Source organism: Rhizobium sp. RAF36 (assembly GCF_052114105.1).
Taxonomy (GTDB): Bacteria; Pseudomonadota; Alphaproteobacteria; order Rhizobiales; family Rhizobiaceae; genus Rhizobium.
Window position 1 is genome coordinate 113985 of sequence record NZ_JBFREC010000004.1, and the last position, 56660, is coordinate 170644.

At 62.9% G+C, this 56660-nt stretch carries 52 protein-coding genes and 1 pseudogene (2 of these 53 cut by a window edge); 27 read left to right on the top strand and 26 right to left on the bottom strand.

The window, feature by feature from the left end; translation table 11 throughout:
• Positions 1-55 carry the start of an ROK family transcriptional regulator gene (locus AB4Z25_RS15865; RefSeq protein ID WP_112597339.1) on the bottom strand. Its footprint begins 1148 nt before the window's first position, so 55 of the gene's 1203 nt are visible here — the first part of the coding sequence; it begins with the start codon at positions 53-55; its stop codon lies off the left edge, out of view.
• Between the two features lie 680 nt (positions 56-735).
• Between AB4Z25_RS15865 and AB4Z25_RS15870 the strand changes: the two genes are divergently transcribed.
• The 3 genes from AB4Z25_RS15870 to AB4Z25_RS15880 all read left to right on the top strand — a co-directional run bounded on the left by AB4Z25_RS15870 (position 736) and on the right by AB4Z25_RS15880 (position 4575).
• Positions 736-2466 (top strand): methyl-accepting chemotaxis protein, encoded by a 1731-nt coding sequence (locus AB4Z25_RS15870; protein ID WP_112597334.1) that lies wholly within the window; start codon positions 736-738, stop codon positions 2464-2466.
• 88 nt (positions 2467-2554) lie between these two features.
• Entirely contained in the window at positions 2555-3397 is an 843-nt protein-coding gene (locus AB4Z25_RS15875) for an alpha/beta fold hydrolase (protein ID WP_442208772.1), read from the top strand.
• Positions 3398-3621: 224 nt separating this feature from the next.
• The gene (locus AB4Z25_RS15880) at positions 3622-4575 is read left to right on the top strand and encodes a glycoside hydrolase family 25 protein (protein ID WP_442208454.1); all 954 of its coding nucleotides are present in this window, start codon (positions 3622-3624) and stop codon (positions 4573-4575) included.
• A gap of 6 nt (positions 4576-4581) precedes the next feature.
• Here the strand turns inward: AB4Z25_RS15880 and AB4Z25_RS15885 are convergent, their stop codons facing one another.
• The gene (locus AB4Z25_RS15885) at positions 4582-5175 is read right to left on the bottom strand and encodes an amino acid synthesis family protein (RefSeq protein ID WP_442208455.1); all 594 of its coding nucleotides are present in this window, start codon (positions 5173-5175) and stop codon (positions 4582-4584) included.
• A 169-nt stretch (positions 5176-5344) separates the two neighbouring features.
• On the opposite strand from AB4Z25_RS15885, the gene AB4Z25_RS15890 reads away from it, so the two are divergent.
• From AB4Z25_RS15890 to AB4Z25_RS15930, 9 genes are all read left to right on the top strand, one after another.
• Complete coding sequence (locus AB4Z25_RS15890; RefSeq protein WP_442208456.1) at positions 5345-7147, top strand: helix-turn-helix domain-containing protein; 1803 nt, start codon at positions 5345-5347, stop codon at positions 7145-7147.
• 165 nt (positions 7148-7312) lie between these two features.
• Entirely contained in the window at positions 7313-8305 is a 993-nt protein-coding gene (locus tag AB4Z25_RS15895; RefSeq protein ID WP_442208457.1) for a flavin reductase, read from the top strand.
• A 1-nt stretch (position 8306) separates the two neighbouring features.
• The gene (locus tag AB4Z25_RS15900; protein WP_442208458.1) at positions 8307-9821 is read left to right on the top strand and encodes an aldehyde dehydrogenase; all 1515 of its coding nucleotides are present in this window, start codon (positions 8307-8309) and stop codon (positions 9819-9821) included.
• Between the two features lie 40 nt (positions 9822-9861).
• Complete coding sequence (locus tag AB4Z25_RS15905) at positions 9862-10938, top strand: LLM class flavin-dependent oxidoreductase (RefSeq protein ID WP_442208459.1); 1077 nt, start codon at positions 9862-9864, stop codon at positions 10936-10938.
• Between the two features lie 2 nt (positions 10939-10940).
• Positions 10941-11750 (top strand): alpha/beta fold hydrolase, encoded by an 810-nt coding sequence (locus AB4Z25_RS15910; protein ID WP_442208460.1) that lies wholly within the window; start codon positions 10941-10943, stop codon positions 11748-11750.
• On the top strand, positions 11743-12132 hold the full coding sequence (locus AB4Z25_RS15915; RefSeq protein WP_442208461.1) for a carboxymuconolactone decarboxylase family protein: 390 nt from the start codon (positions 11743-11745) through the stop codon (positions 12130-12132). Before AB4Z25_RS15910 ends, AB4Z25_RS15915 begins: the two co-directional genes overlap by 8 nt.
• Positions 12133-12277: 145 nt before the next feature.
• Complete coding sequence (locus tag AB4Z25_RS15920; RefSeq protein ID WP_442208462.1) at positions 12278-13111, top strand: transporter substrate-binding domain-containing protein; 834 nt, start codon at positions 12278-12280, stop codon at positions 13109-13111.
• A 61-nt stretch (positions 13112-13172) separates the two neighbouring features.
• Positions 13173-14147, top strand: a complete 975-nt coding sequence (locus AB4Z25_RS15925) for an amino acid ABC transporter permease (protein WP_442208463.1) — start codon at positions 13173-13175, stop codon at positions 14145-14147.
• A complete protein-coding gene (locus tag AB4Z25_RS15930) occupies positions 14144-14887 on the top strand; it encodes an amino acid ABC transporter ATP-binding protein (protein WP_112514459.1) in 744 nt (247 codons plus the stop codon). Before AB4Z25_RS15925 ends, AB4Z25_RS15930 begins: the two co-directional genes overlap by 4 nt.
• A 9-nt stretch (positions 14888-14896) precedes the next feature.
• Here the strand turns inward: AB4Z25_RS15930 and AB4Z25_RS15935 are convergent, their stop codons facing one another.
• From AB4Z25_RS15935 to AB4Z25_RS15945, 3 genes are read right to left on the bottom strand one after another with little or no spacing between them, the layout of a single operon-like run.
• On the bottom strand, positions 14897-15985 hold the full coding sequence (locus tag AB4Z25_RS15935) for a lactonase family protein (RefSeq protein WP_442208464.1): 1089 nt from the start codon (positions 15983-15985) through the stop codon (positions 14897-14899).
• A 12-nt stretch (positions 15986-15997) separates the two neighbouring features.
• Entirely contained in the window at positions 15998-17266 is a 1269-nt protein-coding gene (locus tag AB4Z25_RS15940; RefSeq protein WP_442208465.1) for a glycerate kinase type-2 family protein, read from the bottom strand.
• A 26-nt stretch (positions 17267-17292) separates the two neighbouring features.
• Complete coding sequence (locus AB4Z25_RS15945) at positions 17293-18903, bottom strand: GMC family oxidoreductase (protein WP_442208466.1); 1611 nt, start codon at positions 18901-18903, stop codon at positions 17293-17295.
• Between the two features lie 221 nt (positions 18904-19124).
• Here AB4Z25_RS15945 and AB4Z25_RS15950 point away from each other — a divergent pair, with 221 nt between their 5' ends.
• From AB4Z25_RS15950 to AB4Z25_RS15965, 4 genes are all read left to right on the top strand, one after another.
• A complete protein-coding gene (locus AB4Z25_RS15950) occupies positions 19125-20204 on the top strand; it encodes a sugar ABC transporter substrate-binding protein (RefSeq protein WP_003592567.1) in 1080 nt (359 codons plus the stop codon).
• 107 nt (positions 20205-20311) lie between these two features.
• The gene (locus tag AB4Z25_RS15955; protein WP_442208467.1) at positions 20312-21352 is read left to right on the top strand and encodes an ABC transporter permease; all 1041 of its coding nucleotides are present in this window, start codon (positions 20312-20314) and stop codon (positions 21350-21352) included.
• 5 nt (positions 21353-21357) lie between these two features.
• Positions 21358-22860, top strand: coding sequence for a sugar ABC transporter ATP-binding protein (locus tag AB4Z25_RS15960; RefSeq protein WP_442208468.1), 1503 nt, complete (start codon positions 21358-21360; stop codon positions 22858-22860).
• A gap of 10 nt (positions 22861-22870) precedes the next feature.
• Positions 22871-23839: an ABC transporter permease gene (locus AB4Z25_RS15965; protein WP_442208469.1), complete on the top strand. Its 969-nt coding sequence runs from the start codon at positions 22871-22873 to the stop codon at positions 23837-23839.
• A 77-nt stretch (positions 23840-23916) separates the two neighbouring features.
• On the opposite strand, the gene gloA is transcribed toward AB4Z25_RS15965, so the two are convergent.
• Positions 23917-24330 (bottom strand): lactoylglutathione lyase, encoded by a 414-nt coding sequence (gene gloA / locus AB4Z25_RS15970; protein WP_003592575.1) that lies wholly within the window; start codon positions 24328-24330, stop codon positions 23917-23919.
• Between the two features lie 161 nt (positions 24331-24491).
• On the opposite strand from gloA, the gene AB4Z25_RS15975 reads away from it, so the two are divergent.
• From AB4Z25_RS15975 to AB4Z25_RS15990, 4 genes are read left to right on the top strand one after another with little or no spacing between them, the layout of a single operon-like run.
• On the top strand, positions 24492-25943 hold the full coding sequence (locus tag AB4Z25_RS15975; RefSeq protein WP_442208470.1) for an FAD-binding oxidoreductase: 1452 nt from the start codon (positions 24492-24494) through the stop codon (positions 25941-25943).
• A complete protein-coding gene (locus AB4Z25_RS15980; protein ID WP_112388741.1) occupies positions 25940-26659 on the top strand; it encodes a FadR/GntR family transcriptional regulator in 720 nt (239 codons plus the stop codon). Before AB4Z25_RS15975 ends, AB4Z25_RS15980 begins: the two co-directional genes overlap by 4 nt.
• A 17-nt stretch (positions 26660-26676) precedes the next feature.
• On the top strand, positions 26677-27420 hold the full coding sequence (locus AB4Z25_RS15985) for an SDR family oxidoreductase (RefSeq protein WP_442208471.1): 744 nt from the start codon (positions 26677-26679) through the stop codon (positions 27418-27420).
• A 28-nt stretch (positions 27421-27448) separates the two neighbouring features.
• Positions 27449-28294 (top strand): fumarylacetoacetate hydrolase family protein, encoded by an 846-nt coding sequence (locus AB4Z25_RS15990; RefSeq protein ID WP_442208472.1) that lies wholly within the window; start codon positions 27449-27451, stop codon positions 28292-28294.
• A 34-nt stretch (positions 28295-28328) separates the two neighbouring features.
• Here the strand turns inward: AB4Z25_RS15990 and larB are convergent, their stop codons facing one another.
• From larB to AB4Z25_RS16010, 4 genes are read right to left on the bottom strand one after another with little or no spacing between them, the layout of a single operon-like run.
• The gene (gene larB / locus AB4Z25_RS15995) at positions 28329-28991 is read right to left on the bottom strand and encodes a nickel pincer cofactor biosynthesis protein LarB (protein ID WP_442208473.1); all 663 of its coding nucleotides are present in this window, start codon (positions 28989-28991) and stop codon (positions 28329-28331) included.
• Entirely contained in the window at positions 28988-29779 is a 792-nt protein-coding gene (locus AB4Z25_RS16000; protein ID WP_442208474.1) for an adenine nucleotide alpha hydrolase, read from the bottom strand. Before AB4Z25_RS16000 ends, larB begins: the two co-directional genes overlap by 4 nt.
• On the bottom strand, positions 29776-31065 hold the full coding sequence (locus tag AB4Z25_RS16005; RefSeq protein ID WP_442208773.1) for a LarC family nickel insertion protein: 1290 nt from the start codon (positions 31063-31065) through the stop codon (positions 29776-29778). The genes AB4Z25_RS16000 and AB4Z25_RS16005 overlap by 4 nt, the downstream gene beginning before the upstream one ends.
• Positions 31066-31076: 11 nt before the next feature.
• Entirely contained in the window at positions 31077-32012 is a 936-nt protein-coding gene (locus tag AB4Z25_RS16010) for an NAD(P)-dependent oxidoreductase (RefSeq protein WP_442208774.1), read from the bottom strand.
• 98 nt (positions 32013-32110) lie between these two features.
• Between AB4Z25_RS16010 and AB4Z25_RS16015 the strand changes: the two genes are divergently transcribed.
• Positions 32111-32857: a FadR/GntR family transcriptional regulator gene (locus tag AB4Z25_RS16015; protein WP_112388735.1), complete on the top strand. Its 747-nt coding sequence runs from the start codon at positions 32111-32113 to the stop codon at positions 32855-32857.
• A gap of 4 nt (positions 32858-32861) precedes the next feature.
• On the opposite strand, the gene larA is transcribed toward AB4Z25_RS16015, so the two are convergent.
• From larA to AB4Z25_RS16045, 6 genes are all read right to left on the bottom strand, one after another.
• Positions 32862-34148 (bottom strand): nickel-dependent lactate racemase, encoded by a 1287-nt coding sequence (gene larA, locus AB4Z25_RS16020; protein ID WP_442208475.1) that lies wholly within the window; start codon positions 34146-34148, stop codon positions 32862-32864.
• Positions 34149-34150: 2 nt separating this feature from the next.
• Complete coding sequence (locus AB4Z25_RS16025) at positions 34151-34879, bottom strand: ABC transporter ATP-binding protein (protein ID WP_442208476.1); 729 nt, start codon at positions 34877-34879, stop codon at positions 34151-34153.
• Positions 34876-35598, bottom strand: a complete 723-nt coding sequence (locus tag AB4Z25_RS16030; protein WP_442208477.1) for an ABC transporter ATP-binding protein — start codon at positions 35596-35598, stop codon at positions 34876-34878. Before AB4Z25_RS16030 ends, AB4Z25_RS16025 begins: the two co-directional genes overlap by 4 nt.
• On the bottom strand, positions 35595-36614 hold the full coding sequence (locus AB4Z25_RS16035; RefSeq protein ID WP_442208478.1) for a branched-chain amino acid ABC transporter permease: 1020 nt from the start codon (positions 36612-36614) through the stop codon (positions 35595-35597). The genes AB4Z25_RS16030 and AB4Z25_RS16035 overlap by 4 nt, the downstream gene beginning before the upstream one ends.
• A 19-nt stretch (positions 36615-36633) precedes the next feature.
• Entirely contained in the window at positions 36634-37503 is an 870-nt protein-coding gene (locus AB4Z25_RS16040) for a branched-chain amino acid ABC transporter permease (RefSeq protein WP_222004961.1), read from the bottom strand.
• Positions 37504-37603: 100 nt separating this feature from the next.
• Positions 37604-38815, bottom strand: a complete 1212-nt coding sequence (locus AB4Z25_RS16045; protein WP_442208479.1) for an ABC transporter substrate-binding protein — start codon at positions 38813-38815, stop codon at positions 37604-37606.
• Positions 38816-38960: 145 nt separating this feature from the next.
• Between AB4Z25_RS16045 and AB4Z25_RS16050 the strand changes: the two genes are divergently transcribed.
• Genes AB4Z25_RS16050 through AB4Z25_RS16060 form a run of 3 tightly spaced genes read left to right on the top strand, consistent with a single transcriptional unit; the run spans position 38961 to position 41824 of the window.
• Positions 38961-39947, top strand: coding sequence for an aldo/keto reductase (locus AB4Z25_RS16050; RefSeq protein WP_442208480.1), 987 nt, complete (start codon positions 38961-38963; stop codon positions 39945-39947).
• Positions 39948-39959: 12 nt separating this feature from the next.
• Positions 39960-40835 carry an amidohydrolase family protein gene (locus tag AB4Z25_RS16055; RefSeq protein ID WP_442208481.1) on the top strand — a complete coding sequence of 292 codons (876 nt, stop codon included), beginning with the start codon at positions 39960-39962 and terminating at the stop codon, positions 40833-40835.
• Positions 40832-41824, top strand: a complete 993-nt coding sequence (locus AB4Z25_RS16060; RefSeq protein ID WP_442208482.1) for an aldo/keto reductase — start codon at positions 40832-40834, stop codon at positions 41822-41824. The genes AB4Z25_RS16055 and AB4Z25_RS16060 overlap by 4 nt, the downstream gene beginning before the upstream one ends.
• A gap of 34 nt (positions 41825-41858) precedes the next feature.
• Here the strand turns inward: AB4Z25_RS16060 and AB4Z25_RS16065 are convergent.
• From AB4Z25_RS16065 to AB4Z25_RS16075, 3 genes and pseudogenes are all read right to left on the bottom strand, one after another.
• A pseudogene (locus tag AB4Z25_RS16065) lies at positions 41859-43519 on the bottom strand (ABC transporter permease).
• A 51-nt stretch (positions 43520-43570) separates the two neighbouring features.
• Entirely contained in the window at positions 43571-44575 is a 1005-nt protein-coding gene (locus tag AB4Z25_RS16070; RefSeq protein ID WP_162708455.1) for an extracellular solute-binding protein, read from the bottom strand.
• 116 nt (positions 44576-44691) lie between these two features.
• Positions 44692-45741, bottom strand: a complete 1050-nt coding sequence (locus AB4Z25_RS16075) for an ABC transporter ATP-binding protein (protein WP_442208483.1) — start codon at positions 45739-45741, stop codon at positions 44692-44694.
• 306 nt (positions 45742-46047) lie between these two features.
• Here AB4Z25_RS16075 and AB4Z25_RS16080 point away from each other — a divergent pair, with 306 nt between their 5' ends.
• Both AB4Z25_RS16080 and scpA read left to right on the top strand, forming a co-directional pair.
• On the top strand, positions 46048-47250 hold the full coding sequence (locus tag AB4Z25_RS16080) for an MFS transporter (RefSeq protein ID WP_442208484.1): 1203 nt from the start codon (positions 46048-46050) through the stop codon (positions 47248-47250).
• A 104-nt stretch (positions 47251-47354) separates the two neighbouring features.
• Positions 47355-49493 (top strand): methylmalonyl-CoA mutase, encoded by a 2139-nt coding sequence (scpA, locus tag AB4Z25_RS16085; RefSeq protein ID WP_442208485.1) that lies wholly within the window; start codon positions 47355-47357, stop codon positions 49491-49493.
• Positions 49494-49511: 18 nt separating this feature from the next.
• Here the strand turns inward: scpA and AB4Z25_RS16090 are convergent, their stop codons facing one another.
• The 6 genes from AB4Z25_RS16090 to AB4Z25_RS16115 form a co-directional block, all read right to left on the bottom strand.
• Positions 49512-50195 (bottom strand): ABC transporter permease, encoded by a 684-nt coding sequence (locus AB4Z25_RS16090; RefSeq protein ID WP_442208486.1) that lies wholly within the window; start codon positions 50193-50195, stop codon positions 49512-49514.
• Positions 50196-50197: 2 nt separating this feature from the next.
• Entirely contained in the window at positions 50198-50869 is a 672-nt protein-coding gene (locus tag AB4Z25_RS16095; RefSeq protein ID WP_112388720.1) for an ABC transporter permease subunit, read from the bottom strand.
• The gene (locus tag AB4Z25_RS16100) at positions 50862-52229 is read right to left on the bottom strand and encodes a M20/M25/M40 family metallo-hydrolase (RefSeq protein ID WP_442208487.1); all 1368 of its coding nucleotides are present in this window, start codon (positions 52227-52229) and stop codon (positions 50862-50864) included. Before AB4Z25_RS16100 ends, AB4Z25_RS16095 begins: the two co-directional genes overlap by 8 nt.
• Positions 52230-52275: 46 nt before the next feature.
• Positions 52276-53055 carry a transporter substrate-binding domain-containing protein gene (locus tag AB4Z25_RS16105; RefSeq protein WP_112388718.1) on the bottom strand — a complete coding sequence of 260 codons (780 nt, stop codon included), beginning with the start codon at positions 53053-53055 and terminating at the stop codon, positions 52276-52278.
• Positions 53056-53136: 81 nt separating this feature from the next.
• Positions 53137-54270: an aminotransferase gene (locus tag AB4Z25_RS16110; RefSeq protein WP_442208488.1), complete on the bottom strand. Its 1134-nt coding sequence runs from the start codon at positions 54268-54270 to the stop codon at positions 53137-53139.
• Between the two features lie 27 nt (positions 54271-54297).
• On the bottom strand, positions 54298-55242 hold the full coding sequence (locus tag AB4Z25_RS16115; protein WP_442208489.1) for an ornithine cyclodeaminase family protein: 945 nt from the start codon (positions 55240-55242) through the stop codon (positions 54298-54300).
• 123 nt (positions 55243-55365) lie between these two features.
• Between AB4Z25_RS16115 and AB4Z25_RS16120 the strand changes: the two genes are divergently transcribed.
• Complete coding sequence (locus tag AB4Z25_RS16120; RefSeq protein ID WP_442208490.1) at positions 55366-55935, top strand: helix-turn-helix domain-containing protein; 570 nt, start codon at positions 55366-55368, stop codon at positions 55933-55935.
• Positions 55936-55945: 10 nt separating this feature from the next.
• Here AB4Z25_RS16120 and AB4Z25_RS16125 read toward each other — a convergent pair whose 3' ends face one another.
• On the bottom strand, positions 55946-56660 hold the 3' portion of the coding sequence (locus tag AB4Z25_RS16125; protein WP_442208491.1) for a LysR substrate-binding domain-containing protein. 236 nt of this gene lie beyond the right edge of the window; only the last 715 of its 951 coding nucleotides appear in the window; the start codon falls outside the window, past its right edge; the stop codon is at positions 55946-55948.

Sequence of the window (56660 nt, forward strand, 5' to 3'; positions counted from 1 at the left end):
CCCGGCGGTTATGGAATTTCGCTTGCTCAAGGTTGGTGCCCGATATTGTTTTCATGGATCTTTCGTCGCAAATGCAGCGTTACCTTTCCCATGAGACAAGCCCCGGGGAAAGCGCTTTTTTGAGCATGTAGCGGCAGGAGGCGTGCCGCTCGATCCGCAGCCCGAAAGAAGCATCTCCCATGGGATGTTGGTTGCGCAACTCTTCCGCCAAAACTGCCCAAGCGCATGCATGCATGCAGGCCATCCGCCTGCTAAATCCCGCGCAGGAAATACTCGAGATTGCGGCGATCCGGCGTGCCAAACGTGCTTCAGATCGTTGAGCAGATTTCGCTCAACTTGGAGGCCCGTTTATCCAGGGTTGAAACAATAGGTAAAGTACCACCGGCCATTTTTGGGGTAAACAAAGACAATTCTAATAAAACTTTTAATACTAATCATTTGCTAAGTAAGTCCTCTCAGAGTTGCTCGATGATTTCTTGTAGCTGAGGCGGAAGACATGTTTGTCGGCACGGACCTTAGCAGTCCGGCGGCGATGGCAGATGGTCGAATCATCGGGCACACCGGCTCCGCAACCCTGACGCGGGTCGGCGCGCGGCGCGGGATAGTCGGCAGTAAAAACCACCACTTCAGATATGCTTAATATCTAATTAACGGTGTCGGGATAGTGTTTCGCGAGGGCGCAAGGCGGGCGGTTCAGGATCGTTCCGATGCCGGTAATCGTGGGGTCACTGAAACATGTCCAGCTTTCCGAAACTCGGTTTTGATGCCTCGTCCGTGCTGGAGGCGTTGAGCCGCTCGCAAGCCATCATCGAGTTCGATCTTTCTGGCAACATCCTGACTGCCAACGAGAATTTCTGCAAAGCCGTCGGCTACCAGCGCTCTGAGATCGTCGGCCGTCATCACAGCATGTTCGTGCTGCGCGATGAGGCAGCATCGACGGAATACAAGGCGTTCTGGGCAAAGCTGGCGCGCGGAGAGTATGATCAGGGCCAGTACCGGCGTCTGGCGAAGAATGGCCATGAAATCTGGATCGAAGCCTCCTACAATCCGGTCTTCCGCCGCGGCAAGCCCTACAAGGTGGTGAAGATCGCCACCGATATCACCGCGATCAAGCGCAAGAGCGCCGAAGACGAGGGGAAGCTGGCAGCGCTGTCGCGTGCGCAGGCCGTCATCGAGTTCACACCCGATGGCACGATCCTCAAGGCCAACGAGAATTTCCTCGGAGCGCTTGGCTACGAAGCGTCCGAGATCATCGGCAAGCATCACGCGATGTTTTGCGAAGCGGGCTACGCCCAATCGCAGGAGTACCGGGATTTCTGGGCCGAACTGCGCTCGGGAAAATTCTCCACCGGGCAGTTCATGCGGCTTGGAAAGGATGGCAAGCGCGTCTTCATTCAGGCGTCCTACAATCCGATCATCGACCACAAGGGCGAGGTCTTCAAGGTCGTCAAATTTGCGATCGACGTGACTGACCGGATGGATGCGGTGGAAGAGCTTGGCGCGGCGCTCGAACGGCTGTCGCAGTGCAATATCCGCGTTACACTCGACAAGCCCTTCGTTGGTGAATTCGAACGGCTGCGCCGCGACTTCAACAAGTCGATCGGCGAGTTCCAGAAGACGCTGGTCAATGTTCTCGGCCAGACCGGTGACCTCAGCAAGAGCAGCCAGGAGGTGCGCGAGGCTTCCGAGCATCTTGCCGAACGCTCCCGTGAGCAGGCAGCAGCCCTTGAGGAGACGACGGCGGCACTCGGCGAGATCACTGCCACCGTCCGCTCGTCATCGGAAAACACCAAGGAAACCCGGCAGCTTGTTCAAAGCGCCCGGGCTTCGACCGCAGCCTCGACCAACGTTGTGGAGCAGACCGTCAACGCGATGCAGCGCATCGAGGCGGCCTCCCGTGAGATCAGCCAGATCATCGGAGTGATTGACGAGATCGCCTTCCAGACGAACCTTCTGGCGTTGAACGCCGGTGTCGAAGCGGCGCGCGCCGGCGAGGCCGGCAAGGGCTTTGCCGTCGTCGCTCAGGAAGTGCGGGAACTTGCTCAGCGCTCCGCGAATGCGGCAAAGGAAATCAAGGCACTGATCAACAATTCCGGCACCGAGGTGCTCGAAGGCGTCCGGCTGGTCGGTGAGACCGGCGAGGCACTGAAGCAGATCGACGTTCTCGTCAAACGGATCGACGGCAATGTCGACCGAATCGCCCATGCGGCTGACGAGCAGACGGCGGGACTTGGCGATATCAGCAAGGCAGTCGAGCGGCTCGACCAGATGACGCGCGAAAATGCGGCGATGAGTGCGCGCACGACGGCGATCAGCAGCACCCTGGCGCTCGGCGCCGATGCGCTGTCGCAGCTGGTCAGCCTCTTCAAGCTGAACCGCCGCGCGGTGATGCGCGACGACGGCTCGTCGGTCAAATCGAACTATCAGGGATCCCGGACCCCTGAGGCGGGCCGTTCGGCCGCCTGACCCGCCTTCGATTGGATGACTTGCCAGCTGGCTGGATAGGCCTAATCTCCGCGGCGTTGTTTCCTTCGGAGATCATGCTGTGTCTGCAATCAAAGCTGCTGCCATCGCCCTATTGACCGCACTCGCCCTGACCACGGCGGCAAAAGCCGCCGAGCGCTGGGAAACGCTACCCAGCTTTCCACCGACGCCGCCCGCCAAGGCCAGCGGCATGGCACCGGTCAATGATATCAAGATGTACTACGCTGAGTATGGTGAGGGCGACCCTATCCTCTTCATTCACGGCGGCCTCGGCAGCGCCGATGTCTGGGGCAATCAGGTCGCGGATTTTGCCCGGGATCATCGGGTGATCGTTGCCGACAGCCGCGGCCATGGCCGCTCGACGCGCAGCGCCCAGCCCTTCGGCTACGACCTGATGACGTCCGACTACGTGGCACTGCTCGACTATCTGAAGCTGGACAGGGTCACGCTGGTTGGCTGGTCCGACGGCGGCATTATTGGCATCGACATGGCGATGAAGCATCCGGAAAAGCTGACGCGGGTCATTGCCCAGGCGGCGAATGTCACGACCGATGGCGTCAAGGCCGACGTGATGACCAACAAGACCTTCAGCGACTACATCAATGCAGCGGGCGAATCCTACAAGAAGCTGTCGCCGACGCCGAACGAATATGACGCGTTCGTCAACCAGATCTCGGCGATGTGGGCGAGCCAGCCGGCCTGGACGGCTGCGGATCTCGGCAAGATCGCCGTGCCGGTGACGCTGGCGATCGGCGACCACGACGAGGCCGTCAAACTCGATCATACTGAGATGATGGCGAAGGAAATTCCGGGCGCCAAACTGGTGATCCTCAAGGATGCCAGCCATTTTGCGATGCTGCAGGATCCGGAAGGCTACGACGCGATGATCCGCAATGCGATTGCCGGGAAGTAGGCATTCTGCCCGAAGAAAAGGAGGCCCGCCGAATTCCGGTTCAGCGGGCCCCGCATTGGTGTCGGTCATCTGTCCTTTTCACCATAGCCAAATGGATATGGGAGACGGCTGCCGCTTCGGCAATTCGTCCGAAAGGCGTAGCACCGTCTACCCCCTGCCGCTCCAGCGCAGTTTCGCGCAAGCATGATCTAATATAATTGCCCGGCGCGAACAGAGGGCGGTCGATGCGGCGATCCCTTAAATGGGTGTTTGCATACCTCATGGCGGCCGGTCTCTCACTGGCCGGTCCTTCCGCCGACGCGCGCGATGCGGCCCCCTGGAACCGGCAGGATGCGGCGCTTATCGTCGATGCCTATGAGATGAACGCGATCGACTGGGATGCTCTGCTCACTGACAAGCGGATCGCCGGGATGATTTCCAAGGCCTCGGACGGGCTTCCGGAAGTGTTTGATTGCAGCGGCGAGCATCGCGGCGATACCGTCGCGCATTGCAAGACGATGTGGCGCAAATATGCGGTCAGCCGCGAGCTCTATCAGACCCGGAAATTCATTGCCAAGCAGAGCGGGCTGCTATGGGGCGCCTATCATGTCGCCAGACCCGGTAACCCGGTCGATCAGGCCAACCACTTTCTGGACTACGCAGAGCCCGGTCCAGACGACCTGATGGTCCTTGATCTCGAGGGCCTCGACACCGATCAGTTCATGTCGCTGTCTGATGCGCAGATCTTTGCCGGGCATATCCGCACCCGCACCGGCCGCTATCCGATCCTCTACGTCAACCACGCGACCGCCCGCTATATCGCCGCCTACCGGCAGGTCTATCCGGTGCTGGCACGGCTGCCGATCTGGTATGCGCGCTACAAGCCCGATGTCGGCGGTACGTTTCCGATGGGCAACTGGCAGCAATATTTCCTCTGGCAGTTCTCCTCGGCGTCGAATTGCTCGAAGAGACGCTGCCCCTACCGGGTGCCGGGAACGCTGACGGATATCGATGTCAACCTCGCCTCCGTGAATAGAGAGCAGCTGAAAGCCATCTGGCCGCAGGGCCGCCTGCTGCCGCCCGAAGATCCCGATCCGCCGCTGATCCTGGCAAAGATCGAACTCCCAGGCGTGTTCGACCGCTCGATTGCGGCCGACACGATCATCACCGCGGCAATTCCCGGCGACGGGGGCCGGTAACCCGCGTCAGCCCTTGGCTGCCTTTTCGGCTTCCATCTCGGCAATATCTTGGAACCGGTCGGCGATGCGCGCATGCGGCCGTCCGCCGTCGGCTGCGCCGATCGCGACGATGATTTCATCAGCGCCCGGGGCATCGGCAATCATGAAGTTGGCGGTCAGGAAGTGCGAGCGCTTGCCGCTCTCGCTCTTGTGCATCATCGGCAGCGACAGCAGGGCGCCCGGCGCGTTGCGGGTATTGGCGAATTCCAGATAGTTGGTGCCGCCGATCGCCCCGCGGAACGGGTTGCCGAAGCGCAGCGTATGGATCATCGCGGAGGCATGTTCGATCTCGCCGTTGATGCCGACCGCTGCCGCCTTGCCGCAGGCCTCGATCTTCTCGGCATCCATCTGCCGCAGCAGGCGGCTGGTCATCTCGTGGCTGAGCTCGCCGGCAATGCGGATGATCTCCGGCCGCAGGTTCTCGACGAAGCCGCGCCCGGCCCAGGGGTTCTGGATCACCGCTGCCACGACGACCATGGTCACCGGCCGAGGTGCTGCCTTGCCGCCTTCGACATGCGTTTCTTCGAGGAAGGTGGAAATCTTTCTGATGCCGAGTGTCATGCCTTGCGCCGATACGAAATGTTGAAACTGGCTAGAAGCCTAGCGGCTAAACGGCGAACGTCTTCCTTCGATCGGCGGAAGGGTGCAGCTTCGGCTTCCGTCGAAACGGAGTAGATTTCTATCGAGGCCGCGCGCATGATACGCGCCAGCCGGTGGGGAGCGAGGCAGGTTGGATCAGAAGTCTCAGATATTGGCGCTCCGCGACGTCGCGAGCCAGATCAACAGCGGCGGCGACCTTCAGACCGTGCTGCAGCACCTGATCGCGGCCGCCTGCCGCCACGCCCATTGGTCGCTCGGTTCGATCATGGGCATCGATGCGGCGCATGGTTATGCCTATGTCATCGTCCGCTACGATCCGACGCTGATCGAACGCCAGCTGCCGGACCGATGGGAGCTGGCGACCAGCCCGTCGCTGATTGCCCTGCAGCGCAACGAGCCAGTCTATATCCGCGACGCGCGCGAGACGGCCGAGTTTCCGGGTTATCGCAAAGAGGCCTTCGAGCGCGACTACCGCACCGTCGTCGTCATGCCGATGAATTGCCGGGATGCCGAGGGCCGGCCGATGGTGCTCAGCGTCATCTCCCGGCAGATCACCGATGTCACGGAAGACGACCTCGCCTTTCTCGGCGCCATCATTCACATGGGCGCCATCGCCGTCGAGCGCGAGCACCGGCTGGAGGCCGAGAAGCGCGCAGCGCAGCGGCTGGAGCGGGCGTTGCAGGCGCATACCTCGCTGCTCGAACATGTGCTTAGTGACGGTGCGGTTGCGCCGCTCTCGGCGATGGTCGGCATGATGCTGCCGAACCCGACTGTGGTGGTGGATTTCACCGCCAATCAGGTCATCGCAGGGCGGCCTCCAAATGCGCTTTATGACGAGGCCTCCTGGCAGGAGGCCGCGTCCACCGTCTTTGCCCGGCCGCTGATGAAGGCGGCGCGCGAAGCGATCGATCGCGGCACGACCGATGCCGCGAGCCTGTTTCTCGATGATGGCACGCAGCGCTTCAAGATCTCGGCCCGCATCGAGGCGCTGATGGTCGATAACCAGCTGGTGGGGGCACTGATCATCTTCCCCACCTCGCGCGAGTTCAGCGATCTCGATCTCCTGATGCTCGACAGCGCCAAGTTCGCGCTCAGCGTCCAGATGATGCGCAGCTTCATCCGCTTCCGGTTCGAGACGCGCACGCAGACCGAACTGTTCTTCGAGATCGTCGAGGCCAGATGGCGCAATGCCGGGGATGTCGCCCAGCGCGCCCAAAGGCTGGGGCTCAATTTCGCGACGCCGCAGCAGATGATCGTCATCGATTTCCCGGACAAGACGAAGGCGTTTGGCGGGGCTTCCGTCGATGTAGAACACACGCTTGCCCGCATCATGCAGCAGGCATCGCTGCAGGCGAGCCTGATTGCGATCGACGGCGGTGTCGTATGCCTGGTTCCGCATGATCCGAGCAAGCGGCAGGAGCGCACGGCCAAGCTGACACGGCGCATCGCCGAAGAGCTCGGCCGCTATTTCGACGAGCCACCGGTGGTCGTGGCGGGCAACCGCTGTGCAGCACTTTCCGATTATCCCGCCGCCTGGGAACGCTGCAGCCGGATGATCCGCATCGGCCGCTCCTTCGGGCTGACAGGCGCCGTTTCCGCTCAGGATTTCGGGCCGCTGCCGATGCTGGTTGCGGCGTCCGAAGCGGGCGATGTCCGCAGCTTCGTTCAGGAAAGCGTCGGCGCCATTGCCGAGCATGACCGCGAGAACGGCACGCCTTATCTCGAAACGCTCTCCACCTATCTGCAGGAAGGCTGCCGCAGCCAGGCCTGCGCCGATACGATGGGTCTGCACGTGACGACGTTGCGCTATCGTCTGTCGCGCATCCAGGAGCTCTTCGGCGTCGATGTCGAGACACCTGAGAAGCGCTTTGCGGTCGAGCTGGCGATCCGCCTGCATGGCGTCATCGACAACCGCGCAACGGCCGGAAAGTAATCTCCCACAGCCTCTTTATCCTCGCTTGCAGTGCTTTCGCGCGGTCACTTTCCCTCTCCTATGGATCGCAGCAGAAGTTTTCCGGCCTTTCCTTTGAAGGCGCGGAAGAACCACCGGACAGGCAGCGATAGCCTCCTCTTCAACAAACGGAGGAGGCAGGAAAGCATGGCGGAGATAGCGGCAAAGGCGGATGCGCCGATCGATCCGATCGCACTGCGCCGGGCCTTCGGAACCTTCGTGACGGGCGTCACCGTCATCACCACCCGCGATGAAGACGGCACGCCACGCGGCATGACCGCGAATTCCTTCACCTCGGTGTCGCTCGATCCGCCGCTGCTTCTGGTCTGCATCGCCAAGTCCGCGTCCAGCTATCAGGCCTTTACCGGTGCCGGTTGCTTTGCAGTCAATATCCTCCATGAAGGCCAGGTCGATGTATCCGGTACCTTCGCCTCGAAGTCGCCGGACAAGTTCCAGTCCGTCACCCACGACCATATCCATACCGGTGCGCCTGTTCTGACGGATAGCCTCACCTGGTTCGACTGCACGACTTTCAACTCGGTCGATGCCGGCGATCATACGGTTCTGATCGGTCAGGTCAGGGCTTTCGGCACCAGCCCGACCGCGCCGCTCGGCTTCTGCCGCGGCCGCTATGCCAGCGTCAAGGATCCGTTGCCCGCGGGCTGGCTCGCCTCGCATGGCATGATCATCGGCTACCTGATCGAAGCCGGTGATGGGTTGCTACTGCGCTCGGACGGAAAGGGCAGTTGGGTGCTTCCCTCGGCGCGCCGCCGCAAGGCCGACAGCCAGCTTGTCGTCGAAGGCGGCGATGCGTTGCGGCTGATGCCGGACGAGACCTTCCTCTACTCGGTCTTCGACGTTGCCGACAGCGATCCCGGCTATCTCGTCTATCGTGCCCGGCTGGCGGGCGAGGGGGAGGGCGTCAATCTGCCTGCCGATCTCCGTTTCTTTGCGATCGACGATCTTCCCTACGAGACGATCGCCACCCACGAACTGCGATCGATGCTGCGCCGCTATGTGCGCGAGCGGCAGGCCGGCCGGTTCGGCATCTACATGGATTCCGACGATGGCGGCCGCGTCGCGATGATCGACGGCGAAGCCCGTGCCTGGATCCAAGCCTCCCAAGACCAAGGACAGTGACATGAAGACGACAGTCAGCTCCATCGAAGGTTCGCGCCAGGGCCTGTTCATCAACGGCGAATTCGTGGCGCCGAAGAACGGCAACTATATCGCAAGCTATGATCCGACGACCGGCGAGCGCTGGTACGATCTGGCGGAGGCCGATGCCGATGACGTTGCGGCTGCCGTCGCTGCAGCAAATGCCGCCTTCCGCAATCCTGCCTGGCGGCGCATGACACAGACCGATCGCGGCGCGCTGGTGCGCCGTCTTGCCGAGCTTGTCCGGGCCAATGCCGATACGCTGGCCGAGATCGAGACACGCGACAATGGCAAGCTGCTGAAGGAAACGCGGGCGCAGATGCGCTCGATGCCGGATAGCTATCACTATTTCGCCGGCATGGCAGACAAGCTGCAGGGCGACACCATCCCGATCAACCGGGTCGATACGCTGAACCTCAACCTGCGCGAACCGCTCGGCGTCGTCGGCATGATCACGCCCTGGAACTCGCCGCTGATGCTGCTCACCGGCACGCTGGCACCATGCCTGGCGATCGGCAACACCGTCGTCATCAAGCCTTCCGAACATGCAAGTGCGTCGACGCTGGCGCTGGCCGAACTGATCCATGAGGCGGGCTTTCCGGCTGGCGTCGTCAATGTCGTGACCGGTACCGGGAAGAGTGCGGGCGAGGCGCTGACACGCCATCCGGGCGTCTCGAAGTATGTCTTCACCGGCAGCACCGCCACCGGCCGCCGCATTGCCGGCAATGCGGCGCAGAACCTCGTGCCCTGCTCGATGGAGCTCGGCGGCAAGTCTCCGCATGTGGTCTTCGGCGATGTCGAGATCGAGCACGCGGTCAACGGCGTCGTCTCCGGCGTCTTTGCCGCTGCGGGACAGACCTGCGTTGCCGGTTCGCGCTGCTTCGTCGAGGCCAGCATCTACGACAAATTCATCGATGCGCTGGTTGCCCGTACCGCCCGAATCCGCGTTGGCCTTCCGACGGCCGAGGAGACGGATATCGGTCCGTTGGCGCTCGCCGACCAGCTCACCAAGGTCGAGGGTTACGTAGCTTCGGGCGTCAAGGAAGGCGCGAAGATCGCGGCCGGTGGCCGCCGTCCCCAGAAGGATGGCCTGTCGAGCGGCGGCTGGTATTTCGAGCCGACCGTCATGGTTGATGCGCAGAACGACATGGGCTTCATGCGCGACGAGATCTTTGGCCCGGTCGTCGGCGTCATGCCGTTCCGCGACGAGGCGGAGATGATCGCGCTTGCCAATGACAGCCACTACGGCCTCGCCTCCGGGATCTGGACCAAGGATATCGACCGGGCGCTTCGCTTCGCCAATCAGATCGAAGCCGGCACGGTCTGGGTCAATACCTACCGCTCGGCCTCCTTCATGTCCGCCAATGGCGGCTTCAAGGAGAGCGGCTACGGCCGCCGCGGCGGTTTCGAGGTGATGCACGAATTCTCGCGGTTGAAGAACGTCATCATCGATTATTCCGGGGCGATGCAGGACCCCTTCGTCATCCGTCTGAAGTGACGGCACAGAAGAAAATTCAGCCCGAGAGGGAGGCTAGCAGATGAAATTCGCAGTATCGCTGACCATGGAGCGCTTCTCGCCCGATGTCTCGATGTCGACGGCCAGGAACAACCTCCTGCATCTGGCCCGGATGGCCGACGAGGGTGGCTTCGAGGCCCTGTGGACGGCCGAACATCACACGATCGAATGCACGATCTCTCCCAATCCGTTCCAGACACTCGTCTGGCTGGCACAGCATACGCAGCAGATCCGCCTGGGCACCTCGACGCTCGTCGCGCCCTACTGGACCCCGATCCGTCTTGCCGGCGAATCCGCTCTCTGCGATCACTTGACGAATGGGCGCCTGGAATTCGGCATCGCCCGCGGCTCCTACCAGTACGAGTTCGACCGGATGGCGGGCGGTATGCCGCAGCAGGAAGGCGTCGCCTATATGAAGGAGATCGTTCCCGCGGTGAAGAAGCTGTGGGCCGGCGATTATGCTCATGACGGCCACTACTGGAAGTTCCCGACGGCGACGTCGGTACCGAAGCCGCTGCAACAGCCGCATCCGCCGATCTGGGTCGCGGCGCGCGATCCTGGCTCGTTCGACTGGGCGATCGCCAATGGCGCCAGCATCCTCTCGACACCGCTCTCTCAGCCTGCCGCCGAAATCCAGGTTCTGGCCGACAAGTTCAACAAGGCCGTTGCCGACCATCCGGAAGTCCCGCGCCCGCGCTTCATGATGCAGCGCCGCACCTGCGTCTACGACAAGCCGGACGGCTGGGAGACCGCCGTCAAGCACAGCATGGACTACGGCCGGGCCTTCGAAAACCTGATGCAGAATATCGGCAATGTGCGCGAAGGGTTTCCGGAAGCGGTTCCCTATGAGACGGTCAAGGGCAAGGACAACTACAACCCGGACAATATCCGCAAGAACCTGATGTTCGGCACGCCGGACGAGGCGATCGAAAAGCTGCTGGTCTATGAAGCAGCCGGTGTGGATCAGTATTGTCTCGGGCTCACCTTCAATCTGCCCTTCGAGCTACAGAAACGGACGATCGAGCTGTTCGTCAAGGAAATCATGCCCTTCTTCGCGGCCCGCGAAAAAGACAAGCAGCGCAAGGCTGCGGCGGGCTGATCATGGCAGAGGCACAGCGCCATACCGTCGGAGACGTGATGCTCAACTACCGGATCGACGGCAGCGGCGATCCGCTGGTCTGCATCCACGGCGTCGGCTCCTATCTCGAGGCATGGTCGGGCGTGGTCGAGCGTCTGAAGGACAGGTTTACGATCCTGACCTTCGATTTGCGCGGCCACGGCCATTCGAGCCGGGCCAAGGGCCGCTATGAGATCGACGATTTCGTCAACGAAGCGCTGGCGCTGGCCGACAAGGCAGGCTTCTCGACCTTCCATCTCGCCGGCTTCTCGCTCGGCGGGCTGATCGCCCAGCGTCTGGCGCTGACCCATCTCGAGCGCTTGCGCAAGCTGGTGCTGCTATCGACGGTCGCTGGCCGGACGCCGGAGGAGCGGACGCGAGTTCTCGAACGGCTGTCGGCGCTGCGCGCCGGCACGCCTGCCGACCATCACAATGCATCGCTGTCCCGGTGGCTGACCGAAGAATTCCAGGACAACAATCCGGAGGTAATCGCGACGCTTAGGCAGCGCGATGCCGAGAATGATCCGGAATGCTATGCGGCGGCCTACCGCGTGCTGGCGGAAACCGACTTCGGCGGATTCCTCGATCAGATCCGCTGCCCGACGCTGATTGCGACGGGCGAGGACGATGCCGGGTCGAACCCGCGCATGGCCCGATACATGCACGAGCGCATTCCAGGCTCGAAGCTCGCGATCCTGCCGGGCCTCCGCCACTCGATCCTGATCGAGGCACCGCAGACGGTTGCCGAGCTGATGCGCGGGTTCCTGACAACCGGGGAGTCTAACCATGGATGAAGCGCTCAGAAAGAGCGGCGAGGCCATCCGGCGCAAGGTTCTTGGCGACGACTACGTCGATCGCGCCATCAGCGGCGCCGACAGTTTCTCGGCCCCGTTCCAGGATGTGCTCAACGAATATTGCTGGGGTGCGGCCTGGACCGATGACGGTCTCGATCTCAAGCAGCGCAGCCTTTTGAACCTCGGCATGCTGGCGGCGCTCAATCGCATGCATGAATTCGGCATCCATTTCCGCGGCGCCATCCGCAATGGGCTGACCGATGACGAGCTCAGGGCGGCACTCACGCAGATCGCGATCTATTGCGGCATTCCGGCCGGCGTCGAAGCCTTCCGCGTCGCCCGCTCGATCCGCGACGAGATGCGCCAGAAAGGAGAGCTCTGACTTCCATCGATTCAAGGAAGCGACCGGCCTGCGGCTGCTTCAGATCGCCGGAAGACGAAAAGGTCTCTTCGACTTCAAGATCGCATGACGGTACGGGAATGAGCCCGGGCCAAAAACCAAGAATGACAATAAAGGGAACCATCGCATGAACAGACTGATAAAGATGACCGCCGCTGCCGCGTCGCTCGCCGTCGCGCTGGCTGCCGTGCCGGCCAATGCCGGTGCCGTGCTCGACCGGGTGCTGGCGGCCAAGGACCTGAAGGTTGCGACCGACGCCAACTGGGCGCCGCAATCCTTCATGAACGAGAAGAACGAACTCGATGGTTTCGACATCGACGTTGCCAAGGATATCGGCAAGCGCCTGGGCGTGAAGGTCGAATTCGTCACGCCGGGCTGGGACATCATCACGGCGGGCAACTGGGCTGGCCGCTGGGACATGCATGTGGGCTCCATGACGCCGACCAAGAAGCGCGCCGAAATCTTCGATTTCCCTGCCGTCTATTATTACACCCCTGCCGCCGTTGCCGTTCACAAGGACAGCAAGGCCACCAAGCTTGCCGATCTCGACGGCAAGGTGGTCGGCACCACGGCGACCTCGACCTTCGAAGCCTATGCCAAGGGCGATCTGACGCTCGACGCTGCCGGCGCGCCTCCCTTCAAATACGAATTCAAGCCGAAGGACGTGAAGTCCTACGCCAACTCGACCACCGCTTTCGACGATCTGCGTCTCGGTGACGGCACGCGTCTCGATGCCGTCGTCTCCTCGCTGCCGAGCATTCTCGACGCGGTCAAGGCCGGCTATCCGATCAAGCAGATCGGCGACCCGGTATTCTACGAGCCGCTCGCCATTGCCATCGAGCATGGCGACAAGGAATTCAACGACAAGATCGCCGAGGCCGTGAAGGGCATGCAGGCCGACGGCACGCTGAGCAAGCTTTCGGTAAAGTGGTACGGCGTGGATTATACGGTCGTAAAGTAACCGCTGCCAGAACCAGACGGTCCGGACCTCCGGACCGTCGATTTGCCGCAAGGGACAAGAGATGCTTTATCCCGATACAGTCGAGTCTGAAGTACTCGTCCATAAGCCGTGGTTCGTGGCGACACTGTTTGCCGCCGTGCTGGCGTTCTTTCTGATGTTCAACATGAGCGGCACCGCGATGGGCGAATTGATGCGCCCAGTCATCGGCGATCCCGCATCCAGCGGCATCTACGGACGTTTTGCGATCGCCTTCGTTATCGCCGTCATGTTCGTGCTCAATGTCGTGCTGATCGGTTTTGCGCCGCTGAGGGTGCAGATCGCCATCGTCTGGCTGGAACTGCTCGGTCTGTTCCTGGCCTTCTTCGCCACTTTTCATCTGAGCTTGCCGTTCATTGCCGAGAAACTGCCCTTCATGATCACGCAGGGTCTGGTGACGACGATCTATGTCTCGGCCATCTCGATCATTATCGCTTCGGCCATCGCCATTCTGGGTGCCGTCGCCAAACTGTCGACCAACGGCTTTGCCTATGCGATCGCCAGCTTCTACACCTCGTTCTTCCGCGGGCTGCCGCTGCTGATGCAGGTCTATCTCATCTATCTCGGCCTGCCGCAGCTCGGCTTCGTCATCGACGCGGTGCCGGCCGGTATCCTGGCGCTGTCGCTCTGCTATGGCGCCTATATGACCGAAATCTTCCGGTCGGGCATCCAGAGCATCGATCGCGGCCAATGGGAAGCCTCGCGCTCGATCGGCTTCGGTTTCGGCGTCACGATGCGCAAGATCATCCTGCCGCAGGCCCTGCCGGTGATCATTCCGCCGACCGGCAACCAGTTCATCTCGATGCTGAAGGATAGCTCGCTGGTCTCGGTCATCGGTGTCTGGGAACTGATGTTCCTTGCCCGCACGCTGGGACAGAAGACCTTCCAGCATATGGAAATGCTGATCTCCGCCGCCATGCTCTACTGGATCATGTCGATCTGCCTGGAGCTCATCCAATCCCGCATCGAGCGTCACTACGCCAGGAGCAAAGTCCGATGAACGGCGACAAGATCATCGAAGCGAAGAACGTTTCCAAATGGTACGGCGCCTTCCAGGTGCTGAAGGATATCAATCTGACGGTCACCAAGGGCGAGCGCATCGTCGTCTGCGGTCCCTCGGGATCCGGCAAGTCGACGCTGATCCGCTGCTTCAACCGGCTGGAGGCGCATCAGGAAGGCGATATCACCGTCAACGGCATCACCCTGCACAACAAGATGCGCAACGTCGGCGACGTCCGCAAGAATGTCGGCATGGTGTTCCAGCACTTCAATCTCTTCCCGCATATGACGGTGTTGATGAACTGCATGGTTGGGCCGATGTGGATCAAGGGCGTGCCGGCGGCGGAAGCGAAGAAGACGGCGCTGCGTTTTCTCGAGCGCGTGCGCATTCCGGAACAGGCCAACAAATATCCGATCCAGCTTTCCGGCGGCCAGCAGCAGCGCGTCGCCATTGCCCGCTCGCTCTGCATGGAGCCAGCCGTGATGCTCTTCGACGAGCCAACCTCGGCGCTCGATCCGGAGATGGTCTCGGAAGTACTGGAAACGATGACCGGTCTTGCCAAGGACGGCATGACGATGGTTTGCGTCACCCATGAAATGGGCTTTGCCCGGGCCGTTGCAGACCGTGTGATTTTCATGAATTCGGGCCAGATCGTCGAGGAGGGCAAGCCTCACGACTTCTTCACCAACCCGCAGCATGAGCGGACAAAATTGTTCCTTAGCCAGATCCTCAAGCACTGAGGGCTGGCGTCAAGCCCGGGCGAAGCGCAGGCACATCGGCGTGCCGATGCGGATCGTCTCGCCGCTGTCGCCGAGCGCTCCGGTCTCCCGGTCGCGGGTGAAGATGGTCACGACGTCGCTATCCTGATTGGCGCAAAGAAGGTGCCCGCCCTGCGGGGCGATTGCCAGGTTGCGCGGCGTGCGGCCACCGCAGGGCACCTGACCCTTCGGCGAAAGCCTGCCGGTTTCCGCATCGACCTCGAAGACCGCGATACTGTCATGCCCGCGATTGGCGCCGTAGAGAAACCGGCCGTCGGGAGAGATCTGCAGGTCGGAGGCATAGTTCGTGCCCGTGGTCTGCGGCGGCAGCGTCGAGTGGATCTCGATCTCATGCAGCATCCGGCGGGCAGTATCGAAGCGATAGCTCGCCACCGTGGAATCAAGCTCATTGATGACGAAGACGAAGCGGCCGGACGGATGGAGCGCAACGTGGCGCGGTCCTGCACCAGGCCTTGCCGCGGTCTCGCTCACCTTCTCGAACCGGTCCCCTTCGAGAGCGTAGATCGTCAGCCGATCCGTGCCGAGATCGGCAACCAAGATCAGGTTCGGGGCGATCTCGGTGACGCTGTGCGGATGGCTGCGTTCCTGGCGGGCGGGGTTCGGGCCGGTTCCGGATTGCGCCACGCTGATCTTGCCCGGCGCCAGCGAGCCGTCGGTCCGGCGCTCGAAGGCGACAAGCGCCTGATCCGGGCCACCGTCTCCCATCGCATAGTTGACGGCAAAGAGGTGCCTGCCGTCATGCGAGATGGTGTTATGCGCTGTCGTAGCGCCCAGCGACGGCTGCATGTTCAGATGGCGGAGGCGCCCGGCCTGCCTGTCGAACGACAGGGCGGTGACGAGGCCCTCGTACCAGCCTTCGATCTCCGAATTCGCATAGACGAGAGTGCCGTCCGCTGATGGCGAGAGGAAGGTTGGATTGACGATCTGCGGCGCTGTCGCAAGCCGCTCGGCAGTCAGCGTCTCGTCGTCGAAGAGATGAACCGAAAGCCCGTCGCCATTGGCACCTTCGAAATAGGAGGTCGGCTGGTTGAGCGTGCCGATGAAGAGCAGGTGTTGCATGATCGGTTCCGGCTAGAGGATCAGGATCGCCCTGAAATCGTTGACATTGGTGCCGGTCGGGCCTGTCTCGAAGAGGTCGCCGATGGCCTTGAAGCCGGTGTAGCTGTCATTGGCATCGAGAACGCGGCGCGGGTCGAGACCGGCTGCGCGCAGCCGCTTCACCGTCGAACCGTCTGCGAAGGCTCCGGCATTGTTTTCCGAGCCGTCGATGCCATCCGTGTCGGCTGCGATGAGATGGATGTCGTGCCCGTCAAGGGCAAGGGCTGCCGCCAGCGCGAACTCGCCGTTACGCCCGCCCTTGCCACCTTTCGCGCGCAGCGTCACCGTCGTTTCACCGCCGGAAAGGATGACGACGGGTTTGGCGAACGGCCGGTTGCGGCCGAGCACTTCCCTGGCGATGGCCGCGTGGACCTGCGCCACGTCACGGGATTCGCCCTCGATCGCATCCGAGAGGATTGCCGCCTCGATGCCGTTTGCACGAGCCAATGCGGCAGCGGCCTCCAGCGAAACGCCGGCCGAGGCGATGATATGGTGGCTATTGCGGGCAAAGGCCTGATCATCCGGGAGCGGCGCGTCGGCTGCCGCGGAATTGAGGTGATCGATCGCCGCCTGCGGCAGCTTGAGGCCGTATTGGGCAATGATCTCCAGCGCCTCGTGCCGGGTCGAGTGATCGGGCACCGTCGGGCCGGATGCGACATGGGCAGGATTGTCACCGGGAATGTCGGAGACAATGAGGCTGACGACGCGGGCCTTGGTCGCGGCTGCCAGCCGTCCGCCCTTGATGGTCGACAGATGCTTGCGCACGACGTTCATCGCCGAGATCGGCGCGCCCGAGGCAAGCAGCATCTCGTTGAGCGCAATCTCGCCTTCGAGCGTCAGCCCCCGCGGCGGAGAGGGCAGCAGCGCCGAGCCGCCGCCGCAGACGAGAGCGATGACGAGATCGTCGGCGGAGAGATCCTTCACCGCCTCGATCAGCCGCTTCGATGCGGCGAGCCCGGCAGCATCCGGCACCGGATGCGAGGCCTCGATGATCTCGACCTGTTGTGTCTCGCAGCCATATCCGTAGCGGGTGACGACCACGCCTTCGAGCGGGCCGTCCCAGAGGCTTTCCAGCGCCCGTGCCATCTGCGCTGCCCCCTTGCCGGCGCCGATGACGACGGTCTTGCCCTTCGGCTTTTCCGGCAGGTGCGCGGCAATCCCCGTCAGGGGATCGGCGGCCTTCACGGCGGCGTGGAACAGCGAGGTCAGGAATTCGCGGGGAGACGGGATGGTTTGGGTCATGGAGTGATCTGCGCTGGAAAGGATCGTCATGCGTAATCGTGCTGTGGCTGCCGTTGCAAGACGCCCTTGAGAATATCTGCCGCCTTTTCGGCGATCATCACTGTGGCCGCGTTGGTGTTCGAAGAAATCAGCCGCGGCATCACCGAGCTGTCGCAGACCCTGAGGCGATCGATGCCGCGCACCTTGAGGTCCGGATCGACAACGGCGTCTTCGCCGCCGCCCATGCGGCAGGTGCCGACGGGGTGATAGGCGGAACGGCCATATTGACGGGCGAACTGGCGGTATTCCTCCTGCGTGCGGATGTTACCGTCGGGCAGATGCAGCCGTTTGACGAAGGGCCGGAAGGCCGGTTGCGAAAGGATTTCCTGGCAGATCTTGATGCCATCGACGGCACGTTCGAGATCGTAAGGCTCTGCAAAGGCGTTGGGGTCGATTTCAGGTGGAACGGCCGGGTCCTTGGAACGCAGCGTTACCGTCCCACGCGAGCGCGGCCGGACGTGATAGGAATTCAGAGTGCAGCCATTGCCGCCGGGCACGCCGCCGATGCCTTCCTCGACACCGGCGCCGGGCAGGAAGTGGAATTGCAGATCCGGCGTCGCCTCGGCGCGGTCGCCCCACCAGAAGCCGCCGCCTTCGACGATGTTGGATGCGACCGGGCCCTTGCCGAACAGCGCATATTCGATGCCGGCCGCCATCTGCCAATGCCGCTTCTTGTAGCGGTCGATGCCGTGCGATCCGGTGAGTTCGGCGAGAACGTCGACATCCATATGGTCCTGCAGGTTCTTGCCCACCTGCGGCAGGTCCCTGACGACGTCGATATCGAGCGCCCGCAATTCGTCTGCAGGGCCGAGGCCGGAGAGCATCAGCATCTTCGGGGAGCCGATGGCGCCCGATGTCAGGATGACCTCGCGCTCGGCACTCAGCAGCACCGGGCGGCCGTTTTCGATGATCTCGATGCCGACGGCGCAGCCATTTTCGATGACGATGCGGTTGACGGCCGTATCGGTGCGGACCGTCAGGTTCTTGCGGTGCGCTGCGGGTTTCAGGTAGCCGACGGCCGTGCTGCTGCGGCGCCCATTGCGGGTCGTCGTCTGGTAGAAGCCGGCTCCGGCCTGCGATCCACCATTGAAGTCGGGATTGAAGGGGAGACCCGCTTCCTGCGCGGCGCGGACGAAAACCCGCGTGAGGGCATGCGGCGTCTGCGAGCTGACGCCGAGCGGTCCTTCGGTGCCGTGATGGGCGCCGCCGAACGTGTCGTTGCCTTCGGACTTGCGGAAATAGGGCCGGACATCCTCATAGCCCCAGCCGGTGCATCCCTCGAGGTCGCGCCATCCGTCGTAATCCTCGGGGCAGCCGCGGGTGAAGACCTGGGCATTGATCGAGCTGCCGCCGCCGAGCACGCGTGCCTGCGGATAGACCATCTTGCGTCCGGCAATCTCGCGCCCGGCGACCGTCTCATAGCCCCAGATCAACGGCCCCGCGGTCATCTTGAAGAAGCCGACGGGCAGATGGATATACATATTGCTGTCGCGCGGGCCGGCCTCCAGCAGGGTCACGGATACGTCCGGATCCTCACTCAGGCGCGCAGCAAGCACGCATCCCGCCGAGCCGCCCCCGACGATGATATAATCGGGCATTCTTTCCTCCGTAAAATCCAGATGAAACCGGTCGCTCCTCGTTGTCCCGGCATCAATTCGCGATCACAATCTCAAGTCTCTTGCCCCTCGTCAAGAGAAAGGGTACGGTTATCGTCTTGAAGGGTTGTCGTACAAATGTTATGACGACGTCGCTTCAGATGGAGATGCCGGGGAAACAAGGACGGCATCGCTATCTTCGTCATTCAACGGGAGGTTTTCGAATGAACGATAAGATGAATTCGCGTTTCGGCAGCATGAACCGCAGATCGTTTCTGGCGACGGTCGCAGCGGGTGCGACGGTCTCCGCCCTGCCACGGCAGCTCTTCGCCGCTGACAAGCCGACGCTTGTCACGTCCATCCGCTCTCTCTCCAACCCCTATCATGCCGTCTGGAAGACGGGTGCCGAGGCCTTTGCCTCCGCCATCGGCCTCGACCACGTCACGCTGGTTTCCGAAGGCAACAGCGAAAAGGGTATTGCCGACATCAAGGCGATGCTCGCCAAGACCGGCGGCAACATGGTGCTGAACTCAGACCCGAACGATACGCCGGATGCGCGCCCGATCGTCGAAGCCTGCGCCAAGGCGGGCGCTTATGTCGTGACGCAGTGGAACAAGCCGGCCGACCTGCATCCGAAGGATTTCAATCCGAACTACGTCTCGCATATCGAATTCGACGGCATCTCCAGCGGCAAGCAGATCGCCGAAATCCTCTTCAAGACGATCGGCGGCTCCGGCGGCATCATCGCGCTCGGCGGCCAGATTTCCAACACGGCGGCGATCGAGCGCAAGAAGGGTCTGGAAGACGCGCTGGCTGCCAACACCAACATCAAGCTCCTGGATTTCCAGGTCGCCAACTGGAAGTCGTCGGAAGCCTATGACCTGACGAGCAACCTGCTCACGCGCTTCGGCGACGACGTGAAGGGCATCTGGGCTGCCAATGACGACATGGGTACGGGCGCTCTGGAAGCGCTGCGCGCCGAAAACCTCGCGGGCAAGGTTCCCGTCGTCGGCGTTGACGGCATCAAGGCTGCGGTTGACGCGGTGCGCAAGGGCGAATTTGCCTGCACGGTCACCTCGGATCCGTTCTGGCAGGGCGGCATGGGCCTCGCCATTGGTCTGGCTGCACTCCAGAAGAAGTTCGACCCGGCCAAGGAGCCGGCCGACCATCGCGAATTCTACGGCAAGGCCGTGTTGATCGCGAAGGACAATGTCGAGGAATATTACAAGACCAACATCGACTCGCATCCGACGCTGGACTGGAACGACCTTTGGGGTCGTGTGACAGGCGCCATCCGCACCTAGCGGCACCGTCTCTCCCGCAGCATCGGCTCCTCCCGAGGCTGCCTCGTCGCTGGCGGGCGCTACGGCGCCTGCCAGCTCCTCCGCATGACGCAGTGAGGTGCCGTCTGTTGACCATCAATGCCGAAAACATCAAGACTATGACAAAAAGCGAACAGGCAGGTGCCATGCCGACTGTTGGAAGCCGCCTGTTCAGCGGGCCGAACCTCAAGCGCTTGCGCGCCTACGCTCCGGCGCTGGTGCTGATCGCGCTCTGCATTCTCATCACCATCGCCAATCCCAATTTCATCGAACCTCGCAACCTGATGCGCGTGGCCAATTCCGCTGCGGTTCCTCTGACGCTCGCCATGGGCCTGACCTTCATCATCCTGCTCGGCAGCATCGATCTTTCGGTCGAGGGTTCGCTTTCGGTCGCGGCCATGGTGACCGTGCTGCTCGCCACCAATGATGCCAATGCCAATGCCTACGGCTGGCTTGCGGTCATCGCGGCGATCGCCGCCAGCACCGTCATGGGCCTGACGACAGGCATCATACAGACCTATCTCAGAATTCCGTCCTTCATGGCGACGCTCGGCGTCTGGTTCATCGGGCTCGGCATCTCCGTCTATATGCTCGGCGGCTCCGCCGTGCGGCTGATGGATCCGTCGATCCGCGATCTGGCACTTGCCCGCTTTCTCGGATTGCCTTTTGCTGTATGGGTGGCGCTCGCCGCATTCCTGATCGCCTGCACCGTCCAATATTATACCCGTCTCGGGCGCCATATCATGGCGATCGGCGGGGGCGAGGATGTCGCCGAACTGTCGGGCATCAATCTTCGCCGCGTCCGCATCATGGCGTTCGGGCTGGCAGGCTTCTTCTTCGGCATTGCCGGTGTTCTTGCCGCGGCCCAGCTCGGCCGTTCCGATGCCGTCATCGCAGATGGCCGATTGTTTGCCGCGGTGACTGCCGTGGTGGTCGGCGGTACGGCACTGACCGGTGGTGAAGGCGGCGTCATCAATACGCTGGTCGGCGTCCTGATCGTCACCGTTCTCAGCAACGGCATGATCCTGCTCGGCGTCTCGCCCTATGTGCAGCAGACCGTTCAGGGCCTGATGATCATCGCTGCCGTCGCGCTGTCGCTCGACCGCCTGCGTCTCCAGATCGTGAAGTGACTGCCATGTTTTCAGCCAACGATATCAGCAAATCCTTCGCCGGCGTTCACGCATTGAAGAACGTCTCGCTCGAAATCCGGCCGAACGAGGTCGTCGGCCTCATCGGCGAAAACGGTGCCGGCAAATCGACATTGATGCGCATCCTTGCAGGCACTCATCAGCCTGACAGCGGCACGCTGATGCTCGACGGCCAGCCGCTGAAGCTGCGTAATGCGCGCGACGGCGCCGCCAACGGCATCGGCATGGTGTTCCAGGAGCAGTCGCTGCTGCTCAACATCTCCGTTGCCGAGAACATCTATCTCGGCCAGGAAAGCCAGTTCGTCCGCTTCGGCATCGTCGACTGGAAAGCGATGCGGGCAGCGGCAAAGCGCCAGCTCGACAAGATCGGCGTCGACATCGACGTGACCGCGCGCACCTCGGAACTGACCTTTGCTGCGCGCCAGATGGTCGAGCTCGCCAAGGCCCTGACGCTGGAAGAAACCGTCTCGCGCCCGCTGGTCATCCTGCTCGACGAGCCGACCTCGGTTCTGAGCGGCAGCGATATCGACGTGCTGTTCAAGCGCGTGCGCTCGCTGAAATCGCGGGCAAGCTTCGTCTTCGTCTCGCACCGGCTGGACGAGGTGCTGCGCATTTCCGACCGCGTCTACACGATGAAGGACGGGCAGGTGGTGGCCGAGCATCTGGCTGCAGATGTCACCGGACCCGAACTGCACGAGATCATGGTCGGGCGCGGACTGCAGTCGACCTATTACAAGGAAGACAAGCAGCTGCCGCCGACGAGCGAGATCGTCGTCGATGCGAGCAGGCTGGCGATCGATGGCGCGTTTCACGATGTCGACCTGCAGATTCGGGCCGGCGAGATCGTCGGTATTGCCGGCGTTGTCGGCTCCGGCCGCGAGGAAGTGACTCGCACGATCGGCGGGTTCATGACCCATACCGGCGGAACCTTGAAGATCAACGGCGAGGCGGTGCAGTTCCGCACGCCGGAACAGGCGGTTCGCAAGAGCATCGGCTATATCCCGCGCGAGCGCCGCGTCGAGGGGCTGGTGATGTTCCTGTCGATCGCCGAAAACATCACGCTCGCCGACCTCTCCTCGGTGATGCGCAACGGCGCAATCGATTATCGCCGCGAGCGGCGGCTCGCCGCCGACTGGATCAAGCGGCTGCGCATCAAGGCGCCGGGGCCCGATATCGCCTGCCGGAAACTCTCCGGCGGCAACCAGCAGAAGGTGGTTCTGGCGCGCTGGATGACGGCGGGCTCACGGATCCTGATCCTCGATCACCCGACGCGCGGTCTCGATGTCGGCGCCAAGGAGGAAGTCTACGAACTGGTGCGCGATCTCTCCTCGCAGGGTGTCGCGATCCTTTTGATCTCCGACACGCTGGAGGAAACGATTGGCCTGTCGCACCGGGTGCTGGTGATGCGCGATGGCGCCGTCACGGCGCATTTCGATGCGGCGCCCGGAAACAAGCCGGATCAGGTCGATCTTGTCCGGGCGATGGTGTGAGGAGGCGATGATGGAACGTTTCAAGGATATGAAATCCCTTCTCGCCGCAGGCTGGATGCAGGGCGCCATTCCGCCCGCGCTGCTGGTCGTGCTCGTCCTCGTCATCGAGGTCGCGGCCCCCGGCTTCCTGACCGGCGATACGCTGATCCTGCTGCTGTCGAACACGGCGGTGCTATTCATTCTCGCCGCCGGTGTGACCTTCGTCATCCTGATCGGCGGCATCGACCTGTCGATCCAGTCGGTGGCGTCACTGTCGAGCGTCATCCTGGCGCAGCTTCTGCCGCAGATCGGCATGCTCGCCTTTCCGGTGGCAATCCTGTCGGGCCTCGTCTTCGGTGCGTTGAGCGGCTACGTCCATGTCCGCCTCAAGGTGCCGTCCTTCGTGGCAACGCTGGCGACCGGCGGTGTCGTCGCCGGTATCGCGTTGTGGGCCGCGGCCGGGCGGGCAATTACCATCGAGGAAGCCGGCCGTCTGAACACAGCCTGGATCAACGACAACTTTGCGGGCCTGCCGACGGTCATCTGGATTGCCGCGATCATCGGCATCCTGGCATTCTTCGGCCTCAGATATACGCGCTTCGGCCGCCACAGCCTGGCGATCGGTGCCGGTGAGCCTGCGGCGATCGCTGCCGGTATCAATGTCGAGCGGACCAAGATCGTCGCCTTCGCAATCTCGGGCATGCTGGCGGCGATTGCCGGTGTGATCCTGGCTGCGCGCCTGTCGAGCGGCTCGCCTAACCTGGCCAATCAGCTGCTGCTGCCGGCAATCGCTGCCGTCATCGTCGGCGGCACGGCAATCACCGGCGGCCTCGGCGGCGTTTCCCGCACGGCCGTCGGCGCGCTGATCATCTCGATCGTGCGCATCGGCATGACCTTCATCGGCATCAACATCTTTGCCGAAAACGTCGTCTTCGGCTCGGTTCTGATCCTCGCCGTCGCCATTACCATCGACCGCAGCAAGATTGCGATCATCAAATGATGGGCCGCGCGGAGACGCTACCGGCAAACAAAAAAGGCCGCGCTCTGCAGCGCGGCCTCCGGAAGACGAAGCGGGACTTACATCGTGTCGAGGCCGATCAGCTCGATCTTGTAGCCATCGGGATCTTCGATGAAGGCGATATGCGTGGTGCCGTGCAGCATCGGGCCCGGCGGGCGTGGGATCTTGGCGCCCTGCTTCTCAAGCGCGGCGCAGACGGCATAGATGTCGTTGACGCCGAGTGCCAGATGGCCAAAGCCGGTGCCGAGTTCGTAGGGTTCTTCGCGGCCCCAGTTGTAGGTCAGTTCGATGACGGTATCGGTCTCTTCGGGACCATAGCCGACGAAGGCATTGGTGAACTTTCCGCCCGGATAGTCATCCTTGCGAAGAAGCTTCATGCCGAGCAGTTCCGTGTAGAACTTGATCGACCTATCGAGGTCGAACACACGGATCATGACGTGCATATTTCGAAATTGGCCGGACGCTGCGGTCATAGTACGGATCCTCCTGCAAGTTATCGTTTTTACACTGGTTTTTAGCGAAAGGCGAGCATTGGAAAAGATCGCCGCACTTGATGTTCGAAACCAGTGTTGTATGATAACCATGTAAGTGACCCAGTTGTCCAGATGTTTTCCCGCTTAACCGGAGCAACCGAATGAATGCCCTTCCGCCCCTCCAGGAAAGAGCGCTTGCCGCCCTCTCTGCCGCTATGCCGGCAGACCTGCTCCTGACGGAAGGCGAGGCGCTGGAGCGCTACAGCCGCGACTGGTCCGGAGAGCATTACGGCCGGCCGCTGGCCGTGGCGCGGCCGCGTTCGGCCGCTGAGCTCAGCCGCCTGATGGCGTTTTGCCATGAAGAGAAGATCCATGTCGTTCCGCAGGGCGGGCTGACCGGGCTGGTTGGCGCGGCAGTGCCGAGCTATCCGGGCGGCGAGGTGGTCGTTTCGCTGGAGCGGATGAACAAGGTACGCTCGGTCAATCCCATCGATTTCGCCATGGTCGTCGAGGCCGGCTGCATTCTCGAAGATGCCAAGCGCCACGCCGAAGCGGCCGACTGTATTTTGCCGATCACCTTCGGGGCGCAGGGCACCTGCCGGATCGGCGGCAACGTTTCGACCAATGCCGGCGGTTTCAACGTGCTGCGCTATGGCATGACCCGCGACCTGGTGCTTGGCCTCGAGGTCGTGCTTGCCGACGGACGGATCTGGAACGGTCTGCGCACCCTGCGCAAGGATAACCGCGGCTATGACCTGAAACAGCTTTTCATCGGCAGCGAAGGCACGCTCGGCATCGTCACCGCCGTGGCGCTCAAGGTGTTTCCGAAGCCGGAACAGGTGGAAACCGCGCTGGTCGGACTTGCCTCGGTGGATGATGCCATGCAGCTTTATGCGCGGGCGCGCCGCCAGTGCAGCGACCTGCTGACGGCATTCGAGCTCATCCTGCGCGGCGGCATAGAGATTGCCATCAATGCCCGCGACGATCTTCCCGATCCCCTGAGCGAAGCCTATCCCGTCTATGTGCTGATCGAGGCTTCGGCCGCCGGACGTGTTGATCTTCGCGCCCTGCTCGAAGGGTTTCTGGGCGATGCCTCCGATCTGGTTCTCGACGGCGTCATCGCCAGCAGCAAGGCGCAGGGCGACCGGCTCTGGCTGCTGCGCGAGATGATGGTCGAGGCGCAGGGCCGCGGCGGACGCTATCTGAGGACCGATGTCTCGGTTTCGATATCAAGCCTGGCGGCCTTCGTCGGCGACACGCTCGAAGCGCTGTCGCAGAAACATCCCGAGGCGATCGCAGTCACCTATGGCCATGTCGGCGACGGCAATATCCATCTGAATATCGTTCCGCCTGTCGGCATGCCCGCCGACCAGTTCGATGGCCTGTTTCATGCCACCGAAGAGGTGATCTTCGATGTCGTCGACAAGCATGGCGGCTCGATCAGCGCCGAGCACGGCATCGGCCGCGTCAAGCAGGACGCCTTCCTGAAACGTGCCGACCCCTTGACGCTGGAGCTCTCGCGCCGGATCAAGGATGCATTCGACCCGCGCCATCTTTTGAGCGAGGGGCGGATATTGGCAAGTGCAGATGGACTGGCAGGGGGTAGGGAATGACGCTGAAACTCGACAAGGTCAATCGGGGCCCGCATCTGTCGACGCTGGTCGCAAGTTCGATCTCGCGCGAAATCGCCCAGGGACGTTTGCGGCCGGGTGATCAGCTGCCGACCGAGCAGCAGCTGGCGCAGACATTCGGCGTCAGCCGCAACGTCGTGCGCGAGGCGATCGCGCGGTTGCGGTCCGAGGGCCGGATCTGGTCGCAGCAGGGCCGCGGCGCCTTCGTCGCGGACCAGCCGAATGCCACGACATTGACGATCGACTACGAAGCCCTGCAGCAGGCTGCGGCCTTCCAATCGCTATTCGAACTGCGCGGCATTCTCGAAGTCGAGGCGGCCGCCCTTGCCGCCAAGCGCCGGACCGGCGACGACCTGACGGCGATGAAGGATGCGTTGGTGACGATGCGTGATGCGCCCTACGGCAGCGTCATGTGGCTGAAGACCGATCTCGAATTCCACAAGACTGTCGCTGCGGCGACGGGCAATCTCTACATGGTCCAGTTCCTGATGTTCGTTTCCGAGCGGGTGCGCGAAAGCATTCTGGCCTCCGGCAACCAGCAGCGCTCCGAAGATCTGGCGGCCGTGACGCTCGGTGAGCATCAACGCATTCTCGATGCCATCGAAGCGGGCGACGGCGACGAAGCCCGTGATGCCATGCGGGCGCACCTCCATGGTGCGGCAAACCGCGTCGGGCTGGCCGGAGAACAACCCGAATAATCTGTTGAGGACATGACATGACTGGAAGACTTGAGGGAAAAACCGCTGTCGTGACGGCAGCCGGGCAGGGGATGGGACGTGCCACGGTGCTCGCCTTCCTGCGTGAAGGCGCGCGCGTCTGCGCCACAGATATCGACGCCGCAAAGCTCGATACGCTGCGCGATCAGGCTGGCGTTACCGCGCGCAAGCTCGATGTGCTGAACCCGGCGGAGATCACCGCCTTCGCCAACGAAATCGAGGCGCCGGACATTCTCTTCAACTGCGCCGGTTTCGTGCATCACGGCTCGATCCTCGATTGCGACGAGGACGCCTTCGACTTTTCCGTCAACCTCAACATCCGCGCCATGTACCGGATGATCCGCGCCTTCCTGCCAGGCATGATCGCCCGCGGCGGCGGCTCGATCGTCAACATGGCATCGGTCGCCTCCACCGTGATCGCCGCGCCGAACCGCTTCATCTACGGCACCACCAAGGCTGCGGTGATCGGCCTGACGAAATCGGTGGCGCTCGATTATGTCGGACAGGGCATCCGCGCCAACGCGATTTGCCCCGGCACTGTCGAAAGCCCGTCGCTGCAGGATCGCATGCGGGCGCTCGGCGATTACGATCAGGCCCGCGCCGGCTTCATCGCCCGCCAGCCGATGGGACGCCTCGGTACGCCGGAGGAAGTGGCCGACCTGGTCGTCTACCTCGCCAGCAAGGAATCGGCCTTCATGACCGGAAATGCCATCGTCATCGATGGTGGCTGGGCGAACGCCTGAAGACATATCTTAAAAACGGACAATCGATATGAAGCTTCTGAGATACGGTGAGCGCGGCGCCGAAAAGCCCGGCATTCTCGACAGGAACGGCAAGGTCCGCGACCTCAGCGGTCATGTCGGCGACATATCAGGTGACAGCCTGACGGCTGCGGGTCTGGCGAAGATCGCCGCGATCGACATCGAGAGCCTGCCCGTCGTTGCCGAGCCCGGCCGGTATGGCCCCTGCGTCTCGCGCACTGGCAAGTTCATCTGCGTCGGCCTGAACTATGCAGACCACGCTGCCGAGACTGGTGCAGCCATTCCCGAAGAACCGATCCTGTTCATGAAGGCGACCAGCGCCATCACCGGCCCGAACGACAACGTCATCATCCCGCGCAAGTCGAAGAAGACCGACTGGGAAGTCGAGCTCGGCATCGTCATCGGCGACGAGGCCCGGTATGTTTCGGAAGCGGATGCGATGAAACATGTCGCCGGCTACTGCCTGATCAACGACGTTTCGGAGCGTGAATTCCAGGCCGAGCGCGGCGGGCAATGGACCAAGGGGAAGTCGGCCGACAGCTTCGGCCCGATCGGCCCCTGGATGGTGACGCGCGACGAGATCGCCGATCCGCAGGACCTGAAGATGTGGCTGTCCGTTGATGGCACGATGCGCCAGAACGGCTCGACGAAGACGATGATCTTCGGCGTCTCGTTCCTCGTTCACTACATCTCGCAGTTCATGAGCCTGCAGCCGGGCGATATCATCTCGACGGGCACGCCGCCGGGCGTCGGCCTCGGCATGAAGCCGCCGCTGTTCCTGAAGGCCGGGCAGACGATAAAGCTCGGCATCGACGGTCTCGGCGAGCAGACGCAGCTGACTGTGGACGCTGCCTGAGAAAGCCTCGGGGAGCCACTCGACGGCTCCCTGATCAGCGAAGCTTCATGACACCAAGCATGCGGAGCGCCGCGCACGCGGCGCCGTAGCCGTTGTCGATATTGGTAACGAGCAGCCCCGGCGCGCAGCTGGCCAGCATGGCGTTGAGTGCGGTACGGCCCTCTTCGGCCGCGCCGTAGCCGACCGAGGTCGGCACGCAGATCAGGCTGCCGCCGTACAGACCGCCGAGAACGCTTGCGAGCGCCGCGTCCATGCCCGCGACGGCAATGACGACGGGAAAGCGGCGGATCTCCTCGATTCTGTCCATCAGTCTCCAGAGCCCGGCGACGCCGACATCGATGATGACGGATGCCCCGACGCCCGCGTGGCGAAGGGTCCGCTCGGCTTCCCGGGCGGCAGGTGCGTCCGAGGTTCCGGCTGCGACGATCGCGACGGTTCCGGTCGAGGATACTGGCGGAACCGGGCCGAAGAATGCGGTTTGCGATAGCGGGCACCAGTCGGTGAGGGCTCTCAGATCGCCCGGTAGGGCCTCGAATTTTTCGCTGTTCAGACGGGTCAGCAGGAGACCAGCGTCTCTCACCCGCGCGCTCTCAAGGATCGAAGCTATCTGCTGTGGTGTCTTGCCGGCGCAGAACACGGCTTCGCTGAGGCCGATGCGCTCGGCCCGGGCGAAATCGAAGACGGCATCGCCGCTCATGGCCTGGCTCCGACGAAAGCGCTTCCATTGCGGTAGGGCTCGAAGGTCAACGGGCCGTTCCTGTAGGCGCCGGGCAGCATGCCACGCAGGTCCTTGCCGACGTCGTTCATCGCCGTTGCCAGCGCCAGCGCATCGCGATCAAGCTCGATGGCGATGCCGCTGCGCCTGATGCGGCAGCGGACGGTTTGCGGCCTCAGCGTCTCGGTCAGGAACGTCTCGATCCGGTGCACGGCCTCCAGCATCTCCGGCTCGATGGCGATCGCCGTTTCGATCCGGCTGGAGAGGCAGGGAGAGGCGGGCAGCTCCGACAGCGCGCCGAGGCCTGCATCACGCGCCAGCTGGCGCAAAGCCTGCTTGCCGATACCGGCCTCGACGAAGGGATGGCGGACGGAGAAATTCTTGGCTGCTTCAAGCCCCGGACGGTACTCGCCGAGATCGTCGAGATTGGTTCCGGACAGCAATTGACGGCTCGACCGGGCGGCGATGGCGCCGTAGAGATTGCCCTTGCAGAAGAAGCAGCGGTTGACGGGGTTCCGGAGATAATCCGGATCGGAGAATTCGCCGGCGTCGATGATCTCGAGGTCGAAGCCCTCGCTTCCCGCCAGCATCCTGACGCGCTCGGTGGCTTCTGCGGGGACGGCAGCCGAGACCGCGTGCATGATGTTGACGCGTGCGGGGCCGAGAAGCCGGGTCGCGATGACCGCCAGCGTCAGCGAGTCGATGCCGCCGCTGACGGCGATAGAGACGTCGCCGAGCGAGGCGAGACATTCTTCCAGAGCCCTTCTCACAACAGGTCTCCTCTTTTCTGTTTCAACAGCCCCTCCAGAAGACTCCTCAGGCTGCTGCGTGCCGCCGCCCCCGGGGTCGATGTCAGGTCGTCGGCTTCGAGCTTGGCGGTGCGGCCCGAGGGGCGGTCGACGAGCTTGAAGGCGTAGACTTTTCCTGCGTGCTCGACCGTTTCCTGCTCGCGGCTCAGCGTCATCCGCTCCGCCGTCGTGGCGCGCACGCCGATGGTTGTCGTTTCGTCGAGCATGGCGGCGGCGACATCCCTGCTTTTCGACGGGTCGGCAAGCACCCGGAGATGGGTCATCATCCGGCCCTTCTTGCCGAAGACCGGCATCTGGACGACGTCGCGCACATCCGGGCGGTCACGCAGCCGGTCCACCGCCTGGGCGATGTCTTCCCCGGTCTGGTCGTCGATCTCGCATTCGAGGACCGCCACCGTGCCGTTGAAGGCCGATTCTTCGTCGCGGCGCTCGAAGGCCAGGAGCCGCAGGCAGTTGCTGAGGCCGGGGAGGCGCTTGGTGCCGAAGCCGTGGCTTGATGCCTTCAGCACCCTTCGGCCGGGTGCAGTCCTGGTCCCGCAGAGATAAGCAAGGATGGCGGCACCCGTCGGCGTGACGCGCTCGCCGCCGATTCCGTCATCGATGACATCGAAACCCCTCAGCAGGTGCACGGTCGCAGGCGCCGGAACCGGGAGCAGGCCATGCGCGGTCTTCAACCGGCCGCTTCCGAGCGGGACCGGACCCACGCTCCAATGCGCTGCGCCGAGCTGCGTTATCAGCCAGGCGGCCGAGACGATGTCGGCGATCGAATCCCACGCGCCGACCTCGTGAAAGGTAACGTCTTCGGGCGTTGTGCCGTGGACCTTGGCTTCCGCTTCCGCCAGCTTTTGGAAGATGCCGGTCGCATGACGGATGGTTTCTCCGTCGAGCGCCGAACGGCTCAGCGCATCGCGGATGTGCCGCCAGGCGACATGGTGGTGATGCGCTGCGTGAGCGTGATCGTGCTCCGCATGAGCGTGATCATGGTGATGGTGGCCGTGATGGTCATGGTGGTGATGGTGATCATGCGGGTGATCAGCCCCGTGTTCGGCATGATACACTTTGAAGCGGCTGCCGGTCAGCACGCCGTCGTGATGCGCCACGAGTTCGCACGCGACGTTTTCGATCAGCGGGCAGCGTTTCAGCGCCGCCTGCAGGCCGGTATTCAGGTCCGGCCTGAGATCGAGCAAGGCTGCGACGAACATGTCGCCTGCAATGCCGCCGACGGGGTCGAGATGAACTTCCAGCACGGTCATCCGCCCTATTTTCCGTCCGCTGCTTCAGTCAGCGAAACGCCGTTTGCCGCCGCGATCACATCCGAAAGGGCCGGTACGAAGGATTGGCCGCGCCCTGCGGCAACCGCCGTCGCAAAGCTGTTGCGCACGGCAGCGCCGACCGGGTTGACCGCCTGCAGCGCCTGGGCCAGCGATGCCAGATAGGACATATCCTTCAGCGCATTGGCCATGGCGAAGCGCTGGGCGTTCTCGTTGCGATTCAGCACGAATTCGAAGAAGGCCTGGTAGAAGCCGCAGTCCATACGGCTGCCGCGCAAGACGCTGTCGAATACCTGCGGCGTCAACCCGGCCTTTGCGGCGATCATCAATGCTTCCGAATAGATCGCCGAGTAACCCATCGACACGAAGTTGTTGAGCAGCTTCATCGTGTGGCCGGTGCCCGCCGGGCCGGTCTCGATGATGCGGGCGGCGAAGGCTTCGAGGATCGGCCGGGCGCGGGCAATGCCATCGGCAGAGCCGCCCGCCATCACATCCAGCTTGCCTTCCGCCGCTTCCTTCGGCGTGCGGGCCAGGGGAGCGTCGACGAGCGTGATACCCTGCTCCGAAAGTTCGGCAGCGAGCTTGATCGTCACGGCGGGGTTTGAGGTCGAGCAGTCGATCAAAAGCATCCGCTTTCCGGAGGCGAGCAGGCCATCTGGACCGGACAGGAGTTGCTGGACTTCCTCGGAACCGGTGACGCAGAGCACCACCACATCCGATGCCAGCGCCAGCGCCTTGGGCGTCGCCGCTTCGCTGGCTCCCTGCGCCTTCAGCTGCTCGATGGCCTCGCGCTTTCTGTGGGCCATGACCGTCAGCGGCCAGCCTTTCGACAGCAGATTGGCCGCCATGCCTGATCCCATTGCACCGAGACCGATGAAGCCGATTTTCTCTTTCATTCTTTCCTCCCCGTTCGTTCTGGTTATCCCCGCCGGGCGGGCTTTTGCTTTTTGTGCCGGTATGCGGTAGCAACGGCATTATTCCCCGGCCGCCGCCTGACGGCGAGAATGGACGTCGCGACAGCATGAAGGACAGGGACAACGCCGTTTTCAACACTATCCCGCAGACGCCGAATCTGCGCAGCGGGCTGGCTGACAGCCTGATCGCCCAGATCGAGTCCGGCGATCTGAAGCCCGGCCAGCGGCTGCCGACCGAGCAGGCGATCATGGAAGCGACAGGGGTCAGCCGCACGATCGTGCGTGAGGCGCTTGCGACGCTGCGTGCGAAAGGCTTGATTACGACCCGCCAGGGGCTCGGCGCCTTCGTCTCCAACGATCCGACGCCGCGTTCCTTTTCGATCATCCCCAATGATCTTGAATCGATCGACGAGGTGCTGCGGGTTCTCGAATTGCGCCTCGGCATCGAATACGAAGCCGCCGGTCTCGCGGCGCTCCGGCGTACGCCGGAGGATATCGTCCGCATGCAAGACCGGCTCGATGCGCTGGACCGGGCGATAGCCGAAGGCGGTTATGGCGCCGAGGAAGACTTTGCCTTCCATCGCTCGATCCTCGTCGCGACGCAGAATTCCTATTACGGACGGTTGTTCGACACATTCGGCAACGCGATGGTGCCGCGCCAGTGGGCGCGGCTCGACAAGATGACGGCGGCTGGACGCGAGCAGCATGCCGAGCGGATGCGCAAGGAGCACCATGCGATTTTCGCCGCGATCCGCGACGGCAACGAAGCGGCCGCCCGCAAGGCGCTGCGCAATCACCTGTCGAAGAGCACCGCGCGCTTCGAAGAGTTGCGCGACGCCAACCTTCATCGCTAGCCGCTCACGCCGCATATCGAGGCACGACATAAGGCCCCTCCGGGATGATGGCGACATCGGCGTCGCCGCTGGCGCTGATGCTGCGGGCGATGGCCGTCTGGATATCGTCGATCATGCCGACGCCCGTCAGGGTCCGGTCGTCGCCCGAAAGACCGGTCGTATAGAGCTCGACGCTGCCGAGCCGCATCGGCTTCAGCTGCATCTCCGTCTGCCACTCGTCGATTTCCGCCAGGCTTTTTGCCGTCAGCGTTGCCAGGAAGCGCTCCGGGCCGAGCTCGACCAGTCTTGCCTGCGCCTCGCGGAATTCCGGTGAACCGAAGCCTTCCGAACATTCCGACGCGATGATCAGCGTGCCGCCGGGCTTCAGGATATCGAGCGGCGTCACCATGCCCTTGATGGTCTGGTAGTAGGTCTTGTCGAGCGGATAGCCGGCCGAGGAGGTGATGACGGTGGAGAACTTCCGGTCGAGCGGGATCTGTGTCGCGCCGCTGACAAAATCTACCGCCGCCTGATGGCTGGCGATGATCTCGCCGAAGGTGACACAGACGAGATCGCGATCCTCATCGAGTACCGTGTTCAGCGCATAGACCTCACCGAGCATCCGGACGATTTCCAGCTGCTCTTCGTGCAGCGGATTGCCGATCAGATTGCATTGGACGGCCAGCGGGTCTTCCATGAAGCGTGCCGAGTGGAACGTCCGAATCGTCTCGTGATGGGCAACGCCCGGGGCAATGACCTTTCGCCCGCCAGACCAGCCGGCCATGAAATGCGGCTCGACAAGGCCGGTCGCGATCCTGAGATCGGCCTCGGCAAACAGCCGGTCGAGCTTGACCGGCGTGTTCCGCGTTTTGGTGAAGCCGAAATCGATATGGGCGTCCTCGTCTCTGGCATAGTGGTTTTCGACGCGGACATTTTCGAGCACCCAGGGATCGCCGACCAGTTCGGCCAGCTCGTCGCCGAGGTTCGGCCGGTGCAGGCCGGTGGCAACAAGCACCGAAATCTTCTCCTGCGGAATGCCCGCCGCAATCATCGTCTCGATCATCGGGCGCAGAAACAGCCGGTTCGGCACCGGCCGGGTGATGTCGCAGATCAGAATGCAGGCGCTTTGGCGGTTCCTTGCAAGGTCAGAAAGAGGTTCGGAGGCAACCGGATGGTGCAGTGCCTCGATCACCGCTGCCTTGCCATCGGCGAGTTTCGGCAGTTGCTGCTTGCGGATCACCGTGGGCCGGGCGCCCGGCGGAAGCGTAATGTCGAGATGGCCGCGGCCATAGGAGAGTGCGATCTTGTCCATCGTCACACCTGCTCCGCCACGCCGCCGAGATAGAGCTCGCGCATCAGCGACATGTCCTTGAGTTCTGCGATCGGCCCCGACGTCGCGATGCGGCCGTTCTGCATCAGATAACCGCGCGTGGCGACGGAGAGGGCCAGACCAGCATTCTGCTCGACCAGCAGAACGGAGGCGTTGAAGGTCTTGCCGATGCCGAGAATGATCGTCTGGATCTCCTTGACGAGCAGCGGGGAAAGCCCGAGCGACGGCTCGTCGAGCAGCAGCACGCGGGGTCTCGCCATCAGGCCGCGGGCGATCGCCAGCATCTGCTGCTGGCCGCCGCTCAGCGAGCCGCCTTTCTGCTGCCGCTTGGTCGCAAGGATCGGGAAGAAGCTCTCCATCGTCTTGACGTCGGCTTCGACAGCATCGGTATCACGCCGCGCATAGGCGCCAAGACGCAGGTTTTCCTCGACGGTCATATCGCCGAAGATCCGCCGTCCCTCCGGCACCAGAACGACGCCGCGCTTGGCCATGATATCCGGCGTACGGCCCGTCACGTTCTCGCCGGCGAAGCTGATGGTCCCCGCGCGCGGTTTGACGAGGCCGACGATGGTGCGCAGCAATGTCGACTTGCCGGCGCCGTTCGGGCCGAGAATGGTGATTACCTCGTTCTCGCCGAGCGTCACGGAGACATCGCGATTGACGACCGTTGCGCCATACCCTGTTGTCACATTGGAAACATCGAGCAGGTTCACAGCGCACCTCCGAGATAGACTTCGAGCACCTTCGGATTGGAAAGAACGTCCTGCGTCGGCCCGTCTGCGATCTTCGAGCCGAAATCGAGGACGACCAGCCGCTTGCAGAGCATCTGCATCAGCTTCATGTCATGATCGATGACGCAGACGCTGATGCCGTGGGCCGGGAACTGCTTGACCAGACCCACCAGCGTTGCGGTTTCCTTGTCGTTGAGGCCTGCCGCCGGTTCGTCGAGCAGGATCAGCGAGGGCCGCGTGGCGAGCGCCAGTGCGATGCCGAGAAGACGCAGATTGCCGAAGGGCAACACGCCGGCGCGCTCATTCGCGAGTGCAGTCAGTCCGACGAAATCGAGCAGGGCGGCGGGCGTCGTCCAGGGGTAGGCGCGGCTAGTGTTGCGTGCGTGCTCGCAGGCGATCTGGACGTTTTCCCAGACCCTGAGGCCCGGAAAGGCCATGGCCTGCTGGAAGGTGTAGCCGATACCGGCGCCCGACACTTCATGGGCGGCGAGACTGGTGATATCCCGTCCGCGCCAGCGGACATACCCCTCGGTCGGCCGGTAGACGCCGGTGATGACGTTGAAGAGCGTCGTCTTGCCGGAACCGTTCGGGCCGACGATGCCGAGGATCTCGCCCTCGTCGATCGACAGATCGACACCGGATAGTGCGGTGACGCCGCCGAACTGCTTCTTCAGTCCGCTGATCTCAAGAATGGCGCTCATCGGCCTGCCTCCGAAGCATGGGTGGCAGTTGCCGCCTGGCGCGACGCCTGCTTTTGCGCCGGGCCGCGAACGAGCCTGTTCCAGCCGTCGACGAGGCCGGCAATCAGGCCGTTCGGCAGCAGCAGGATGACGGCGATCAGACAGACGCCGTAGAGGATGCGGGATTCGACCGGATCGAGGTTCAGCACCTCAGGCAGGAAGGAGACGAGAATACCGCCGGCGATCGGGCCGAGCAGCAGGCGCGCGCCGCCGATCATCACCATCAGCGCCAGATAGATGCTCGGGAAGGAGGCGAACTGGCTGGGCGAAATGTGTCGAAGGAAATAGGCGAGCAGCACGCCGGAGACACCGGCAAAGACGCCGCTGACGATGAAGGCGCCGATCTTGTGGCGGCCGACATTGATGCCGAGCGATGCGGCCAGTTTCTCGTTTTCGCGGATGGCCCGCAGCGTCCGGCCATAGGGCGAGTTGATGATCCCCCAGCTGGCGACGGCACTGAGTGCCACGAAGGCCAGCACGACGAAGTAGTAGGGGACGAGATCATCGAGACGCATGCCGAAGAAGCTGACCGGCAATTGCAGGTCGAGCCCGGTCGCGGCACCGGTGAAATCCCCGCCATTGGTCAGAACGATGGTCAGCAGCTGACCGAAGGCGAAAGTCATGATGACGAAGTGGTGGCCGGAGACGCGCAGCGAGGGAACGCCGATGATGGCAGCGAAGGCGGCAGCGGCGATGCCGCCGAGCGGCAGAGCCACCCAGAAGCCGATGCCGGTATCACGGGCAAGCAGCGCCGCCGCATAGGCGCCGACGCCGACAAGGGCGGCATGGCCCATGGACAGGATACCGGTCTGGCCGAACAGCACGGAAAGGCCGTAGAGCGCGACGATGTTGATGCCGGCAGAGATCGCCAGCGACAGCATGCGGTTGCTGGCGCCGAGCGCCGGGACGAAGGCGAGGATCGCGAGCACGACGAGAGCCGGGATCAGTGAGCGGAGCGACGAAAGTGAGGTGTTCATAGCATGTGCCTTTCGCGCGTCAGGCCATTTTCGGTCCGCTCGTGCCGCCGAACAGGCCGTTCGGGCGGAAGAGCAGAACCAGGATCATCAGGGCGAAGGAATAGGCGTCGGTCCAGGCGGAGAAGCCGTAGCCGGCGCTGAAGCCTTCGACGATGCCGAGAATCAGGCCGGCAACGACAGCACCGGTCAGGTTTCCGAGGCCGCCGATCAGCGCCACGGCAAAACCCTTCATCACCATGGTGCCGCCGGTGAACGGCGTGATCGGGAAGAGGGCGATGAGCAACGCGCCGCCGAGACCGGCAAGGGCGCTGCCGAGCACGAAGACACCGGTGATGTAGCGGCGGACGGGGATGCCCATCAGTGCGGCCGTATCGCGGTCATCGACGGCGGCGCGAAGTGCGCGCCCGTAGCGGCTGCGGGTGACCATGGCGAAGGTCAGCGCAACGACCGCGATGGTGACCAGAATGACCATGACGCGAACCGAGGCGATGCGGACGCCGCCGATCTCCCAGATCCCGGTCAGCGGGCGCGGGATGCTCTTCTGGTTCGGATCGTAGAAGAAAATGACGATGTGCTGCAGCACGACGATCAGCCCGAGCGAGACGATGAAGCCATTGGTCGGTCGCGTCAGAGTGAAGCGGAACAGCCCGCGTTCAAGCACGAAGCCCATGACGCCGACGGCAAGGACGGCGAGCACGAGGGCGACGAAGAAGCCGAGGCCGGCCTGCACGGCAAGCCAGGTGACGATGCTGCCGACCATCAGGAATTCGCCATGCGCGAAGTTGATGATGCCGGTCAGGCCGAAGATCAAGGTGACCCCGACGGCGATCAGCGTGATGACGCTCGCGATCGACAGGCCGTTGAGGATTTGCTGAATGAGAATGTCCACAGCTCTGTTCCGCTGTTACGGGGACTACGCGTCAAGCGCGTCCGCTTTCAATGACGAAAGTCCCGCCGGCGCAGAGGCCGGCGGGAGGCGCATCGGCAGTTTATTCCGCGGGGGCTTCGGCGGGTGGCTGCTGCATCGCGCAGGAGATGTCGCCACCCGGTGCTGCGGCGCAGACCTCGGTTGCGTGCGTCACCTGATGGCTCTTGTTGAAGGAGAGATCGTCGGAAACCACGCCCTTGTGATGGAGCGATTCCAGGGCTGCGACGGTCTTGTCCGGATCGAGCGAACCGGCCTTTGTCCAGGCCTCGGCGAGCATGTGGACATAGTCATAGTAGAGCAGCGAGACCGAGGAGGTTACGCCCTTCGGCGCGCCGGCTGCGAAGTAGGCCTTGAAATAGGTCTTCGCATTGGCGTTCGAGGACTCACCCCAGCAGATCGGCACGCAGCTCATGGCCACCGGCACGTCGGCGGTCAGGCCCCGTTCCTTCCAGATGCCCGGGTCGACGCCGAACAGGAAGTAGCTGGGCGCAACACCGAGTTCGAGCGCCTGCGGCAGGGCCGTCAGCGTCGAGTCGCCGTTGTACCAGAAGTGCACGACGTCAGGGTTCAGGCTCTTGGCGCGCGTCAGGAACGGCGAGAAGTCAGTGGTGTCAGGTGGATAGGAGATGACTTCTGGGACTTCCTGCCCTTCGGCCTTCAGCGCCTTGACGTAATAGGAGGTCAGGAACTGGCCGGTAGCGTCGTTGCCGACGATGACGACGGATTTTTTCAGCGGGTGGCCGACGAGCGGGGTCAGCAGGCTGAGAACGCCGCGGGCCGTCGAGCCGGAGCGCTGGAATTCCTGCGGCTCGGACTGGAAGAGGTAATGGTCTTCGGCGCCGGGGGCGACGGACTGCGGGTTCAGGATCTTTGCCAGCGTGCTGTTGCCGGCAAACTGGATCACCTTGGCGGGCTGGGTGATCTTGGTCATCGCCAGGGTAAAGTCGTGGGTTTCCGAACCGAAGATCGCCGAAACCTTTTCATCGCGAACCAGTTCCTGGGTCGCGGCAATGGCGGTGGAGATGTCGGTGCGGTCGTCGCGCTTCACCATCTCGACCTTGTAGGTCTTGTCACCAACCTTGACGCCTCCCGCGTCGTTGATTTCCTTGACCGCTAAGCCAACGCCCGCCGGCAAGGTGTGACCGGCCGAGACGAAAGCGCCGGATTCTGCGGCCACAACACCGATCTTGATCGTGTCTTCCGCCGATGCCATTTGCAGTGACGCGCCGAGGCCCAGCGCTAGAGAAATGCCTCCCAAAACAAGTGATCGCACGGTCTCATCCTCCCGATGCAGATTTTGCGTACTTACCGGGTTGTCGTACAACCCTGTTTTCTGATAATTGGGTTGACGGAGAATGTCAAGCAAGTCTAACCAGACGGTACCGGCCCGCCGGTCACCGCAAATCAGGGAGTGAGAGATGCGAACGAAGGAGTTCGGCCGGACAGGCCGCAAGGTCAGCGAGATCGGATTTGGCGCCTGGGCGATTGGTGCCGCATGGGGAGAGGTCAACGATACGGAGGCGCTCGCCGCCCTGCACGCCGCCCTCGACACAGGGGTCACCTTCATCGACACCGCCGATGTCTATGGCGACGGCCATTCGGAGCGCCTGATCGCCAAGGTGATGAAGGAACGCGGCGGCGAACGCCCGTTCATCGCCACCAAGGCCGGACGCCGCCTGCCCGAACAGTCCGTCGAAGGCTATAGCGCTGAAAACCTGAATGGCTGGATCGATCGCAGCCTCAAGAACCTCGAGACCGATTGCCTCGATCTCGTCCAGCTGCATTGCCCGCCGACGGATCTCTACTATCACCCTGAAGTTTTCGGACGTCTGGACCGCTTGGTGGAGCAGGGCAAGATCCGCAATTACGGCGTCAGCGTCGAGCGCGTCGAGGAAGCGCTGAAGGCGATCGAATATTCCGGCGTCGTCAGCGTTCAGATCATTTTCAACGCCTTCCGCCAGCGCCCGATCGAGCATTTCTTCAAGCAGGCCGAAGAGAAGAAGGTGGCGATCATCGCCCGCGTGCCGCTGGCAAGCGGGCTGCTGTCGGGCAAGTTCAAGAAGGACACCAAGTTCGAGAGCAACGATCACCGGCTCTTCAACCGCAACGGCGAAGCCTTCGATGTCGGCGAGACCTTCTCCGGCGTACCCTATGAAGTCGGTCTCGAAGCCGTCGAGAAGGTCCGTCCGCTGGTCTCCGGCGATACGACCATGGCGAAATTCGCGCTCCGCTGGATCCTGATGTTCGACGCCGTCACGGTCGCCATTCCGGGCGCCCGCAATCCGGCGCAGGCGAGCTCCAATGCCGAGGCCGCCAGCTTGCCCGCGATTTCCGACAGCGCGATGCGGGAAATCAGGTCGATCTACGACACCTACATCAAGCAATATGTTCATCAGCGCTGGTAGGGAGCGTCAACCATGACAAGCCCGATCATCGATTCCCATCATCACTTCTGGGATCCAAAAAGCGGTGGCGATTATGGCTGGCTGAGCGGCCCCTTCGAGCCGATCAACCGCGTGTTCGAGCCGGACGATCTGCGCCCGGCTCTGCAGAAGAATGGCGTCAACGGAACCGTTCTGGTGCAGACCTGGAACGATCTCGGCGAGACCTGGGATTTCATCAGGACGGCGGAGGCGACGGATTTCGTCGCCGGTGTCGTCGGCTGGGTGGATCTGACCGATCCGAAACTCGGCCAGACGCTTGCCGAACTGCAGTCTTCGCCTCAGGGCAAGTGGCTGGTCGGCGTCCGGCACCTTATCCAGACGGAAAATGACCCGAACTGGCTGCTGCGCGATGACGTGAAGAAGGGCCTGGAAGCTGTCGAGGCTGCCGGGCTTGTCTATGACCTCGTGCCGAACCTGCCGCAACTGCCCTCCTGCATCGCGACAGTGGAAGCCTTCCCTGAAACGCGCTTCGTACTCGACCACATCTCTAAGCCGGAAATCCGCAATGGCGGTTTCGACGAATGGGCGGTGCTGATCCGCCAGTTCAAGGGAGAGCGTGACCACGTCTGGTGCAAGCTCTCCGGCATGGTGACGGAAGCCAACTGGCAGAGCTGGACGGCGGATGACCTGAGACCCTACGTCCATGAGGTACTCGATGTCTTCGGCACCGACCGCTGCATGTTCGGCACCGACTGGCCGGTCTGCCTGGTGGCGGCGAGCTACGACCGTGTCGTCGAGGCTCTGCAGGAATGCCTGAAGGATCTGCCGAGCGCCGAGCGCGAGCGGATCTTCGGCCTGAACGCGATCGAGGTCTACCGGCTTCCGGGCTTTGGGGAGGCCAGAGCATGACGGCGGTTACGACTTCGAGCAAGATCGGCTTTGTCTCTCGCCTCGGCTTCGGCGCAAGCGGCATCGGAACGCTCTACCGGGATGTGACGGAGGCGCAGGCGGCCGATGTTCTGGCTGCCGCCTATGACGGCGGAATGCGCTATTTCGACACCGCGCCGCTCTATGGCCATGGTCTCAGCGAGCTGCGCCTTGGCACCTTCCTGCGAACCATCGACCGCAAGACCGTCACCGTCTCGACCAAGGCCGGCCGCTATATGGCGCCGCCCTATGGCGAGAAGGTCGATTACGGTCTGTGGGCCTCGCCACTGCGGCTCAAGCCGGTCTTCGACTACAGCTATGCCGGAACGATGCGTTCGCTCGAGCAATCGGCAAACCGTCTCGGCATTGCCGATTTCGATCTGGTCTATATCCACGATGTCGACCGCTTCACCCACGGGGATGCCTACGAGCGGCGTTTCAACGAGGCCGTCGAGGGCTGCTACCGGGCGCTCGACGATCTCAGAAAGGCCGGTCATATCAAGGCGATCGGTGTCGGCGTCAACGAGAGCGATGTCGCAACGCGGTTCATCAAGGCCTGCGCGCTCGATGCCGTCATGATGGCCGGGCGCTATACCCTGCTCGACCGGGCGGCTGAAGCCGACCTGCTGCCGGAAGCGGCGCATCGGGGTGTCGAGATCGTCGTCGCCGGGGTGTTCAATTCGGGCATTCTCGCCACGGGTCCAGGCAATTCAGGCACGACCTTCGATTACGGCGCTCCGCCGGAAGAGGTGGTTGCCCGTGCCAAGCGGATCGAGGCGATCTGCGAGCGTCACGGCGTCCCCCTGCAGGCGGCGGCGATCCAGTTCGCCTTCCGCAATCCACAGGTCTCTGCCGCCGTTCTCGGCATGAGCCGGCCGGAGCGTATCGCGCAGAATCTCGACTGGGCGAAACTGCCGATCCCCGATGCCCTTTGGCAGGAAACCGACGCGCTGTTCGAGCGCGAACGCTAGGACAAAGCACCCGCGCGAACCGCGCGGGTGCCTTTCAGCGCCTTGTGGTGCCGACTCGCGAGAGCAGGATGACGGGCAGGAGGCTGACGAGGACGATTGCGAGAGCGGCGATCGAGGCCCCTCGTATGTTCCCCTTGCTGCCTCGCCATAGAGATGCGTGGCGAAAGTCTCGACATTCAGCGGGCGCAGCAGAAGCGTCGCCGGCAGTTCCTTGACACAATCGACGAAGACCAGCAGTGCAGCGGCGGCAACCGCGGTCTTCGACAGCGGCAGATGCACGAGGCGGAAGGTGCCTGACGGCGTCTGGCCAAGGGTGCGCGAGGCGTGGTCGAGCGTGACAGGAATGCGCGCCAATCCGGCGTCGATGCCGCCCGCCGAAATCGCCAGGAAGCGGACCGTCAGCGCATAGACGAGCGCCGCTCCCGATCCCATGAAGAACAATCCGGTGGCGACGCCCAACCATTGCGTACCGGCATGAAAGATCATCCTGTCCGCACCGCCGAGGACGATCAGCACGCCGATCGCCACCACCGTTCCCGGTGCGGCATAGCCGGTTGCTGCAAGCCGCAGCATCGAAGATGAGCCGTTGCCGGGCCGCAGGCGGGCGGCATAGGCGAGCATCAGGCCGAGAAGGATGACCGCGGCGGTGGCGACCGAGGCGAAGAGCACGGTATATCCGGCTTCACTGAGGAAATTGGCGGAAACCCCGGCGAAGCGGAAGCGCTTCCAGGCCTCCGAGGCCAGATAGACAGCCGGCGCCGCGAAGCCGAGGATAACAGGCAGGAAGCCGAGAGCAGAGAGAAGGAGACCCTTGGACGGAGAGACCTTTTGCGGCTGCAGGCCGCGGCTGCGGCGGCTGTCGGTAGCGTAGCGCTGATTGCGCCGGGCCCAGCGCTCGATGGCAATCAGGGCAACGACGATGAAAAGCAGTGCCAGCGCGATCTGCGATGCGCCGGGCAGGTCGGTGCGGGTGATCCAGGTCGTGTAGATCGAGACCGTCAGGGTTCGCACGCCCAGAAATTCGGCGGCGCCGACGTCGTTCAGCGTTTCCATCAATGCCAGGCTGACGCCGACGGCAACGGCTGGGCGGGCAAGCGGCAGGGCGATATGCCAGAAGACGCCGCGCTTGCTAATGGCAAGCATCCGTCCCGCTTCGATGAGATTGGCCGATTGCGTCAGGAACATCGCCCTGACGGGAATATAGACATAGGGATAAAGCACCATGCCGAGCAGCAGGATGCAGCCCATCATCGAGCGGATATCGGGCAGGCGGAACTGCCGTGGGCTCTCATAGCCGAGCAGCCAGCGGATCGCGCCCTGAACGGAGCCAATCGGGTGCAGGATATCGAGATAGGCGTAGGCGATGATATAGGTCGGCACCGCCAGCGGCAGCAGCAGCGCCCATTCCAGAATACGGCGGCCGGGAAAATCATAGGCGGTCACCAGCCAGGCCGTCAGCGTGCCAATTGCCGCCGTCAGCAGCCCGACACCGGCCAGCAGGATGACTGTATCGGCAAGGGCCACCGGCAGGATCGTCGAAAACAGATGGCTCCAGAGCGACGGCGAGCCTTTGAAGGCTTCGAAGGCGAGGCCGCCGAAGGGCAGGATGACGAGAAACGCAACAAGCCCGGCTCCGGAAAGCCAGGCGCTGACCGGCCGCCTTGCGGGGCGATCTGCCACTGATGTCAGGGACATGCGATCATCCGAACGGAAAGGGGCGCCCGCATAGCATGCGCCCCGATCGCCTTAGTTGTCGAAACCGACCTTGTCGACGAGCGCGCTCGCCTCCTTGCGGTAGCCGACGATCTCGGCCAGCGGCTTGCTGTCGATCTTCAATTCGCCGAAGGAGGCGATGATCGGATCGACAGAGGCGCCGGCCTTGACCGGATACTCGTAATTGGCTTCGGCATAGATCTTCTGGGCCTCGTCGGAGACGAGATATTCCAGAAGCTTCACGGCTTCTTCCTTGTTTGGCGCATGCTTGGCAACGGCCGCACCGGAGATGTTGACCTGTGTGCCGCCGTTCTTGAAGGTCGGCAAGACCACCTTGATCGCGTCGCCCCACTTGACCTGGTCTTCGCCGCCCTTTCCGGAGCGCATCAGACCGACATAGTAGGAATTGGCAATTGCGATGTCGCAGACGCCGCCGAGGATGTCCTTTGCGCCGTCGCGGTCACCACCGGCCGCCTTGCGGGCGAGGTTGTCCTTGACGCCGGAAAGCCACTTTTCGGTTTCGGCTTCGCCGTAATGGGCGATGTAATCCGCAAACAGCGCCGTGTTGTACGGATGCTGGCCAGAGCGGATGCAGATCTTGCCCTTCCACTTGGGATCGGCGAGGTCTTCGTAGTTGAAGGCCGTCAGATCGACATCCTTGGCGGCATAGAGCACGCGGGCGCGCATCGACAGGCCGAACCAGTAGCCCTTCGCATCGCGAAGCTGTTCTGGAACGGCGGCGTTGAGCGTTGCGGACTCGATCGGCTGGGTGACGCCCTTTTCGGCGAGATCCACCAGGTTGCCGGCATCGACGGCCATCAGGATATCTGCCGGAGAGGCAGCACCTTCGCTTGCCACACGTTCGGCAAGACCGTCCTTGAGAAACACGGTGTTGACCTTGGTACCGGTCTTCGCCGTGTAGGCTTCCAGAAGCGGCGCGATCAGCGCCGGCTCACGTGTCGTGTAGAGATTGAGCTCGGCGGCCGAAACGGTGACCGGAAGAGCGCACAGAGAAAAAGCGGCGAATGCCGCGGACATTTTGGTTTGCATCATACTACCCCCGTAAATGACTGCGCTCCGTAGCTGCAGTTCTTGAGGGGATAGTCAAGTTTAAGTCGCCGCCATCACGGCTTCGTGATGGCGTTCTCACCCGTTCAGGCGAAGGCGAGCACCCGTTCGGGAGCGATCGAGATTCGCACGCTCTGCGCATCGTCCGGCAGGCGCCGCATGGTGCGGGTCCGGATCGGAGCCTGGAGACCCTCGACATCGAGCGTCAGTTCCTCGATTTCCCCCTGGAAGGAGCGCCTGATGATGCGGGCCGGCAGGTCACCTTCATCGACCGAGACCGTGATATCCTGGAAGCGCACATAGATGGTGCCGCTTTCCTCGTCGCGCAGGTCGAGCCCATGCGCGAAGCTGCCGATTGCCGTTTCCATGCGGCCGTTCCTGCTGATGCCGGGGATCTTGTTTGCCGGCGAAAAGAACTCGGCGGCGTAGGCGCAGTTCGGGCGGTCGTGGAGGTCGTAGCCGGTTCCCACTTGGACGATCTCGCCCGCCCGCATCAGCACCACCCGGTCGCCCGCCGACAGCGCTTCCTGCGGGTCGTGGGTGACGATGATGGCGGTGGTGCCGAGTGTTCTCAGAAGTGCGATCGTCTCGGTGCGGACCTGTTCGCGCAGCCCCTGGTCGAGGTTGGAGAATGGCTCGTCCATCAGCAGGATGCGCGGCCGCGGTGCCAGCGCGCGGGCAAGCGCCACGCGCTGCTGCTCGCCACCGGACAGCATATGCGGGTAGCGGTCCGTCAGATGACCGATGCCGGCAATGCGCACCACCTCTTCCGCCATCGCTGCCGCTTCGGCTTTTGGCCGCCTGCGCAGACCGAAGAGAATGTTCTGCATCGCCGTCAGATGCGGGAAGAGGGCATAGTCCTGGAAGACGAAACCGATCTTGCGCTCTTCCGGCTCGACGAACCGATCCGGCCCCGACACCGTCTCTCCTTCCAGCACCACCGCACCGCCATCCGGCCGCTCGATGCCTGCGATCACCCTGAGAAGCGTGGACTTGCCGCAGCCGGAATGCCCGACCAGGGTGACGATCTCGCCACGGGCGACGGTCAGCGACAGGCCGGCAAGTGCTGCCTGGGCGCCGAAGCTGCGGCGGATCGCTGATATCTCGAGCGCGGGTGAAGAGGCCTTGTCCTGCATGCGGGTCCTTGGAAGCTCGGTTCGAACCGCCTTACTTTAGGGAGCCCAAGGCCCGCGTACAACCACCGCCCGAAATCGCGCCTTCAACGCCAGTCTTCGGAAACGCAGCAAAAATGGCGCCGGCGCGCAAATTTTAGGCATTGGCGTACCGCTCTTGGCCAAAGCGGGCTGTGCCGGACGCAGAAGTTGCGATAGATGCTGTGCTAGCGAACGCCACCGGGCCGATTTCACCTGGTCCCGAACGCTTCCAATTCTTCATCACATGACCGCAGCAGGCAAGGAATCCTGTTGCAGGAGGATATATTCATGGCCGTAGTGAGCGAAACCGCGCCTCGTTTCCAGAAGACGACAATGTCGATCCTGATGGCAGTCAGCTTCTGCCACATGCTGAACGATATCATGCAGTCGCTTCTTGCGTCGCTATATCCGCTCTTCAAGGCCAATTATAATCTCGACTTCGTGCAGATCGGCCTGCTGACGATGACCTTCCAGGTCACCGCATCGCTGCTGCAGCCCTTCGTCGGCATCTTCACCGATCGCTGGCCGATGCCCTATTCGCTGCCGGTCGGCATGGCCAGCACCTTTTGTGGCCTGATCCTGCTCGGCAACGCCGGCAGCTTCGAGCTGCTGCTCGTTGCGGCAAGCCTCATCGGCTTCGGCTCGGCCGTCTTCCATCCGGAGTCCTCACGCGTCGCGCGGCTAGCCTCCGGCGGGCGTCACGGCTTTGCACAGTCCTTCTTCCAGGTGGGCGGCAATGCCGGCCAGGCAATTGGCCCGCTGATCGCCGCCTTCATCGTCTTCCCGCTCGGCCAGCATAGCGTTTCCTGGCTCTCCGGCATCGCGCTGATCGGCATGATCGTGCTCGGCTGGGTCGGCAACTGGTACATGAGCCATCGCCGCCAGAACGCCGGCAAGCCGGCTGTCAGCCGCACCTTGCCGCTGCCGCAGAACAAGGTGGTGATCGCACTGCTGATCCTCGTGCTTTTGACCGCGACGAAGAACGTCTACATGGCCAGCATCTCGAGCTACTTCACCTTCTATGTCATCGATCGCTTCCAGCTCGGCGTGCAGCAGGCGCAGCTGATGCTCTTCCTGTTCTTGGGCTCGGTTGCCGTTGGCACCTTCCTCGGCGGCCCGATCGGCGACCGTCTCGGCGCCCGCTTCGTCATCTGGTTCTCGATCCTCGGCGTCATTCCCTTCGCGCTGCTGCTGCCCTATGCCAACCTCTTCTGGACATGCGTCCTCAGCGTCGTCATCGGCCTGATCTTCGCTTCGGCCTTCTCGGCAATCGTCGTCTTCGCGCAGGAGCTGGTGCCGGGCCGCGTCGGCCTGATCGCCGGGGTGTTCTTCGGCTTCGCCTTCGGCGCCGGTGGTCTCGGAGCCGCATTCCTCGGCGACTTCGCCGATACCCACGGCATCGAGTTCATCTACAAGATCTGCTCCTATCTGCCGCTGCTTGGCCTACTGACCGTCTTCCTGCCGAAGATCCCCCGGCACGCACACGGGTGACCCCGCAGGTGACGCAGACCCTCGCGTAAATTATCCTAAGGCCCTATCGCGCCGCATGCATTCCTGGTGATAGCGTGCGGCGCAATGACATGCCGGAGGATGACATGACGAAGAAGACCGTGGCCGATTGGCAGGCGCTTGCCGAGAAGGAGCTGAAGGCTTCTCCGGATACGCTGACCTGGCACACGCCCGAAGGCATCGACGTCAAGCCGCTCTATACGGCCGATGATCTCTCGGGCGCCGTTCATCTGGACAGCATTCCGGGCTTTGCGCCCTTTACCCGCGGACCGCGGGCAACGATGTATACAGGACGCCCCTGGACGATCCGCCAATATGCCGGCTTCTCGACCGCCGAGGCCTCCAATGCCTTCTACCGCAAGGCACTTGCCGCCGGTCAGCAGGGCGTCTCCGTCGCCTTCGATCTGGCAACCCATCGCGGCTATGACAGCGACCATCCGCGCGTCGAAGGCGATGTCGGCAAGGCCGGCGTGGCGATCGACAGCGTCGAGGACATGAAGATCCTGTTCGACGGCATTCCGCTCGAGAAGATCTCGGTGTCGATGACGATGAACGGCGCGGTCATCCCGATCCTCGCCTCCTTCATCGTCGCCGGTGAAGAGCAGGGCGTTTCGCGCGCGGCTCTGTCCGGCACCATCCAGAACGACATCCTCAAGGAGTTCATGGTCCGCAACACCTATATCTATCCGCCCGAGCCCTCGATGCGGATCGTTGCCGACATCATCGAATATACGGCGCGGGAGATGCCGAAGTTCAATTCGATCTCGATCTCCGGCTATCACATGCAGGAGGCCGGCGCGACGCTGGTGCAGGAGCTCGCCTTCACGCTGGCCGATGGCCGCGAATATGTGCGGGCGGCCATCGCCAAGGGTCTCGATGTCGACGAATTCGCCGGGCGTCTCTCCTTCTTCTTCGCCATCGGCATGAACTTCTTCATGGAGGCGGCAAAGCTGCGCGCCGCCCGCATGCTGTGGACGAAGATCATGGAGGAGTTCCAGCCGAAGAAGGCCTCGTCGCTGATGCTGCGCACCCATTGCCAGACGTCAGGTGTCTCGCTGCAGGAGCAGGATCCCTATAACAACATCATCCGCACTGCCTTCGAGGCGATGTCGGCCGTGCTCGGCGGCACGCAGTCGCTGCACACCAATTCCTTCGACGAGGCGATCGCCCTGCCGACGGAATTCTCCGCCCGCATCGCCCGCAACACCCAACTGATCCTGCAGCACGAGACGGGGGTGACCAAGGTCGTCGATCCCCTGGCGGGTTCCTATTATGTCGAGAGCCTGACCAAGGAACTCGCCGACAAGGCCTGGGCATTGATCGAGGAGGTCGAGGCGCTGGGCGGCATGACCAAGGCCGTCAATGAAGGCCTGCCGAAGCGGTTGATCGAAGAAGCCGCGACGCGCCGGCAGGCAGCCGTCGACAAGGGCGACGAGGTGATCGTCGGCGTCAACAAGTACCGGCTGGAGACCGAGGAAGAGCTCGACATCCTGGCGATCGACAATGCGGCTGTGCGCACCGCGCAGGTGAAGCGCATCGAGGATACCCGCCGCCGCCGCGATGGCGTCAAGATTGCCGAAACGCTGGAGCAGCTCGCGGATATCGCCCGCACCGGAGAAGGAAACCTGCTTGCCGCCGCAGTCGAGGCCGCGCGGGCACGCGCCACCGTCGGCGAAATCTCCGATGCGATGCGCACGTCCTTCGGCGATCATGCGGCGGTACCCGAAGTCATCAAAGACGTCTATGGCGAGGCCTATCGCGATCAGCCGGAGCTTGCCGTGCTGAAGGGCCGCATGGCGGATGTGGCGCAGAGCCTCGGGCGCAAGCCGAAAATCATGGTCGCCAAGCTCGGCCAGGACGGCCATGACCGTGGTGCGAAAGTCATCTCTTCGGCCTTCGGCGATGTCGGCTTCGACGTGCTGGCCGGGCCGCTGTTCCAGACGCCCGACGAGGCGGCCGGGATGGCGATCGGCGAGAAGGTCAACGTCATCGGCGTCTCGTCGCTGGCGGCCGGTCACAAGACGCTGCTGCCGCAGCTGGTGGAAGCGCTGAAGGCCAGGGGCGGCGGCGATGTCATCGTTGTCTGCGGCGGCGTCATTCCACGCCAGGACTATCGGTTCCTCACCGACCACGGTGTCGCAGCCGTATTCGGACCCGGCACGAATGTGCTCGATGCCGCCAACTCCGTGCTCGATTTGCTGCAGGGCATCAGGCGCAATACCTGACGCTACCGGCCGAGGCCGTTACCGCCCCGGAATTGCCACCCGCATCTCGATGAAGCGGAAGATCCGGCCGAAGACCGCACCCATCAACAGATAGAGCGTACCGGCGATCAGGAAGGTTTCGAAGGGCGCGTAGGTGCGCGCGACGAAGACGCGGGCGGCGCCTGTCATTTCCATCACGGTCACGGCGCTGGCGAGCGTCGAGCCCTTCATGACCAGCACCAGTTCGTTGGCGATCGCCGGAAGGATGGCGCGGTAGGCCTGCGGCAGGATGATCTTCAGCAATAGCACCACGCGATGCAGCCCGAGCGCCTGTCCTGCCTCCCACTGACCTGCCGGGAGTTGGCGGATCGCACCGGCCAGCAGCTCGGCGGAATAGGCGGCCGAATTCAGGCCGATTGCGAAGATGGCGCAATAGATGGGGCTGCGCAGCACCGGCCACAGGAAGCTGTGGCGGATCAGATCGATCTGGCCGAGGCCGTAATAGACGATGAACAGCTGGACCAGCAGCGGGCTGCCGCGGATCAGGAACGTATAGGTCGAGACCGGCACGCGCAGAGAACGGCGCGAGGAGGTCAGCGCCAAAGCCAGCGGCAGGGCCAGAACCTGGCCGAGCGCGAAGCTCGCCACTGTGATCAGGACGGTGAGGATGAAGCCGTCCTTGACGGTCAGAAACGCCGGAAGAAACAGATCGAAGGAGAGCATGGTCACCTCATATGCGGCGTGAGGCGCAGCTCATACGCCTTCAGGAGAAGGGACGAGATGCCGGTGATGGCAACATAGAGGCCGGCAGCGGCCAGATAGAAGGCGAGTGGTTGATGCGTCGCGCCGGCGGCGACCACCGATTTGCGCATCAGCTCCTCAAGGCCGACGACCGAGACGAGGGCACTTTCCTTGAGGATGACCAGCCACTGGTTTCCAAGGCCGGGAAGGGCGCGCACCATCATCTGCGGCAGGATGACGAGAAGAAAGGCGCGGGGTTTGCGCAGCCCGAGCGACAGCGCCGCCTCCCACTGTCCCTGCGAGACGCTGAGCAGAGCGCCGCGAAGGATTTCGGTCAGGTATGCTGCAGCAACGACCGACAGCGACACGACACCCGCCGTCAACGCATCGACTTCGACATAGCGGCCGATCATCTTGGTCAGCAGCACCGTGCCGCCATAGAAGACCAGGAAGATGACGAGCAGTTCGGGCAGGCCGCGGATCAGCCCGACATAGCCCATGATGATCTTGCGCGTCAGCGGGCTGCCATAGACGGCGAGCGGAGCAAGGGCGGCGGCGATGACGAAGCCCGCGACGAAGCTGGCGACGCCAACGATCAGGGTGGTCAACAGCCCCTGCAGAAGCTGTCCGTGATATTGGACGAGGGCATCAAGCATCTGCGGCAGCCTCCCGGGTCACTGCGCTCTCGCAAAGGGCCGCGAAAAACTCGGCGGAAAAGCCGATCATGTTCTCGAAATGCGAGATCAGGATATTCTCGTCCGGAGAGTGCAGCATCGCGCCGTGATGCGTCAGCCCGGCGCCGAACAGGGTGGCGCCGAATTTATGGACGAAAGGATGCGCAAGCCCCGAGGCGGCCGAACTCGGCTGGATCACCGCTGGCCGCCCGAACCATTTTTCCAGCAGCGCCGCCCCGAGATCGACGGCGGGATGCGACGGGTCGCTTCTGACGCCGAGAACCTCGGCATCGAGGATTTTCATCTCGACGTCGTCAAATCCCTTCGCGTCGAGGTGACGGCGCAGCAATGCGGCGATGTGTACCGGGTGCTGGCCCGGTGCCAGCCGGAAGTCGAGCTTGGCCATTCCGGTGCAGGGCAGAACGGTCTTTGCCCCTTCGCCGTCATAGCCGCCATGGAAGCCGTTGACGTTCAGGCAGGGTTCGAAATTCAGGTGCTCATAGAAAGTCTCAGCATCGACGCCGTCGAGCAGGCGCTGTCCGCCGGTTTCGGCCTGCAGGCTTTCGAGCGGGAAGGGCGGGGTCGCGGCAAGCGCGCGGCTGCGGGCATCCGGCGCGACGACGCCGTCATAAAAGCCGTCGATCAGGATGCGGCCTGAAGCGTCCCGCAGCGAGGCAATGGCAGCCGCAAGGCGCCAGAGCGGATTGTCGAAGATAGCGCCAAGGCTCGAATGCAGGTCGGCCCGCGCCGTGCGGCATTCGAGCTCGACCGCGAGGATGCCCTTGAAGCCCATGAGAATGATCGGGCGGCCTGATTTGTCGACCTCGCCGAATTCCCACCAGCAGAGGTCGGCCTTGGTGTCCGGGAAGCGGCTGTCGAGGAAGCGGGTCAGCGACGGGCTGCCGATCTCCTCTTCACCTTCGACGATCCAGATGAGCTTGAACGGCAGGGGGCCGGGATGGGCTTGGCGGAAAAGATTCCAGCCGGCGATGCGGCTGATGAATTCGCCCTTGTCGTCGGCCGATCCCCGGCCGTAGAGGCGGCCGCTGCGCTCGGTGAGCACGAAGGGCGGATCAGTCCAGAGGGCGATTGGGTCTTCCGGCTGCACGTCGTAGTGATTGTAGATGACAAGCGTGAATGGTCCATCGCCGGTCTCGCCGACGACGAACGGGCCGACATCGCCCTTGTGCTGCCCTGTGCTGAAACCGGTTTCGGCAAGAAGGCGCTCGACCTCGTCCGCGCAGGCCTCCATGCCTTCGTCACGGGCGCTGACGGATGGAATGGCCACCAAGGCGGACAGATCGTTCCTGGCTGCCGCCAGGATGTCGGGTGAAATGCGCATGGTCTCTCCTGGAAGGGGAGGCGGGCATGCCGCCTCCCGCACGCCATTATTTCTTGGAGGCGTCGTAGCCGAACCACTTCTCGGAAATGGTCTTGACCGTACCGTCCTTCAGCATCGCTTCGACGGCGCCGTCGACCTTGGTCTTCAGCTCGGCCTTGCCCTTGCCCATGGCAACGCCCTGGCCCTTGCCGAATTCGGCAAAGTCGGCGCTGGTCAGCAGCGGACCTGCATAGGCGAGCTTGTCGGCGCCGCGATCCTTGATGAGCGGCTCCCAGGCGGAACGTTCCATCAGGCCGGCATCAATACGGCCGGCAACGAGATCGTCGGCGACCTGGTCGGGGCGGTCGTAGACGCGTACGTCGGCATCCGGGAAATGGGCGCGGATCACCTGCTCGTGGGTCGAGCCGGACTGAACGCCGATCGAAGCCTTGGCGAGGGCCTTGGTGAGATCGGCGGCAGACTTGGCCGAGGCTGCATCGCTGCCCGGCGCGGTGACGATAGCGTTCGGAGCGTCGGCATAGGCGGCCGAGAAATCGACCTTCTGCGAGCGTTCGTCGTTGATCGACACGCCGGATATGACGAGGTCGAACTTGCCGACCTGAAGACCCGGCAGCAGGCCGTCATAGGCCTGGTTCTGCCAGTTGCAGGTGGCGGCGATACGCTTGCAGATCTCGTCGCCGACATCCTTATCGAAGCCGATGATGTTGCCGCTGGCATCGACCGATTCCCACGGCGGGTAATCTGCGCTGGTGCCGATGCGAAGCTCGTCGGCAAAGGCGGTGCCGGCGAGAAGCGAAAGCGAGAGCACTGTCAAAAGTCGTTTCATGGAAATTCCCCTTTTGTTTGGAAACGGACTCAATCCGCCGCCCGCAACCGGGCGGCTGGAATTCTTGGGTTTTCGAGGAGATCAGGCGGCCGAAACGGCGGCCTCCTTCAGGAATTGCGAAATGCGCTTCAGGCCTTCGTGGAGCACCGCTTCGCCATTGGTGTAGCCAATGCGCAGATAGCCCTCCATGTCCATGGCGCTGCCTGGCGTCAGCATCACGCCCTTCTGTTCGAGAAGGCGAAGGCAGAAGTCCTCGGAGGAGATCGGCAGATCGTATTTCAGCAGGGCCGTGGTGCCGGATTTCGGCTTGATCCAGGAAATCAGCGGCTCGGCATCGACCCAGTCCGAGAGGATGGAGAGACCGCTGCGGGTGATCTGATGGCTGCGCTTCAGGATCTTGTCGCGATTTTCGAGCGCGATCGCCGCAAAGTGGTCGTCCAGGCGGCCGACGCTGATCGTGTTGTAGTCGCGATGAACGGAAACCGCATGGATCAGCTCTTCCGGACCGGCAATCCAGCCGAGACGCAATCCGGCCAGCGAATAGGTCTTCGACATGCTGCCGGTGCTGATGCCCTTTTCGTAGAGATCGGCAATCGAGGCGGTCATGCCGTCTGCGCCTTCCTGATCCGTGCCGCGATAGACTTCGTCGCAAAGGATCCAGGCGCCGCAGGCACGGGCGATCTCGACGATCTTTTCGAGATAGGCGCGGTCCATCAGCGAACCGGTCGGGTTGTTCGGGTTGTTGATGGCGATCAGCTTGGTGCCCGGCGTCGCCAGCTTCTTCAGCTCTTCGAGATCGGGCAGGAAGCCGGTCTTCTCTGTCAGCTTCAGGATCTGGATGTCGGCGCCGATGCTCTCGGGGATCGAATAGTGCTGCTGATAGGTCGGCAGAACGGAGATGACGCGGTCGCCCTTTTCGACGAGGGTAAGGTGAACGAGTGCGTTGGCGCCGATGGCGCCGTGGGTGATTACGGTATTCTCGAGCTTCTGGCGCTCGTAGAGACCGGCAACCAGATTGCGCAGCCGCACGCTGCCTTCGATCTCGCCATAGGTGAGCTTCAGCGGCAGCAATTCGGCGGCGATATCCGTCTTGCCTGCCATGTCGAGCAATTCGCCGACGGTCAGCGATTCAACGCAGGTCTCGGCGAGGTTCAGCTCGCAGACGTTCTCGTATTTGTTCATCCAAATCTCGACGCCGAAATTGCGGATCTTCATGTCATTCTCCTGGCTATTGCTTGTGTCTTAGGCGCGGGCGGCGGCGAGCAGGGCGACGGCGGCCGCGACGTCTTCGAGGCCGAGACCGATCGAGCGGAAGAAGGCCGGGCGTTCGCGGCTGGGAGCCTTGGCTCTGCCGGCCAGCAGTTCGGGCAGGTCGCCGCAAAGCGCATCAGCACTCCATTGTCCGGCGGCGGCAGCCAGTTTCATTTCGCCTGCTGATGCCGGTGTCGTCGCGCGGTAGTCGCAATAGACGTCGAAGCCCTGCAGGGCCGCTGGATCAATCTCGTGGGCATTGGTGGCATTGGTGCTGATCGAGGTGACGACGGCCGATTTCGACAGCGACTTGACGTCTATGACGGGCTTGCCCGAGGAAGTGCAAAGCAGCACCACGTCGGCGCCCGCAACGGCGGCATTTGCATCGGCGTATTGGGTGACCGCAACGCCACTGGCGATCGTCGCAGGAATGTCCTTGCGGCTGGCGACGTTCGGTGATGCGATGCGCACCTCTTTCCAGGCGCGGATCGTTTCCGCATAGCGCAGATGGGCAAGCGCCACCGGGCCGGAGCCGACGATGGTGAGCACCGACGCATCTGAAGGCGCCAGGGCATCGGCGGCGATGACCGATGTCGCCGCGGTGCGCTCGGTGGTCAGCTTCTTGGAATCGCAGAGCAGTACCGGCGTGCCCGTTTCCATCGACATCAGCAGCGTCCAGGCCGTGACCAGCGCCTTGCCGTCGCCGGGGATGTAGGGCGAAAGCTTGGCGCCGAAGACCTTCTCGCCCGAGAGCACGCCGAGATAGGTGATGAAGTCGCCGGCATCGCGCGGAAACAGGCTCAGCGTCTGCGGCGGCTGCACGGCATCGCCATCTGCCAGCGAGCGGAACATGCGCTCCAGCACCGAGCGGACGTCCACTTTCGGAAGAAGAGCGGTGATATCGGCTTCGTGGAGAACGATTGGCTGTTGCGACATGAATGACCTCGCCTTTAAATGCGGGGCAGACGGCTGTGCGCAAACATCCGTTCCCGCGTAGGTGCCCCACGCACGGCTGAAATCGCTGTTGAATAGTCTGCCCATCAAGAGTAAAAGGAGCCTATGAGCAATATATTGCACAGTCAAGTGCGTCGCGATGTCCTAGCGCATGTTTCCGGCAATCTTCGCAGGCATCGTCAGGCCTCAGGCATGAGCCAGGTGGCACTGGCTGAAGCATCGGGGATCAGCAGGCGGATGATCGTCGCCGTCGAAGCCGGTGATGCGAATATCAGCCTCTCAAGTCTCGACAAGCTGGCGGCTGCGATGGGCGTCGGGTTTGTCGATCTGGTGCGTGATCCCGACCGCAGCTCCTCTGCCGATATCAACGAGGTGACCTGGCGCGGAACCGGCCCGGCAAGCGCCGGCGTGCTGCTTGGCACCGCGCCTGCGGCCCACGAGACGCAGATGTGGCTCTGGTCGCTTGAAGGCGGCGAGCGCTATAACGCGGAACCGGACCCGCAGGGCTGGCACGAAATGATCTTCGTCACCGAAGGCGTGCTGACCCTTATCGTCGGCGGCGCCGAGAAGGACTACCCGGCCGGGACTTTTGCGATTTACAGCTCGGCCCAGGACTATTCCTACGCGAACCGGCAGACCGGGATCGTGAAGTTCATCCGCAACGTGGTGTCATAGACCGCTCGGCTCAGAAGCTCTCGTCGGCAACGTCATCGCGAAGACCGTCCTGATCGCGTATCAGGTTTTTCTTGAAATGGGCGATGAAGCCCTTGATGACCGGCGATGGCTCGACCTTGCGATAGGCGATCGCCAGATCCGATGTCACCGAGCATCCTTTCAGCCTGGTGTAGGTAATGCCCGGAAGCTGGACGCATTGGAACGAGCGCGGCACCAGCGCAACGCCGACGCCGAGCACGACCATGCTGGCGATCGTTATGAAATCCCGGCCGGAGCTGTTGATATGAGGCTCGAAACCGGCTTCGCGGCAGGCGGCGATCGTGTTGCGGTGAAAGCCGGTATCGACAGGTTGGCGCGGCGTGATGAACACTTCCGGGGAGAGTGATTTCAGGGAAACGGATGCGGCACTCGCGTGTCGATGTCCGGCAGGCAGGGCCACGACGAAATCTTCGCGCACGGCGACTTCGGCTGCCAAACCCGGCGGAAGCGAGATCGGCGGCCGGATAAAACCAAGATCGAGCGTCTTGTCGGCGATCTTTTCGAGTTGCTGGCGCATCTCGATCTCGATCAGCTGGAATTCGACACCGGGGCTCGCGGCCTTGAACTTCGAAAGCGCATCGCCGAGCACGCCGGAATAGGCAGCCGAGGCGACATAGCCGACCGAGACCCGCTCCAGGTCGCCGCGCGCAGCGCGGTGAACAGCGTCGATGGCGTTCTCTGCCTGA

Bases quoted from the DNA above. Each gene is read 5' to 3' on its own strand.
- AB4Z25_RS15870 (WP_112597334.1), top strand. From the start codon at position 736: ATGTCCAGCTTTCCGAAACTCGGTTTTGATGCCTCGTCCGTGCTGGAG.
- AB4Z25_RS15880 (WP_442208454.1), top strand. From the start codon at position 3,622: ATGCGGCGATCCCTTAAATGGGTGTTTGCATACCTCATGGCGGCCGGT.
- AB4Z25_RS15885 (WP_442208455.1), bottom strand. From the start codon at position 5,175: ATGACACTCGGCATCAGAAAGATTTCCACCTTCCTCGAAGAAACGCAT.
- AB4Z25_RS15895 (WP_442208457.1), top strand. From the start codon at position 7,313: ATGGCGGAGATAGCGGCAAAGGCGGATGCGCCGATCGATCCGATCGCA.
- AB4Z25_RS15900 (WP_442208458.1), top strand. From the start codon at position 8,307: ATGAAGACGACAGTCAGCTCCATCGAAGGTTCGCGCCAGGGCCTGTTC.
- AB4Z25_RS15905 (WP_442208459.1), top strand. From the start codon at position 9,862: ATGAAATTCGCAGTATCGCTGACCATGGAGCGCTTCTCGCCCGATGTC.
- AB4Z25_RS15910 (WP_442208460.1), top strand. From the start codon at position 10,941: ATGGCAGAGGCACAGCGCCATACCGTCGGAGACGTGATGCTCAACTAC.
- AB4Z25_RS15915 (WP_442208461.1), top strand. From the start codon at position 11,743: ATGGATGAAGCGCTCAGAAAGAGCGGCGAGGCCATCCGGCGCAAGGTT.
- AB4Z25_RS15920 (WP_442208462.1), top strand. From the start codon at position 12,278: ATGAACAGACTGATAAAGATGACCGCCGCTGCCGCGTCGCTCGCCGTC.
- AB4Z25_RS15925 (WP_442208463.1), top strand. From the start codon at position 13,173: ATGCTTTATCCCGATACAGTCGAGTCTGAAGTACTCGTCCATAAGCCG.
- AB4Z25_RS15930 (WP_112514459.1), top strand. From the start codon at position 14,144: ATGAACGGCGACAAGATCATCGAAGCGAAGAACGTTTCCAAATGGTAC.
- AB4Z25_RS15935 (WP_442208464.1), bottom strand. From the start codon at position 15,985: ATGCAACACCTGCTCTTCATCGGCACGCTCAACCAGCCGACCTCCTAT.
- AB4Z25_RS15940 (WP_442208465.1), bottom strand. From the start codon at position 17,266: ATGACCCAAACCATCCCGTCTCCCCGCGAATTCCTGACCTCGCTGTTC.
- AB4Z25_RS15945 (WP_442208466.1), bottom strand. From the start codon at position 18,903: ATGCCCGATTATATCATCGTCGGGGGCGGCTCGGCGGGATGCGTGCTT.
- AB4Z25_RS15950 (WP_003592567.1), top strand. From the start codon at position 19,125: ATGAACGATAAGATGAATTCGCGTTTCGGCAGCATGAACCGCAGATCG.
- AB4Z25_RS15960 (WP_442208468.1), top strand. From the start codon at position 21,358: ATGTTTTCAGCCAACGATATCAGCAAATCCTTCGCCGGCGTTCACGCA.
- AB4Z25_RS15965 (WP_442208469.1), top strand. From the start codon at position 22,871: ATGGAACGTTTCAAGGATATGAAATCCCTTCTCGCCGCAGGCTGGATG.
- gloA (WP_003592575.1), bottom strand. From the start codon at position 24,330: ATGACCGCAGCGTCCGGCCAATTTCGAAATATGCACGTCATGATCCGT.
- AB4Z25_RS15975 (WP_442208470.1), top strand. From the start codon at position 24,492: ATGAATGCCCTTCCGCCCCTCCAGGAAAGAGCGCTTGCCGCCCTCTCT.
- AB4Z25_RS15980 (WP_112388741.1), top strand. From the start codon at position 25,940: ATGACGCTGAAACTCGACAAGGTCAATCGGGGCCCGCATCTGTCGACG.
- AB4Z25_RS15985 (WP_442208471.1), top strand. From the start codon at position 26,677: ATGACTGGAAGACTTGAGGGAAAAACCGCTGTCGTGACGGCAGCCGGG.
- AB4Z25_RS15990 (WP_442208472.1), top strand. From the start codon at position 27,449: ATGAAGCTTCTGAGATACGGTGAGCGCGGCGCCGAAAAGCCCGGCATT.
- larB (WP_442208473.1), bottom strand. From the start codon at position 28,991: ATGAGCGGCGATGCCGTCTTCGATTTCGCCCGGGCCGAGCGCATCGGC.
- AB4Z25_RS16015 (WP_112388735.1), top strand. From the start codon at position 32,111: ATGAAGGACAGGGACAACGCCGTTTTCAACACTATCCCGCAGACGCCG.
- larA (WP_442208475.1), bottom strand. From the start codon at position 34,148: ATGGACAAGATCGCACTCTCCTATGGCCGCGGCCATCTCGACATTACG.
- AB4Z25_RS16030 (WP_442208477.1), bottom strand. From the start codon at position 35,598: ATGAGCGCCATTCTTGAGATCAGCGGACTGAAGAAGCAGTTCGGCGGC.
- AB4Z25_RS16035 (WP_442208478.1), bottom strand. From the start codon at position 36,614: ATGAACACCTCACTTTCGTCGCTCCGCTCACTGATCCCGGCTCTCGTC.
- AB4Z25_RS16050 (WP_442208480.1), top strand. From the start codon at position 38,961: ATGCGAACGAAGGAGTTCGGCCGGACAGGCCGCAAGGTCAGCGAGATC.
- AB4Z25_RS16055 (WP_442208481.1), top strand. From the start codon at position 39,960: ATGACAAGCCCGATCATCGATTCCCATCATCACTTCTGGGATCCAAAA.
- AB4Z25_RS16060 (WP_442208482.1), top strand. From the start codon at position 40,832: ATGACGGCGGTTACGACTTCGAGCAAGATCGGCTTTGTCTCTCGCCTC.
- AB4Z25_RS16070 (WP_162708455.1), bottom strand. From the start codon at position 44,575: ATGTCCGCGGCATTCGCCGCTTTTTCTCTGTGCGCTCTTCCGGTCACC.
- AB4Z25_RS16075 (WP_442208483.1), bottom strand. From the start codon at position 45,741: ATGCAGGACAAGGCCTCTTCACCCGCGCTCGAGATATCAGCGATCCGC.
- AB4Z25_RS16080 (WP_442208484.1), top strand. From the start codon at position 46,048: ATGGCCGTAGTGAGCGAAACCGCGCCTCGTTTCCAGAAGACGACAATG.
- scpA (WP_442208485.1), top strand. From the start codon at position 47,355: ATGACGAAGAAGACCGTGGCCGATTGGCAGGCGCTTGCCGAGAAGGAG.
- AB4Z25_RS16090 (WP_442208486.1), bottom strand. From the start codon at position 50,195: ATGCTCTCCTTCGATCTGTTTCTTCCGGCGTTTCTGACCGTCAAGGAC.
- AB4Z25_RS16095 (WP_112388720.1), bottom strand. From the start codon at position 50,869: ATGCTTGATGCCCTCGTCCAATATCACGGACAGCTTCTGCAGGGGCTG.
- AB4Z25_RS16100 (WP_442208487.1), bottom strand. From the start codon at position 52,229: ATGCGCATTTCACCCGACATCCTGGCGGCAGCCAGGAACGATCTGTCC.
- AB4Z25_RS16105 (WP_112388718.1), bottom strand. From the start codon at position 53,055: ATGAAACGACTTTTGACAGTGCTCTCGCTTTCGCTTCTCGCCGGCACC.
- AB4Z25_RS16110 (WP_442208488.1), bottom strand. From the start codon at position 54,270: ATGAAGATCCGCAATTTCGGCGTCGAGATTTGGATGAACAAATACGAG.
- AB4Z25_RS16115 (WP_442208489.1), bottom strand. From the start codon at position 55,242: ATGTCGCAACAGCCAATCGTTCTCCACGAAGCCGATATCACCGCTCTT.
- AB4Z25_RS16120 (WP_442208490.1), top strand. From the start codon at position 55,366: ATGAGCAATATATTGCACAGTCAAGTGCGTCGCGATGTCCTAGCGCAT.